58 protein-coding genes, 1 tRNA gene and 2 riboswitches (1 of these 61 running past the window's edge) are annotated in these 57,671 nt (G+C 29.8%); of the genes, 47 read left to right on the top strand and 12 right to left on the bottom strand.

All coding sequences use genetic code 11. The features are described from left to right. On the top strand, positions 1–403 hold the 3' end of the coding sequence (locus tag J2Z39_RS07055; RefSeq protein ID WP_209814496.1) for an IS3 family transposase. The gene continues 551 nt to the left of window position 1, outside the view; the window shows 403 of its 954 coding nt (coding positions 552–954); its start codon lies off the left edge, out of view; its stop codon occupies positions 401–403. A gap of 119 nt (positions 404–522) precedes the next feature. Here J2Z39_RS07055 and tpx read toward each other — a convergent pair whose 3' ends face one another. Further along, complete coding sequence (tpx, locus tag J2Z39_RS07050; RefSeq protein ID WP_209814494.1) at positions 523–1,035, bottom strand: thiol peroxidase; 513 nt, start codon at positions 1,033–1,035, stop codon at positions 523–525. A 128-nt stretch (positions 1,036–1,163) separates the two neighbouring features. Between tpx and J2Z39_RS07045 the strand changes: the two genes are divergently transcribed. From J2Z39_RS07045 to J2Z39_RS06940, 22 genes are all read left to right on the top strand, one after another. Further along, positions 1,164–1,814 (top strand): 50S ribosomal protein L25, encoded by a 651-nt coding sequence (locus tag J2Z39_RS07045; protein WP_117522206.1) that lies wholly within the window; start codon positions 1,164–1,166, stop codon positions 1,812–1,814. 64 nt (positions 1,815–1,878) lie between these two features. Further along, a complete protein-coding gene (gene tmk / locus J2Z39_RS07040) occupies positions 1,879–2,502 on the top strand; it encodes a dTMP kinase (protein WP_117522207.1) in 624 nt (207 codons plus the stop codon). Between the two features lies 1 nt (position 2,503). Next, complete coding sequence (locus J2Z39_RS07035) at positions 2,504–2,833, top strand: cyclic-di-AMP receptor (protein ID WP_117522208.1); 330 nt, start codon at positions 2,504–2,506, stop codon at positions 2,831–2,833. After that, on the top strand, positions 2,830–3,621 hold the full coding sequence (locus J2Z39_RS07030; protein ID WP_117522209.1) for a DNA polymerase III subunit delta': 792 nt from the start codon (positions 2,830–2,832) through the stop codon (positions 3,619–3,621). Before J2Z39_RS07035 ends, J2Z39_RS07030 begins: the two co-directional genes overlap by 4 nt. Continuing rightward, on the top strand, positions 3,621–4,433 hold the full coding sequence (locus J2Z39_RS07025; protein ID WP_117522210.1) for a PSP1 domain-containing protein: 813 nt from the start codon (positions 3,621–3,623) through the stop codon (positions 4,431–4,433). The genes J2Z39_RS07030 and J2Z39_RS07025 overlap by 1 nt, the downstream gene beginning before the upstream one ends. Positions 4,434–4,563: 130 nt before the next feature. Beyond that, entirely contained in the window at positions 4,564–4,737 is a 174-nt protein-coding gene (locus tag J2Z39_RS07020; protein ID WP_117522211.1) for a ferredoxin family protein, read from the top strand. 131 nt (positions 4,738–4,868) lie between these two features. Then, positions 4,869–4,944 (top strand) — tRNA-Thr (locus J2Z39_RS07015). A gap of 163 nt (positions 4,945–5,107) precedes the next feature. Further along, the gene (locus J2Z39_RS07010) at positions 5,108–6,316 is read left to right on the top strand and encodes a hypothetical protein (RefSeq protein ID WP_117522212.1); all 1,209 of its coding nucleotides are present in this window, start codon (positions 5,108–5,110) and stop codon (positions 6,314–6,316) included. A gap of 7 nt (positions 6,317–6,323) precedes the next feature. Then, on the top strand, positions 6,324–7,097 hold the full coding sequence (locus J2Z39_RS07005) for a TraX family protein (protein ID WP_117522213.1): 774 nt from the start codon (positions 6,324–6,326) through the stop codon (positions 7,095–7,097). 7 nt (positions 7,098–7,104) lie between these two features. After that, entirely contained in the window at positions 7,105–9,192 is a 2,088-nt protein-coding gene (locus J2Z39_RS07000; protein WP_245325738.1) for a Tex-like N-terminal domain-containing protein, read from the top strand. Positions 9,193–9,201: 9 nt separating this feature from the next. Next, positions 9,202–10,917, top strand: coding sequence for a proline--tRNA ligase (locus J2Z39_RS06995; protein ID WP_209814492.1), 1,716 nt, complete (start codon positions 9,202–9,204; stop codon positions 10,915–10,917). 40 nt (positions 10,918–10,957) lie between these two features. After that, complete coding sequence (gene fba, locus J2Z39_RS06990; protein WP_117522216.1) at positions 10,958–11,821, top strand: class II fructose-1,6-bisphosphate aldolase; 864 nt, start codon at positions 10,958–10,960, stop codon at positions 11,819–11,821. A gap of 66 nt (positions 11,822–11,887) precedes the next feature. Continuing rightward, positions 11,888–13,192 (top strand): transcription termination factor Rho, encoded by a 1,305-nt coding sequence (gene rho, locus J2Z39_RS06985; protein ID WP_209814490.1) that lies wholly within the window; start codon positions 11,888–11,890, stop codon positions 13,190–13,192. A gap of 70 nt (positions 13,193–13,262) precedes the next feature. After that, positions 13,263–13,466, top strand: coding sequence for a 50S ribosomal protein L31 (gene rpmE, locus J2Z39_RS06980; RefSeq protein WP_117522218.1), 204 nt, complete (start codon positions 13,263–13,265; stop codon positions 13,464–13,466). A 36-nt stretch (positions 13,467–13,502) separates the two neighbouring features. Continuing rightward, a complete protein-coding gene (gene prmC / locus J2Z39_RS06975; protein ID WP_209814488.1) occupies positions 13,503–14,297 on the top strand; it encodes a peptide chain release factor N(5)-glutamine methyltransferase in 795 nt (264 codons plus the stop codon). A 2-nt stretch (positions 14,298–14,299) separates the two neighbouring features. Continuing rightward, positions 14,300–15,370: a peptide chain release factor 1 gene (prfA, locus tag J2Z39_RS06970; RefSeq protein WP_117522220.1), complete on the top strand. Its 1,071-nt coding sequence runs from the start codon at positions 14,300–14,302 to the stop codon at positions 15,368–15,370. A gap of 1 nt (position 15,371) precedes the next feature. Further along, positions 15,372–16,367: a cation diffusion facilitator family transporter gene (locus tag J2Z39_RS06965; protein WP_209814486.1), complete on the top strand. Its 996-nt coding sequence runs from the start codon at positions 15,372–15,374 to the stop codon at positions 16,365–16,367. Further along, a complete protein-coding gene (locus tag J2Z39_RS06960; protein WP_209814484.1) occupies positions 16,348–17,385 on the top strand; it encodes an L-threonylcarbamoyladenylate synthase in 1,038 nt (345 codons plus the stop codon). Before J2Z39_RS06965 ends, J2Z39_RS06960 begins: the two co-directional genes overlap by 20 nt. A gap of 8 nt (positions 17,386–17,393) precedes the next feature. Then, the gene (gene upp, locus J2Z39_RS06955; protein WP_117522223.1) at positions 17,394–18,026 is read left to right on the top strand and encodes a uracil phosphoribosyltransferase; all 633 of its coding nucleotides are present in this window, start codon (positions 17,394–17,396) and stop codon (positions 18,024–18,026) included. A gap of 12 nt (positions 18,027–18,038) precedes the next feature. After that, complete coding sequence (murA, locus tag J2Z39_RS06950) at positions 18,039–19,313, top strand: UDP-N-acetylglucosamine 1-carboxyvinyltransferase (RefSeq protein ID WP_117522224.1); 1,275 nt, start codon at positions 18,039–18,041, stop codon at positions 19,311–19,313. Positions 19,314–19,316: 3 nt separating this feature from the next. Beyond that, positions 19,317–21,473, top strand: a complete 2,157-nt coding sequence (gene recD2 / locus J2Z39_RS06945; protein WP_209814482.1) for an SF1B family DNA helicase RecD2 — start codon at positions 19,317–19,319, stop codon at positions 21,471–21,473. After that, entirely contained in the window at positions 21,466–22,092 is a 627-nt protein-coding gene (locus tag J2Z39_RS06940) for a ComF family protein (protein WP_117522226.1), read from the top strand. Before recD2 ends, J2Z39_RS06940 begins: the two co-directional genes overlap by 8 nt. Here the strand turns inward: J2Z39_RS06940 and J2Z39_RS06935 are convergent. The 4 genes from J2Z39_RS06935 to J2Z39_RS06920 all read right to left on the bottom strand — a co-directional run bounded on the left by J2Z39_RS06935 (position 22,089) and on the right by J2Z39_RS06920 (position 25,711). Then, on the bottom strand, positions 22,089–22,586 hold the full coding sequence (locus J2Z39_RS06935) for a hypothetical protein (RefSeq protein WP_117522227.1): 498 nt from the start codon (positions 22,584–22,586) through the stop codon (positions 22,089–22,091). The genes J2Z39_RS06940 and J2Z39_RS06935 overlap by 4 nt on opposite strands. Positions 22,587–22,696: 110 nt before the next feature. Then, positions 22,697–24,082, bottom strand: a complete 1,386-nt coding sequence (gene scfB, locus J2Z39_RS06930) for a thioether cross-link-forming SCIFF peptide maturase (protein WP_117522228.1) — start codon at positions 24,080–24,082, stop codon at positions 22,697–22,699. A gap of 77 nt (positions 24,083–24,159) precedes the next feature. Next, positions 24,160–24,309, bottom strand: a complete 150-nt coding sequence (gene scfA / locus J2Z39_RS06925; RefSeq protein ID WP_117522229.1) for a six-cysteine ranthipeptide SCIFF — start codon at positions 24,307–24,309, stop codon at positions 24,160–24,162. A gap of 73 nt (positions 24,310–24,382) precedes the next feature. Beyond that, the gene (locus tag J2Z39_RS06920) at positions 24,383–25,711 is read right to left on the bottom strand and encodes an aminotransferase class V-fold PLP-dependent enzyme (RefSeq protein ID WP_209814481.1); all 1,329 of its coding nucleotides are present in this window, start codon (positions 25,709–25,711) and stop codon (positions 24,383–24,385) included. An 88-nt stretch (positions 25,712–25,799) separates the two neighbouring features. Between J2Z39_RS06920 and J2Z39_RS06915 the strand changes: the two genes are divergently transcribed. The 8 genes from J2Z39_RS06915 to J2Z39_RS06880 all read left to right on the top strand — a co-directional run bounded on the left by J2Z39_RS06915 (position 25,800) and on the right by J2Z39_RS06880 (position 34,779). Next, complete coding sequence (locus J2Z39_RS06915; RefSeq protein WP_117522231.1) at positions 25,800–26,318, top strand: adenine phosphoribosyltransferase; 519 nt, start codon at positions 25,800–25,802, stop codon at positions 26,316–26,318. Between the two features lie 164 nt (positions 26,319–26,482). Continuing rightward, positions 26,483–27,412, top strand: coding sequence for a DnaJ domain-containing protein (locus J2Z39_RS06910; RefSeq protein WP_209814480.1), 930 nt, complete (start codon positions 26,483–26,485; stop codon positions 27,410–27,412). 3 nt (positions 27,413–27,415) lie between these two features. Next, positions 27,416–30,001, top strand: a complete 2,586-nt coding sequence (gene clpB / locus J2Z39_RS06905) for an ATP-dependent chaperone ClpB (RefSeq protein WP_209814479.1) — start codon at positions 27,416–27,418, stop codon at positions 29,999–30,001. Positions 30,002–30,151: 150 nt separating this feature from the next. Then, entirely contained in the window at positions 30,152–32,272 is a 2,121-nt protein-coding gene (nrdD, locus tag J2Z39_RS06900) for an anaerobic ribonucleoside-triphosphate reductase (RefSeq protein ID WP_209814478.1), read from the top strand. Continuing rightward, positions 32,269–32,766: an anaerobic ribonucleoside-triphosphate reductase activating protein gene (gene nrdG, locus J2Z39_RS06895; RefSeq protein ID WP_209814477.1), complete on the top strand. Its 498-nt coding sequence runs from the start codon at positions 32,269–32,271 to the stop codon at positions 32,764–32,766. Before nrdD ends, nrdG begins: the two co-directional genes overlap by 4 nt. A 26-nt stretch (positions 32,767–32,792) precedes the next feature. Next, positions 32,793–33,389 carry a LemA family protein gene (locus J2Z39_RS06890; RefSeq protein ID WP_117522236.1) on the top strand — a complete coding sequence of 199 codons (597 nt, stop codon included), beginning with the start codon at positions 32,793–32,795 and terminating at the stop codon, positions 33,387–33,389. Positions 33,390–33,397: 8 nt separating this feature from the next. Further along, on the top strand, positions 33,398–34,267 hold the full coding sequence (locus J2Z39_RS06885; RefSeq protein WP_117522237.1) for a TPM domain-containing protein: 870 nt from the start codon (positions 33,398–33,400) through the stop codon (positions 34,265–34,267). Positions 34,268–34,275: 8 nt separating this feature from the next. Continuing rightward, positions 34,276–34,779 carry a nucleoside 2-deoxyribosyltransferase gene (locus J2Z39_RS06880; protein ID WP_209814476.1) on the top strand — a complete coding sequence of 168 codons (504 nt, stop codon included), beginning with the start codon at positions 34,276–34,278 and terminating at the stop codon, positions 34,777–34,779. Between the two features lie 187 nt (positions 34,780–34,966). On the opposite strand, the gene J2Z39_RS08625 is transcribed toward J2Z39_RS06880, so the two are convergent. The 3 genes from J2Z39_RS08625 to J2Z39_RS06865 form a co-directional block, all read right to left on the bottom strand. Further along, entirely contained in the window at positions 34,967–35,095 is a 129-nt protein-coding gene (locus tag J2Z39_RS08625) for a hypothetical protein (RefSeq protein WP_281063107.1), read from the bottom strand. Between the two features lie 378 nt (positions 35,096–35,473). Continuing rightward, positions 35,474–35,998, bottom strand: a complete 525-nt coding sequence (locus J2Z39_RS06870) for a folate family ECF transporter S component (RefSeq protein ID WP_181965153.1) — start codon at positions 35,996–35,998, stop codon at positions 35,474–35,476. Positions 35,999–36,019: 21 nt separating this feature from the next. Beyond that, a riboswitch (THF riboswitch) is annotated at positions 36,020–36,111 on the bottom strand. 242 nt (positions 36,112–36,353) lie between these two features. Then, on the bottom strand, positions 36,354–36,875 hold the full coding sequence (locus J2Z39_RS06865; RefSeq protein ID WP_181965154.1) for a folate family ECF transporter S component: 522 nt from the start codon (positions 36,873–36,875) through the stop codon (positions 36,354–36,356). Positions 36,876–36,896: 21 nt separating this feature from the next. Next, a riboswitch (THF riboswitch) is annotated at positions 36,897–36,988 on the bottom strand. A gap of 49 nt (positions 36,989–37,037) precedes the next feature. Between J2Z39_RS06865 and J2Z39_RS06860 the strand changes: the two genes are divergently transcribed. Next, on the top strand, positions 37,038–37,646 hold the full coding sequence (locus J2Z39_RS06860; RefSeq protein ID WP_209814475.1) for a DNA-3-methyladenine glycosylase: 609 nt from the start codon (positions 37,038–37,040) through the stop codon (positions 37,644–37,646). 16 nt (positions 37,647–37,662) lie between these two features. On the opposite strand, the gene J2Z39_RS06855 is transcribed toward J2Z39_RS06860, so the two are convergent. Beyond that, the gene (locus J2Z39_RS06855) at positions 37,663–38,409 is read right to left on the bottom strand and encodes an NADPH-dependent oxidoreductase (RefSeq protein WP_117522242.1); all 747 of its coding nucleotides are present in this window, start codon (positions 38,407–38,409) and stop codon (positions 37,663–37,665) included. 64 nt (positions 38,410–38,473) lie between these two features. Between J2Z39_RS06855 and J2Z39_RS06850 the strand changes: the two genes are divergently transcribed. From J2Z39_RS06850 to J2Z39_RS06820, 7 genes are all read left to right on the top strand, one after another. Continuing rightward, positions 38,474–40,828: an ATP-dependent DNA helicase gene (locus J2Z39_RS06850; RefSeq protein ID WP_117522243.1), complete on the top strand. Its 2,355-nt coding sequence runs from the start codon at positions 38,474–38,476 to the stop codon at positions 40,826–40,828. Further along, the gene (rlmD, locus tag J2Z39_RS06845) at positions 40,806–42,176 is read left to right on the top strand and encodes a 23S rRNA (uracil(1939)-C(5))-methyltransferase RlmD (protein ID WP_342589595.1); all 1,371 of its coding nucleotides are present in this window, start codon (positions 40,806–40,808) and stop codon (positions 42,174–42,176) included. The genes J2Z39_RS06850 and rlmD overlap by 23 nt, the downstream gene beginning before the upstream one ends. Before the next feature lie 966 nt (positions 42,177–43,142). Next, entirely contained in the window at positions 43,143–43,400 is a 258-nt protein-coding gene (locus J2Z39_RS06840; RefSeq protein WP_209814473.1) for an AbrB/MazE/SpoVT family DNA-binding domain-containing protein, read from the top strand. After that, a complete protein-coding gene (locus J2Z39_RS06835; RefSeq protein ID WP_245325736.1) occupies positions 43,397–44,524 on the top strand; it encodes an alpha/beta fold hydrolase in 1,128 nt (375 codons plus the stop codon). Before J2Z39_RS06840 ends, J2Z39_RS06835 begins: the two co-directional genes overlap by 4 nt. A 215-nt stretch (positions 44,525–44,739) precedes the next feature. Beyond that, positions 44,740–45,201, top strand: coding sequence for a flavodoxin (locus J2Z39_RS06830; protein ID WP_209814471.1), 462 nt, complete (start codon positions 44,740–44,742; stop codon positions 45,199–45,201). A 122-nt stretch (positions 45,202–45,323) separates the two neighbouring features. Further along, complete coding sequence (locus tag J2Z39_RS06825) at positions 45,324–45,461, top strand: hypothetical protein (RefSeq protein ID WP_209814532.1); 138 nt, start codon at positions 45,324–45,326, stop codon at positions 45,459–45,461. After that, positions 45,442–46,098, top strand: coding sequence for a DNA-binding protein (locus tag J2Z39_RS06820; RefSeq protein WP_209814469.1), 657 nt, complete (start codon positions 45,442–45,444; stop codon positions 46,096–46,098). Before J2Z39_RS06825 ends, J2Z39_RS06820 begins: the two co-directional genes overlap by 20 nt. Before the next feature lie 146 nt (positions 46,099–46,244). Here the strand turns inward: J2Z39_RS06820 and J2Z39_RS06815 are convergent, their stop codons facing one another. After that, a complete protein-coding gene (locus J2Z39_RS06815) occupies positions 46,245–47,237 on the bottom strand; it encodes a helix-turn-helix domain-containing protein (protein ID WP_209814467.1) in 993 nt (330 codons plus the stop codon). A gap of 160 nt (positions 47,238–47,397) precedes the next feature. On the opposite strand from J2Z39_RS06815, the gene J2Z39_RS06810 reads away from it, so the two are divergent. The 8 genes from J2Z39_RS06810 (at position 47,398) to J2Z39_RS06775 (ending at position 55,744) form a co-directional block, all read left to right on the top strand. Next, on the top strand, positions 47,398–49,152 hold the full coding sequence (locus J2Z39_RS06810) for an ABC transporter ATP-binding protein (protein ID WP_209814465.1): 1,755 nt from the start codon (positions 47,398–47,400) through the stop codon (positions 49,150–49,152). Continuing rightward, positions 49,136–50,857: an ABC transporter ATP-binding protein gene (locus J2Z39_RS06805; RefSeq protein ID WP_209814463.1), complete on the top strand. Its 1,722-nt coding sequence runs from the start codon at positions 49,136–49,138 to the stop codon at positions 50,855–50,857. Before J2Z39_RS06810 ends, J2Z39_RS06805 begins: the two co-directional genes overlap by 17 nt. A 9-nt stretch (positions 50,858–50,866) precedes the next feature. Next, entirely contained in the window at positions 50,867–51,466 is a 600-nt protein-coding gene (locus J2Z39_RS06800) for an MptD family putative ECF transporter S component (protein ID WP_209814461.1), read from the top strand. Further along, the gene (locus J2Z39_RS06795) at positions 51,463–52,179 is read left to right on the top strand and encodes an energy-coupling factor transporter transmembrane component T (RefSeq protein WP_209814459.1); all 717 of its coding nucleotides are present in this window, start codon (positions 51,463–51,465) and stop codon (positions 52,177–52,179) included. Before J2Z39_RS06800 ends, J2Z39_RS06795 begins: the two co-directional genes overlap by 4 nt. Continuing rightward, positions 52,172–53,569, top strand: a complete 1,398-nt coding sequence (locus J2Z39_RS06790) for an ABC transporter ATP-binding protein (protein WP_209814457.1) — start codon at positions 52,172–52,174, stop codon at positions 53,567–53,569. The genes J2Z39_RS06795 and J2Z39_RS06790 overlap by 8 nt, the downstream gene beginning before the upstream one ends. 486 nt (positions 53,570–54,055) lie before the next feature. Beyond that, positions 54,056–54,277, top strand: a complete 222-nt coding sequence (locus J2Z39_RS06785; protein ID WP_209814455.1) for a helix-turn-helix domain-containing protein — start codon at positions 54,056–54,058, stop codon at positions 54,275–54,277. 91 nt (positions 54,278–54,368) lie between these two features. After that, a complete protein-coding gene (locus tag J2Z39_RS06780) occupies positions 54,369–54,890 on the top strand; it encodes a hypothetical protein (RefSeq protein WP_209814453.1) in 522 nt (173 codons plus the stop codon). Next, positions 54,887–55,744 carry a Kiwa anti-phage protein KwaB-like domain-containing protein gene (locus tag J2Z39_RS06775; protein WP_209814451.1) on the top strand — a complete coding sequence of 286 codons (858 nt, stop codon included), beginning with the start codon at positions 54,887–54,889 and terminating at the stop codon, positions 55,742–55,744. Before J2Z39_RS06780 ends, J2Z39_RS06775 begins: the two co-directional genes overlap by 4 nt. A 19-nt stretch (positions 55,745–55,763) precedes the next feature. On the opposite strand, the gene J2Z39_RS06770 is transcribed toward J2Z39_RS06775, so the two are convergent. Then, positions 55,764–57,098, bottom strand: a complete 1,335-nt coding sequence (locus J2Z39_RS06770) for a relaxase/mobilization nuclease domain-containing protein (RefSeq protein WP_209814449.1) — start codon at positions 57,096–57,098, stop codon at positions 55,764–55,766. 1 nt (position 57,099) lies between these two features. After that, positions 57,100–57,456 carry a plasmid mobilization protein gene (locus tag J2Z39_RS06765; RefSeq protein WP_209814447.1) on the bottom strand — a complete coding sequence of 119 codons (357 nt, stop codon included), beginning with the start codon at positions 57,454–57,456 and terminating at the stop codon, positions 57,100–57,102. Positions 57,457–57,671: the final 215 nt, after the last annotated feature.

Below are 57,671 nucleotides of genomic sequence, written 5' to 3'. Positions count from 1 at the left end.
TAATAGTGAGACAATATCATATTCCATAAGTAAAAGACCAACAATGCAAGCAATCTTAACCCCACTAGAAGAAGCCATCAATATAACAAGCGACTGCAAAGAAAGAAGAATATTTCATTCAGATCAAGGATGGGGATATCAAATAAATCAATACACACAAAGACTAAAACAATATGGAATAAGTCAAAGTATGTCAAGAAAAGGTAATTGCTTAGATAATGCTCCTATGGAAAACTTCTTTGGAATACTAAAACAAGAAATGTATTATGGTCAAACTTACAAATCCTATGAACAACTAAAACAATCCTTAGAAATGTATATCAAATACTACAATGAAGAAAGAATAAAAGAAAAATTAGGATACTTATCACCAGTAGAGTATAGAAGAAGGAATGCTGCTTAAAAAATCGACTTTCCCCTAGGGGAAAGTACAAACAAAAACATCAGACACAGATATAAATCTACGTCTGATGTTAAGTCCAACTTTTTGGGGTCACCTTATTTTTACTATAGGGGGTTATTTTAAATTAATGATTTGGCTACTTCCAAAGCTTTGTCAATATTTGGTAAATCAGTATTTTGGTCAAGATATTCTATATATCTAATTATATTGTTTTTATCAATAACAAATATAGCTCTATTAATTAATTTTATCTCATTAATATAAAGTGAATAAGATTTTGCAAACTCATTATATAAGTAATCTGAAACAAATTTTATTTTCTGAATATTTTTATCTTTAATAAATCTATTTTGAGCAAAAGGTAAATCATTTGATATGCTCAAAACTAACAAATTGTCTGAAAAGTCTTTTTCTTCTTTAGTTAATAAATAAGTTTGTAATTCACAAACAGATGTATCTACTGAAGGCAATGCAGAAATTATTTTTACCTTTTCATCCCCTTCTAAATAAAAGTTATATTCTGATAAGTCATTATTTATAGCTTTAAAGTTTGGCGCTTTATCACCAATGTTTAATTTTTTTCCATCTACGGATAAGAACATCTTACCTAATTTTACTTCTCGTGAGGTCATAATAATATCTCCTTTTTTACGAGCAATAATAATATTAATCTAATTAATATCATATTATAAAAACAATCCATTGTAAAGGATAGATTTTTAGGGTATAATTAGTCAGTATGAATATATAAGGAGGGAATATGGCAGACTTAGTTTTAAATGCGAATAAGCGTGAAGCTACTGGAAAAAATAAAGTAAATAAAATAAGACAAGAAGAATTAATTCCAGGCGTTATCTATGCCAAAGGAGAAGATAATCTAAACGTACAGTTTACAGCAAGAGAGTTTGATAAAATCCTAAGACAAGCTGGAACATCAACTATCATAACTTTAGATATAGATGGAGATAAAAAAGATGTTCTTATAAAAGATTATCAAACACATCCATACAAAAATCAATATTTACACGTAGATTTCCAAGCAATTAACCAAAATGAAACAATCAGAGTTAACGTTCCAGTTATTTTACTTGGTCGTGATGATTTAGATATTTCTGATTCAGTACTTGTACAAAATATGGATAACATTGATGTAGAATGTTTACCAAAATACATTCCACAAACTGCTGAAGTAGATATTACTGACTTCCAAATCGGCGATAACAGAATTGTAGCAGACTTAGATATCTCTAAAAATGAAAACATTATAGTTCTTGCAGAAGAGGATGAAGTTGTTTGCTCATTACAAGAAGTTACTGAAGAGGTTATTCCAGAAGATGAAGAAGCTGATGCAGCGGATGTACCAACTGTAGATGAAACAGAAGAATCTAGTGAAGAATCATCTGAAGAATAATAAATTAAAGGCCTTAGGGTCTTTTTTATTGCAATAAATCACTATCATTTGCTATAATATACTTATGAATGGAAAACTAATCGTGTTTGAAGGACCTGATGGATCTGGAAAAACAACTATATTAAAAAATATTAATGAAAAACTAATAGATTTAGGATATCCAATTATGCTTGTAAGAGAACCTGGTGGAACTTCTATAAGTGAGCAAATTAGAGAAATTATAATCGATAATAAAAATATTGAAATGAATTCTAAAACAGAATGTCTTTTGTTTGCGGCAAGTCGTGCACAATTAGTGGAGGAGAAAATAAAACCTGCCTTAAATAGAGGTGAGATCATATTGTGTGATAGATTTGTATTAAGCTCTCTCTTATATCAAGGTGTTGGTAGAGGATTAGGAATAGATGAAGTTAAAAAAATAAATGATTTTGCTACTGGATTTATAAAGCCTGATTTAACTATATTTTTTAATATAGACTACAAGACAGCTTTAATTAGAAAAAGAGCCAATTTCACAGCGGATAGACTTGAGAGAGAAGACTTTGATTTTCATAAAAAAATTTTTGATGCGTATATAGATCTATCTGAAAAATATAAAGAAGATATAAAGCAAGTGGATGCTAGTCTATCTATTGATCAAGTAAGTGAAAATGTATTAGAGCTGATAGAGGATTTATTGGAGGAATAATATGAAACTATTAATATCAATTGTTCAAGATGCAGATGTCAACTTTTTGATGGATGCTTTAACAGAAAGTGGATATAGAGTAACAAAATTATCTACAACAGGTGGATTTTTAAAAAAGGGGAATACGACTCTTTTAATAGGTGTAGAAGAAGAAAAGCTTGACGAAGTTTTATCAATAATAGAAGCAAATTGTAAGAAAAGAAATACCACTACAACTATTATTAATCCATCAGCTGAATCTTCGCTACTAACTAATACTGTTCCGGTAGATATATCTGTTGGAGGGGCTACTATATTTATATTAGATGTTGATCAATATATTAGATTATGAGTGGATTAGATTATCAAATCGAACATAATTTATTATCTCATGCCTATATCTTTGAATCTCCAAATGACAAATACAACCTTGAGTATTCGAAAGAATTTGCTAGTAAGATATTTGAAGATAAAGGTATTTACATAGAAAATAATCTTAATCCTGATTTATATATAATTAATAAAGAAAATGATATAATAGATATTGAATCAATTAGAGCTATGATTAAAGATATAGCCCATAAACCAGAAAATAAACTTATAAAAATTTATATAGTTCATAATGCTCATAATATGAGAACTGAAGGGTCTAATGCTATACTAAAAACTGTGGAAGAGCTTAAGGAATATAATATTGTTATATTTACTACTACCAACAGAAACTTGCTTTTACCCACTATTAGATCAAGAAGTCAAATCATAAATCTTAACGCTAAAAAAATTAAAAGAGATGTAGATTATGACAAACTTAGCAAAATTATAGCAGAAGTTTATAGAGGGAATATTGGATACTACTATCAAAATAAAAGTTTCTTTGAAAATTATAAAAATGACAGATTTACAATTGTAGATGCATGTATAGATATATTTCAAGAGATTGTTAATTATAAATATAATAAAAATTTAATTATTGAAGATGTTAATTTTAATATAAGAAAATTAGAGAGCATATCATTAGATAATCTAGAAGAGATAATTAACTTGCTATATACTATAAAAACTGGTTTTAAGAATAATATTAATTATGAATTAGCCTTAGAAGAGCTCATATATAGTATATACAAGGGAGGTCAAATATAGTGGATGTAGTTGGAGTCAGATTTAAAGAAATTGGTAAAATATACTATTTTTCTTCGAACAATAAAAAATTTTTATATAAACAAAAAGTTGTAGTAGAAACGGATAATGGCTTAGATATTGGGGAAGTTATTTTAACTAATTTTGAGATTGATGAGAAAAAATTTGATAAAAAGCTTAATGAAGTTATAAGAGTGGCTGATGATGCTGATTTAGATAAACATTGTTCAAATGAAATTGATGCCAAAGATGCGATTGAAATATGTCAAAAAGCAGCAGATTCTTATGAACTTAATATGAAAGTTGTTGATAGTGCATATAATTTTGATAGAAGTAAAATAACTTTTTATTTTACTGCAAATAAGAGGGTTGATTTTAGAGATTTAGTAAAGGATTTAGCTACTACTTTTAAATCTCGAATTGAACTTAGACAGATAGGAGTTAGAGATCATGCTAAACTTATTAAATCTCATGGTTCCTGTGGACAAGAATGTTGTTGTTCAAGATATCTAAATGATTTTGCTCCTCTATCAATAAAATATGCTAAAGATCAAAATATAAGTTTAGATCCTAATAAAATTTCAGGGTTATGTGGTAGACTAATGTGTTGCTTATCTTACGAAGAAGATTCTTATACAAAAATGAAAAAAGTTATGCCAAAATATGGTCAGAGAGTTAAAACGTGTGATGGTGATGGTGTGGTCATAAGTAGTGACTATGTTAAAGAGGAATGTAAGGTAAGAGTATATATAGCGGAAGACGAACAAAATGAGGATAAAATTTATAAACTAAAAGATATAAATATAGATAATTAAAAGATGATAACGATTATCATTTTGTATATTTATAGAAAATAAGCACGAAAGGGTATAAATATTTGCTTATTTGTTGACAAAATTGAATAGTTGTTGTATACTATAATTACAAAATAATTAGGAGGTAAATATGGCTTACGTTATAGAATCAGATACATGTATTTCATGTGGAACTTGTGCAGGAGAATGTCCAGTAGACGCAATCTCAGCTGGAGATGATGCATACGAAATTGATGCTGATACTTGCATTGATTGTGGAACTTGTGCTTCAGTTTGTCCAGTAGACGCAATCGATCCAGAATAAGATACATAAAACTTAGACATATTATTATAATTTAAAGGATGCTAGATATCTAGCATCCTTTTTTATGAAAATCAATTTAGCTTAATTGATTGTTAGTATGGGAAATAAAAAGTATAATCAAATTATAAAATGCTTCAATAGCTCAATTGGTAGAGCAACGGTATCGTAAACCGTAGGTTGCAGGTTCAATTCCTGTTTGAAGCTCCATTAGACCTTTGCTTTTATATAGTAAAGGTTATTTTTATATATTAGCTGGCATGTCTAATAAATTAGCCTTATATACCATAAGGATTATTAGATAATTTAAATATTTTAGTTTTAAGAATATTGTAAGTATTCCTATTTTTGATATAATTATATGGGAGATATTATGGACTATTCACTTATTTTTAGACAATTACAAGAGATTATAACTAATAATAGAATATCATTCATACCTATTATTTTTATAATAGTAAATCTTCTAATTTTTATAATATCTAGAACTTTTAGAAAAACTGGCCTGTTTGTTTTAGCTCTTGCATTTGGAATAGATTATGCAATTAAGTCATTACCTTTTGATTTATACTATAATGTGCCAGGTCTTTATAATGCTGTAACTATCCTATATGTTGTAGGGTTTATGATATTTTTTGTCAAAATTGCTAAGATGTTAATTAAGATTAGTAAACTTAATATTGATCAGCCCTACAAAACAGATTCTAAAATTGGACATTTTTTAAAATTTACCGGAATGGCTCCTTTTTTGATTATGCTTATAGCTAATTTACTAAAAATTGAGAATTATATAGGTATAGAGCTTACAAGGATTTTTACATCAGCTGCTTTTTTATTTATGCTTATAAAAACTTTAATATCTACCTATAAGTACTTATCTACTAAAGAAAGCATTGTATTAGGAGATAAGATGGATTTTAAGGAAATTAAAGACTATCTAAAAGAAGATACTAAAAGTAAAAATAAAACTAATTCTAAAAATTCAGGAAGAAAAACACGAAAAACATTAAATAGCAAAGTTGATGATCCTACGCAAGCTATAGAACCTAAAGATGTTAGAAAGAAAATTAAGGTTAGCCAAGTAAGTCAAGTTAAAAATTATGACTTTGATTTAAATGATTCTAAGCATGCTAAACTATCTATTAATAGAGAAGTTGATGATCCAGAGATTTCGAATACTGAATTATTAAGGATGCTAACTGGAGGATTTGATGACCCTAGAAATGAAACAACTATTGCAATAACAAATCTTAAGTCTGGGAATAAAATTTCTTATACAAGCAAGCGACCTATTTTAAAAATTCATGAGCAAAGTGAATATAAAATAGATTTGGAGTTTGAGAGTATAAATGAATATGATTATGGTAGGTTTATTGATATTTTGCTTACATACTCAAAGTCTAAGAATGACTATAAATTTGAACTTATTGCTAAGCCAGCTATGAATATATCTAGCTCAATAATTTTTTTTGATCCATCTAATATTTATGATATAGATGAGAAAGATTATGCGAATGTAAGTGGTAAAGTAATCAGCATGAATTTTCCTAAGTATAAGGTCAATTTTATTACTGGTAATTGAGGAATGTATGGCTAATATAGATTATAAAGATAAAAACAATTATACTAAAACTCGGTTAAGAAATAGGAAATATTTAACTAGTGCTCATATAAAATATATAGCAATGTTTACTATGTTTCTATCTCATTTAGCACAAACGGGGTTTTTATATGATTTAGGACCTGATTATTGGACAATGGCTGATATTTTTGTATTCTTAGGTCGTATATCTATGCCCATATTTTGCTTTTTTACAGTACAGGCTGTTATATACACTAGTAATATTAAAAAATATTTTATGAGAATGTTTATTTTTGCTCTTATTTCTGAAATTCCATTTGATTTAGCTATACATGAAAGCTTATTTTATACTGATAGCCAAAATGTTATATTTACTTTACTAATAGGAGCTTTAGCTATTTATTTTATAGATTTATTATTAAAAAGAGATATAAATTTATTTATAAGAATAATAGGGATAATATTAATATCAGTATTATTCATGCTATTAGCATCTATTTTACAAACAGATTATGAATTTATGGGTGTTTTAGCAATAATTTTAATTTATCTTGCTAAAGATAGCAAATTCCTTACAGCACTTGCTATTATAATTGGTTTTGCATTTGAATTTGCTATTGGAGGTTATAGAATAGCTGTAAGTTATGGTTTTGTCTACCTAAGTGTACCATTAATAATGTTATACAATGGACAAAGAGGTAAACAAAATAAGTGGGCGTTTTACATATTTTATCCAGCTCACTTATTGATTATTTATTTTTTGAAACTATTATTTATATAAGGAAATTATGAATATACAAAGTATTTTATCAGAACAGTTACAAATTGACGAAAAAAATATTTCTAATGTAATAAGTCTTCTGGATGAAGGGTCGACAGTTGCTTTTATATCAAGATATAGGAAAGAGAAAACTGGAAATCTTTCTGACGTTGATGTTAGGAATATAGAGAAAAATTTAAATAAATTAAGGAATATAGAAAAAAGACAAGAAGAAATTATAAATGCTCTTGAAAGCTCAAATAATTTAACAGAGGAGCTAAAGGAACAAATACTAGCTACGAATTCTCTTACTTTACTTGAAGATATGTATGCTCCTTTTAAGAAAAAACGTAAAACTCGTGCAGATAAGGCAAGAGAATTAGGACTTGAACCTCTTTTAAAATATCTCTTAGATGAAACAAAAAGTCCAGAAGAGGCTACGAACTTTGCGAAAGATTTTTTGAATGAGGATATAGGCTCTTCAAAAGAAGCGATTGAAAAATCTTTGGATATACTAGCAGAAGATATTTCAAATAATATTCAAGCAAAAAATATTGTAAGGCGTGATGGTATGATGAGAGCTAGATTAAAAGCTAGTCAAAAAGATGATTCTAATGGTGTATATCAAACTTATTATGATTTTAATAAAAAAGTAAGAGATTTAAAATCCTATCAGATCTTAGCTATTAATCGTGGCGAAAAAGAAGAAGCTTTAAGTGTTAAAGTTGAATTTTCAGACGACTATAATAAAAAACTTATATCAGACCTTTATGATAGCTCAAATTATTATCAAAGAGAGTTAATAAATATAAGTGTAAATGATGCTTATAAACGTTTAATATTGCCTTCAATAACTACAGAGCTGAGAAATTATTTGACTGATATGGCAGAAGATGAATCAATTAAAGTATTTTCTAATAATCTAAAACCTTATTTACTCCAAAAGCCTATTAAAGGCAAGACAGTAATGGGACTTGATCCTGGATTTAGAACGGGATGTAAGGTGGCGGTTGTTGATCCAAACGGTAAATATTTAAATAAGGCAGTTATTTATCCTGTAGAACCCCATAAAAAAGAAAAAGAGTCTATGGATATTCTAACTGATCTGATTAAGGAATATAATGTTAGCTTAATTGCACTAGGAAATGCAACAGCTAGTCGTGAAACAGAAATTTTTGTAAATAAACTAATAAGTGAAAATAATTTAGATATAGCTTATGCGGTAGTAAATGAAGCGGGAGCTTCTGTTTATTCGGCATCAACACTAGGTGAAGAAGAGTTTCCTGATCTTGATGTAACAATCAGGGGGGCAATTTCAATGGCAAGGCGTTTGCAGGATCCAATGGCTGAACTTGTAAAAATTGAACCAAAACATATAGGAATTGGTCAATATCAACATGATCTAAATGAAAAAAAATTAGATGAGGAGCTTTCAAAGGTTGTTGAAGATACAGTAAATGAAGTTGGCGTTACAATTAATAACGCTTCCTATAAACTACTTTCTTATGTATCTGGACTTAGTCCTAAATTAGCAAGACGCATAGAAGAAGAATTTAAAGAGGGAAATCTTATATATAGAAAAGATCTTAAAAATGTAAAAGGTCTAGGAGATAAAACTTATCAACTTGCTGCAGGATTTTTAAGATTCCCTGATTCACCAGAGCTTTTAGATAATACTGCTGTTCATCCTGAAAGCTATAGAATTGCTAAAAAATTAAAAGATTATAACTTAGAAACTATAGATATAAGCGAAGTTAGCCAAAAATTGGAAGTAGGTGAGCCTACACTTAAAGATATTATAGAAGAGCTTAAAAAACCGGGGCGAGACCCTAGAGAAGACAATCCAGAAATTTTAACAAAATCAGAAATTATGAGTATTGATGATTTAAAGATTGATGATGAAATGATGGGTAAAGTAAGAAATATAACTGATTTTGGTGCATTTGTTGATATAGGAGTAGGTGTAGATGGATTAGTACACATTTCAAATATGAGTAATAATTTTATCAAAGATCCAAATGAAGTTTTAACCAATTCAGATATTGTAAAGGTAAAAGTTATAGAAATTGATAAGGATAGACAAAGAATAGGGTTGTCAATGAAAGATATTAATTAAAGGAGAAATATGAGACTATCAAAATATTATATGCCAACTTTAAGGGAAAACCCAGTTGATGCGGAAACAGCAAGTCATAAGTTATTAGTTCGTGGAGCATTTATAAGAAAACAAGGGAGTGGTATTTATTCATTTTTACCACTTGGACAAAAAGTTAAAAACAAAATTATTGATATTGTAAGAGAATCCATGGACAATCACTATGCAATTGAGATTTCTACTTCTGTTCTACAAGATAGAGAAATTTGGGAAATGAGTGGAAGATGGGATACTTTTGGTCCTGAAATGTTTAAGCTTACCGATAGAAACGATAGAGAATATGCTCTAGGGCCAACCGCTGAAGAAGCTTTAACAGCTCTTATAAAAGATGAGCTAAATTCTTATAAGCAATTACCATTAAATTTATATCAAATAGTAGATAAATTTAGAGATGAAAAAAGACCTAGATTTGGCATAAATAGATCACGTGATTTTTTAATGAAAGATGCTTATTCTTTTGACAAAGATATGGAAGGTTTGGAAGAAAGCTATAAGCTTATGTGGGATGCTTATGTAGAAGCTTTTGATAGAATGGGACTTGACTATAAAATAGTAGAGGGCGATACAGGATCAATGGGAGGAAGAGTTTCCCACGAATTTATAGCTTTAGCTGAAACAGGAGAAGGAGTAATATTTTATACTGAAGATTCAGACTATGCAGCTACAGATGAGAAAGCAAGATTTAAATTTGATTTTTCTCCAGAAGATAAAAAAGAATTAGAGTTAGTCAAAACACCAGATGTTACTAGTATAGAAGAAGTAAGTGAATTTTTAAATATACCAGCAAATAAGTTTGCTAAGGCAGTTGATTTAAATATAAAAGGAGAACCTGTATTTGTAATAATCCCAGGGGATCGTGAACTTAACGATGCAAAACTTTTATCATATTTAAAAGTAGCTGAGCACGATGTAGAGATGATGGATGACGAGACTATAGAAAAGTTTACAGGTGCTAAAGCTGGTTTTACTGGTCCAAAAGGTTTAGAAGATGTAAGGATCCTTATAGATGAATCAATTACAAAAATGAATAATGTTGTAATTGGAGCAAATAGAACTGATTATCACTATATTAATGCGAATTATGATAGAGATTTTACAGGAGAAGTAGTTGAAGACTTATTAATGGCAAAAGAAGGTGATATGGCCTATGATGAGTCTGGAATACTTAAATCTGCAAGAGGTATAGAGGTTGGTAATATTTTCCAATTAGGTACAAAATATTCAGAAGCACTTGAAGCATATTTCTTAGATGAAAATGGAAAGCAACAACCATTTATAATGGGGAGTTATGGTATAGGTATTTCTCGTTCTGTATCTGCTATAGTAGAACAGAATTATGATGATAATGGAATTATTTGGCCAACTGCAGTTGCACCATTTGAAGCTATTGTGACAATAGTAAATATAAATAACGAAGAACAATCTAAACTTGGTGAAGATATTTATAAACAATTAGAGAAAAAGGGAATAGATGTTCTTTTAGATGATAGAAAAGAGAGAGCTGGAGTTAAATTTAATGACCGTGATCTTATAGGTATTCCATATAGGATTACAGTTGGAAAAGATGCAAGTGATAATATTGTCGAATATTCAACAAGAAAAGCAATGAAAAATTATAAAATCACTAAAGATGAAGCAATAAATACAGTTATTTCTTCTGTAAAAGAAGATTTAGATAGATTTTAGGGTATTATGGTATTAGTTGAGAAATAAAAAGGAGTTTTTAATGTTAGTTAATGCAAAAGAAATGTTAGATAAAGCTTATGAAAATGGATATGCAATTGGACACTTTAATACAAATAACCTTGAATGGACAAAAGCAATTCTAGAAGCTGCAGAAGAAAAACAAACTGCGGTAATTATTGCGGCAAGTGAAGGTGCTAATAAATATATGGGTGGCTATAAAGTAGTAGCTGATTTAGTAAGAGACCTTCATGATTCGTTAGACATAACTGTTCCAGTAGCTATCCATCTAGACCATGGAACATACGAAGGTGCAAAAGCTTGTATAGAAGCTGGATATACATCCGTTATGTTCGATGGTTCAAGCTTACCACTTGAAGAAAATTTAGAAAAGACTAAAGAGATAGTAGAACTTGCACATGCTAAAGGCATTTCCGTTGAAGCTGAAGTAGGTGGCATTGGAGGATCAGAAGATGGTGTTACCAGTGCTGGCGAATTAGCAGATGTTGAAGAATGTAAACAATTAGCAAACTTAGGGATTGACTTCTTAGCAGCTGGAATTGGAAATATTCACGGAGTATATCCAGATGATTGGCAAGGATTAAGTTTTGATAGACTTGAAGAGATATCAGATGCAGTAAATATGCCAATAGTTCTTCACGGTGGTACTGGTATACCTGAAGATCAAATCAAAAAAGCTATATCTTCTGGTGTTTCAAAAATAAATGTAAATACAGAATGTCAATTAGCTTTTGCTAAGGCAACTAGAGAATATGTTGAAGCTGGCAAAGACAAAGAAGGTAAGGGATTTGATCCAAGAAAACTATTAGCACCAGGTACTGAAGCAATCAAAGAAACTATTTTCGAAAAAATAGAAATGTTTGGTTGTGAACGATCAGCTAATTAATAAAATTTTAAAATCAAGGGCCAGTTTGCTTTTGCCAATTGGTCCTTTCTTTAATTAAAGGATATTATGGAAAATTATGAAGAATATAAGGTAACTGAACTAAGAGAATTAGCTAAGGAATTAGAAATTTCAGCAGTTACAAAGTATAAAAAAGATGAGCTTATAAAATTAATAGAAGAAGCTCAAAAAGAAAAAGAAGAAGAAAAACAAGAAAAGCAAGATAATGATTTAGGAGCTAAGTTTGATTGTGAGGGAGTGTTGGAGATTCTCCCAGATGGCTTTGGATTTTTAAGAAGTGATCTTTATGAACAAGGTGATGATGATATTTACGTACCACCTAAACAAATTAAAATGTTTAGACTAAAAACTGGTGATTACATAAAAGGTATAGCTCGCGAAAAACATGATAAAGATAAATTTGCACCTTTAATATTTGTTTCAGATGTAAATGGTATAAAACCTGGGGAAGCTTTCAATAGAACTTCTTTTGAAGATCTAACTCCTATTTATCCTCAAGAAAGAATTAAGCTAGAGACTACAAGTGAGAATATTTCTGGTAGAATAATCGACATAATTTCACCAATTGGACGTGGACAAAGAGGATTAATTGTTTCTCAGCCTAAAGCTGGTAAAACTACATTAATTAAAAATATAGAAAGATCTATAGAAAAAAATTATGATGATATAAAAATATTTGTTCTTCTCATAGATGAAAGACCTGAAGAAGTTACAGATTTTATAAGATTTGTCAATGAGTACAGAGATCCAAATAATGACTATATGAGAACAGAAGTTGCTTCCTCAACATTTGATATGCCTCCACAAAATCATATAGAAATAGCTGAAATGATACTAGAAAGGGCAAAAAGATTTGTTGAGGACAAAAAAGATGTTGTTATTTTACTAGACTCTATTACCCGTCTTGCTCGTGCCTATAATATTATAACTCCTCAATCTGGTAGAACACTTTCTGGTGGTCTAGACCCTATGGCTTTGGTTGGTCCTAAACAATTTTTTGGGGCAGCTCGTAATATTGAAGATGGGGGATCACTAACTATTCTTTCTACAGCCTTAGTAGATACTGGATCTCGTATGGATGATCTCATTTTTGAAGAGTTTAAGGGTACAGGAAATATGGAAATACACTTAGACAGAAGACTATCAGATAGAAGAATATTCCCAGCAATTAATGTTGAAAAATCATCAACTAGACGTGAAGACTTACTCTTAAGTAAAAATGAACTTGAATCTATTTATAAAATTCGCAAATCTGATCTAGATAACACTGAATCTATTACTGAATTAATCGATATAATGAAGAAAACACCTTCAAATGAAAAATTTGTTGAAATTATCAACAAAACCCTTTAAAGTCTTGATTATATCTAAAAAAGATGGTATAATTAAAAATGCTTATTGAATGAGAAATAGAGGTGTTTAAATGAATAAAGAAATCCATCCAGAATACCACCAAGCAAAAGTTACATGTATTTCTTGTGGAAATGAATTTGAAGTAGGTTCTACTGAAGAAGAAATCAAAGTGGAAGTTTGCAGTAATTGCCATCCATTCTACTCTGGGAAACAAAGAACTGCTGAACGTGGTGGTAATGTTGAGAAATTTAACAGAAGATACGGTAGAAAATAATAAGGTTAGGAAACTAACCTTATTTTTGTGTATATAATGAAGATTAAGAATATAATTGATAAAAAAAATGAAGATTTAATAATAGCTTTAAGCTATGTATTAGAAAAACCAAAATCTTACATATTTTTGAATGCCAATAAAGACTTGAGTGAAGAAAACACTAAAAAAATTTTGGATATAGAAAATAAATTAAATGAAAATTATCCATTACAATATGCATTGGGAAAATGGGATTTTTATAATATAAATTTAATAGTTGATGAGAGAGCCTTGATTCCAAGATTTGAAACTGAAATTATAGTGGACTATTTAATAAAATCAAATTTTAACAAAGAATGTATATTAGATATAGGTGCTGGATCAGGTGCTATCAGCTTATCTTTAGCTTATAACCTAAAAAGTTCAAAAGTTTTAGGTGTAGATATAGAAGAAGCTGCTTTATCTTTAGCTAGAGATAACAAGAAAAAGCTTATAATAGATAATGTGAACTTTATAAAAAGTGATTTATTTGAGAATGTAGATCAAAAATTTGATATAATTATTTCAAATCCACCTTATATAAATAGAAATGATTATGAGAGCCTGGATAAAAAATTATATTATGAGCCAAAATCAGCTTTATATGGAGGGTATGATGGCTTATATTTTTACAGGGCTATTATTAAAGATGCTTCTCTTTATTTAAATGAAAAAGGACATTTGATTTTTGAAATTGGATATGATCAAAAGGAAGAAGTTAATAAGCTATTGATCAAATCTGATTTTAAAAATATTATTAATTTAAAGGATTTTAATGGCTTTGATAGATTTATCATTGCAGAGAAAGGATAAGTATGTTTGAAAATTTAGAGCATATAAGAGAAAATTATAAAGATTTGGAAATGAAACTAGCTGATCCAGAAGTATTATCGGATATGAACAAGTTTACAAAAATATCTCGTGAATATAATTCTCTTAAGCCAATTGTTGAAAAATATGAAGAGATTCTTAATGCTGAATCGACTATAGAAGAAAATCAAGAATTGATGAATGAAACAGATGATAGCGAAATGCTTGATATGCTTAAAGAAGAAATTTCTGAGTCAAAGAAAAACTTAGAAAAATATAATGAAGATATGAGAGTTTTATTAATACCAAAAGATCCTAATGATACAAAGGATGTTATTGTAGAAATTAGACCAGGAGCTGGTGGTGATGAAGCCGGACTTTTTGCAGGTGACCTTTATAGAATGTATAACATGTATGCAGATAAGGTTGGATTTAAAACAGAAGAAATTGAAGTTACCACTCAAGGCGTAGGAGGAATTAAAGAAGCTACCTTTGTTGTAAAAGGAGAAGGAGCTTATTCCAAATTAAAATATGAATCTGGGGTGCATAGAGTTCAACGTGTACCTGAAACAGAATCAGGCGGAAGAATCCATACTTCTACTGCAACTGTGGCTGTACTTCCAGAGGTTGATGATGTTGATATAACCATAGATCCAAATGATGTTAGAGTTGATGTTTATAGGTCTAGCGGAAATGGTGGACAATCTGTAAATACTACTGATTCCGCTGTTAGGCTAACTCATATTCCTACTGGCCTTGTTGTAACTTGTCAAGATGAAAAAAGTCAGATTAAAAATAAGGATAAGGCTATGAGAGTACTTAGAGCTCGCCTTTATGAACTTGAAGAAGAAAAAAGAAATAAAGAAATAGCAGATAATAGAAAGTCTCAAGTAGGTACAGGCGATAGAAGCGAGAGAATTAGAACTTATAATTTTCCTCAAGGTAGAATAACAGATCATAGAATTAATAAAACTATTTATCAACTAGAAGATTTTTTGAATGGTAATATCGATGAAATGATAAATTCACTTATAGCTGAAGATCAAACAAGAAAGCTTGAACAAATAGGAGAATAACTTGTTTAATTTCTTTGCAAGTAAATTTATAAAAGATTATAAAAATATTGAAAATCCATATACAAGATTAAAATTGATATCTTTGTCATCTACCATAGCTATTATAATTAATATAATTTTGGTTATATTTAAGCTTAGTGTAGGTTATGCATCAAATTCTTCTGCTATAGTAAATGATGGTTTTAATAATCTATCAGATACGGTTGTTTCTCTTATGGCTTTGTTTGGATCAAAGCTTAGCCAGAAACCAGCTGATAAAGAACATCCGTTTGGCCATGGACGCAGTGAAAGTATAATATCACTTTTGGTTGGTATATTAATTATGTATGTTGGAGCAAAACTTTTTATTAATGCTCTACATCACTATGCCCTAGAAGATCAAACTGAATTTAATTTGATTGCTATATTAGTACTAATACTAAGTATAGTGGCTAAATTTTATATTTATTTTTTAAATAAAAGACTTTACAATCAACTTGATTCTGATCTTAACTTTGGAGTTATGGTTGACGCAAGAAATGATATACTTGCAACTACAGGAATAATAATAGGTGCCATATTAGAAAGTAAATTTAATATACGTGTTGATGCTCTTATGGGGCTAATACTTGCTTGCTTTGTATTTAAGCCAGGATTGGATCTCTTTAAAGATTCTATAGAATATTTGATTGGTCAAAGAGTAGATCCTGAGATTGAAAAAAAGGTCGGTGATATCCTAATGGATAATAATTTTATAGTAGGTTACCATAATCTTCATATACACGAGTATGGAAAAGGACATTTGGATGGTTCAGTTGATGTTGAGATATCTCAAAATTTATCTTTATTAGTAGCACATCAACTTATAACAAATATCCAGAAAAAAGTAAAAGATAAGGTAGGTTTAAATTTAAGTATCCACTTGGACCCTACTTACACTATTTTAATTGACGAAGAAATTGATAAGCAAATAAAACAATTAGAAAAACAGGCGAAAAATGATTACGAAGATTTTTGATATAGACCAAAATAATATAGATGAAGATATATTAAAAGAAGCTGCTAGCTTAATTAAAAATGGAGAGTTAGTAGCTTTTCCTACAGAGACAGTGTATGGATTAGGAGCAGATGGTTTAAATCCAGAAGCAACAAAAAAAATATACCATGCAAAGGGGAGACCATCTGATAATCCACTCATCTTACATATTTCTAATAAAACTATGCTATATAATTTATCTGATAATGTAAATTATGAAGCTAAAAAGCTTATGGAATTGTGTTGGCCAGGACCTCTAACTATGATTTTAAAAAAATCATCTGTAGTGCCTGATACGGTTTCAGCAGGACTAGACACGGTTGCAATAAGAATGCCAAAAGATAAAATAGCTCTAAAGCTCATTGAATTATCAAATACACCAATTGCTGCACCAAGTGCTAATATATCAGGAAGACCGTCTCCAACTAGGGCTAGTGACGTTTTGGCTGATATGAGTGGAAGAATTCCTATGATTTTAGATGGCGGGGAGGCAGATATAGGTATAGAATCAACAGTTATAGATTTAAGTGAGAATATACCAACAATCCTAAGACCAGGTTATTATACTTATGAATATATAAGAACAATATTAGATAACGTAAAACTTGACGATGCCCTTATAGATGATAAAAGCATACCAAAATCTCCAGGACAAAAATATAAACATTACGCTCCTAAAGCAAAAGTTGAAGTTTATGTTGGAGATAAGGCTTATGAAAAATTATTAGAAAGGGCTAGTGAGTATAAAAATCAAGGATTAAAAGTTGGTATTTTAGCTTTTGAAGAGTCTATAGAAAAATTTAATGAGTATTATAACTTATCCTTAGGAAGCAAAAAAGATTTAACGGTCATGAGTCATGTCCTTTTTACAAACTTAAGAAAGATGGATGCAAATGCAGTTGATATCATCATTGCAGAAGGTGTAGAGGATATAAATTTGGGTAAGAGTATAATGAATAGAATGAAAAAATCAGCATCCGGGAATGTATATTACCTTTAGGAGGAATTATGACAGAAAATGTTCAAATTTTAGACCATCCAGTTATAAAACATAAAATTTCAATACTTAGAGATATAAATACAGGATCTAATGAGTTTAGATCAATTATAAAAGAAATATCTATAATTCTTGCTTATGAAGCGACCAAGGATTTAGATCTTGAAGAATATGAAATCCAAACACCAATTACTAAGACTACTGGATATAAGATATCTGGTAAGAAATTAGGAATAGTTCCTATTTTAAGAGCGGGTTTAGGAATGGTTGATGGTGTATTGGAAGTTTTACCAGCAGCAAAAATAGGTCATATAGGTATGTATAGAGATGAAGAAACTCTAATGCCTGTAGAATATTATTCTAAACTACCTAATGATGTAGAAAAAAGAGATATAATTGTAGTTGATCCAATGCTAGCTACAGGAGGATCTGCTTGTGATGCTATAGAAAATCTTAAGAAAAAAGGATGTAAAGAAATTAAACTATTAAGTATAATTGCAGCTCCTGAGGGAATAGAAAAATTAAGAGAAGAGCATCCAGATGTAAAAATTATAGTTGCCCAATTAGATGATGGTTTAAATGAAAATAGTTACATTGTACCAGGACTTGGTGATGCTGGAGATAGACTTTTTGGTACAAAATAAAGGATTGTTAAAATGAATAAAAAAGAATTACTAGTTATAAATGGGGCAGGTCCACTTTGCGGTGAGGTAAGCATATCAGGTGCTAAAAATTCAGCTTTGCCAATACTTGCAGCTTGTGTATTGGGTACAGAAGAAATAATTTTAGATGGAGTGCCAGCGTTAAAAGATGTTGAGATAATGATTGAAGTACTAAGGCATCTTGGAGCTAAAGTAGATTATCTCGATAAAGATACTGTTAAAATAGATTCATCTAATATAAATACTTGTGAAACTCCATATGAATTAATGGATAAAATGCGTGCTTCATTTGTTGTAATGGGTCCGCTATTATCAAGATTTAAAAAAGCTTATACAAAAGCTCCAGGTGGATGTAATATTGGTGCAAGACCTATAGATTTTCATCTTAAAGGATTTGAAGCCTTAGGTGCAACAAGTCGAGTTAATGATGAAGAAATAGCTATAGAGACTAATGGTGAATTAATAGGTAATGAGGTGTACCTTGATTTTCCATCAGTAGGTGCTACTCAAAATATAATGATGGCTGCAGTATTAGCAGATGGTGAAACTACAATTGAAAATGCTGCTAAGGAACCTGAAATCGTAGATCTTGCTTCATTTTTATCAAAGATGGGAGCTAAGATTAAAGGTGCTGGGACATCAACTATAGTTATTAAAGGCGTTGAAAAACTTACAGGGACACGTCATACTATTATTCCTGATAGAATAGAAGCAGCAAGCTACATGATTGCAGCAGCTATGACAAAAGGAAATGTAACAATTAATAATGTTATAGGAAGTCATATTAGACCTGTAATAGCAAAACTTATCGAAATGGGTGCTAATGTAGAAGAGTTGGAAGATGAAGATGTTATAAAAGTTAGTGTAGATAGTAAGCTAAAACCAACTAATATCCAAACTCTTCCATATCCAGGTTTTCCAACAGATGCACAAGCTCAATTCATGGCCTTAATGACAATCTGTGATGGAGAAAGTAAAATTCAAGAAACTGTTTTTGAAAATAGATTTATGCACGTTGAACAACTCAATAAAATGGGAGCAGCTATAGCTACTAGTGGCAATCGTGCGACCATAGTTGGCGTCGATAAGCTTCATGGGGCAGATGTAAAAGCAACTGATCTTAGAGCAGGAGCTGCTTTAGTCATTGCAGCTTTAGTTGCAGAAGGTGAAACTAGGATTTCAGATATATATCATATAGATCGTGGCTATAGTGATCTAGTAGAAAAATTTACAAAACTTGGAGCAAATATCAAGAGAGTAGAAATTTAAAAAATGAAGATAGAAGGCATAGTAACAAACATAGTATATAGGAATAAAGATAATGGATACAATATTATTGTTGTAGAAACTTCTGATTCTGATATCACCTGTGTTGGCACTATGCCTTTTTTTGATGAGGGAGATAATGTAGAAATTGATGGTGAGTTAGTATATCATGATAAGTATGGTGAACAAATTAATGTAAAAACCATAAAGCTTATCAATCCAAAAGGGAAGGATGCTATAATAAACTTTCTATCAAATTCTAATATTAAGGGTATAGGCAAAAGAACTGCGAAGCAAATTTATGAAAAATTTGGCGAAGATTCAATAGATATTGTCTATAATGAAGCCGATAAACTTAAAGTTATACCGGGAATCGGAGATAAAAAAATATTAGATATTAAAGAAACTAGCGAAGTTTCTAAAGACTCTAGAAATACTATGCTTTATTTACAATCTTTGAATATATCCTATAATCTTTCTATGAAAATTTGTAAGCTATATGGTGAAAACACTGTTGATATTATAAAATCTAACCCATATAAATTAGTGGATGATATTAGTGGTGTAGGTTTTGCTATGGCAGATAATATTGCTCGTAATATGCAAATGGAATCTAATTCTAAATTTAGAATTTCTGCAGGAATTAGCCACATACTAAATTACGAAGCAGAATTTAATGGACATACATCTTTAAAACTTCAATATTTAATAAATAAGGTTAGTTATTTAATTAAAGTTTCTGATAAAGAAATATGTAACACTATAAAAGAAGATTCTCTTGCTGGAAAGCTAGTTATAGTAGTTATTGATGATCAAGAGTATGTTTATAAGAGTTCTTTATATAAAGCTGAAAAATATGTAGCTATGGAGCTATCAAAAAAGAAAGATAGTGAGTATATATTTGAGGTTGATATAGATGAGGATTTATCTGCATTTTCCAAGGAGCAGCAATTAGCAATAAATGAAGCGTTTAAAAACATGCTTTTAGTAATAACTGGTGGACCTGGTACAGGTAAGACTACTATAATCAATGCTATTAAAAAGATTCTAAATAAAAATAACTTAAGTTATGTTATGCTTGCGCCAACAGGTAGAGCAGCCAAGAGAATACAAGAATCTACAAACGATGAGGCCTATACTATACACAGACTATTGGGCATTAAACCAGACGAGGCATTTGCAGAATATAACGAAGAAAATCCTATTGAGAAAGATTATATTATAGTTGATGAGATGAGTATGGTTGATATCTATCTTATGAAGTCTCTAATAAGCGCAATTGCTCCTACCACAGCTCTTATTTTGGTAGGAGATAGTAATCAACTGCCATCTGTAGGACCTGGAAATGTATTAAAAGATATAATAGAAACTGATATAAATACAATTAAGTTAAAAAAAATTTTTAGACAAGGATTAGAATCTAATATTATAGTTAATGCCCACAAAATTAATAATGGTGAATATCCAATATTAAATGAAGCAGGTAAAGATTTCTTTTTTATAGAAGCAAATAAAAATAACTTTGACAAAATACTCACTAATTTAGTAAATGAAAGACTTCCGAAATATTATGGACTAGATAAGGTCAAAGATATTCAAATTTTATGTCCTAGTAAAAAAACTCAATGGGGTTCAACTAATATAAATACAAATATTCAGCAAATAATAAATCCTGAAAATAAACTTATTAAAATAAATGATAAGAAATTTAGGATAAGCGATAAGGTTATGCAAATTAGAAATAATTATGATCTAGTGGTTGAAAATTCTTTATCCGATGCTGAAGGTGTATACAATGGTGATATAGGATTTATAATAGATATAGATAATGAAGAATATAGTCTTGAAGTAGAGTTTTATGATGGTTCTATTGTAAAATATAAAAAAGAAGATATAAAAGATTTGGATTTATCCTATGCTATCACAATTCATAAGTCACAAGGTTCGGAGTTTGAGGCAGTTATAATACCTATGATGCAGGTATCTCCTATGTTATTGACTAGAAACTTATTTTATACTGGTGTAACTCGTGCAAAAAAAATAGTAGTTTTGGTTGGAGAAAAGCGCATTATAAAACAAATGGTAGATAACAATACTTCAAACAAAAGATTTACAAATTTGTCTTATTGGATAAATGAAATGGAGACTATAATAGGTGATTAATTTATTATTCCTTGATAAAAATAAGTGTTATATGTGCAAAGAAGAAGAAATAGCTGCTCATTATCTATGTAAGAATTGTCTTAAAAAGTTAGATTATGTAGCTAATAAATTTAAGATTGAATCATATGATGCACATGCTGTATATTTTTATAATGCCTATATGAAAAAAATGATAGGAGATTATAAATTTAATAGGAATACCTCTTTATCTAAAGTATTCGCTAGTATTTTATATGATTATGGGATGGTGAATAATTTATTCTTATGTGATTATATTTTATCATCTCCTAGTAGCCAAAAAACTATAAATTATAGGGGATTTGACCATATAAAAATGATTACTGATTTATTTATTGATAAAACTAATTGTGAGCACCTTAAAGGTTTTTATAAAATAAAAAATACTAAAGCTCAGCATAAATTAGGAAAAGAGGATAGAGCTAGTAATCTTAATGGGGCATTTGTTTGCAATAAAGATTTAACTGAAAAAAGAGTTCTATTGATAGATGATTTAATTACTACTGGATTTACTGCTTTGGAAATAATTAAGTGTCTTGAAAAATCCAATGTAAAAGAGGTGGTAGTTTTATCTATCACCTCTGAACATAGGGTTTCTTAGTTTTTATCCTTTGGTTCTACTGTTTCTGTAGTTGTAGTATTTGGTGTTGTATCTGTAGTTTCAGTTTTGTCATTGTTAAAGGCGAATTTCCATAAAGCCCAAAGAAGAAGAACTATTAAAACCCAGAACCACCAGTTAGAATAGAATGGCTTCTTTTCTTCTACATTGTTAGTCTTTGTTTCACTAATATCTCGCTTATTATCAGTATGAGTTGTTGTTCCTTCTGTATTGACTCTCTTATAATCTGAAGTATCTACTTTTTCTTTGGTTTTATCTTTAGCATCATTAAAATCATTTTTTACATCAGACTTTACATTATTAAAGTCATCTTTTATGTGTTCATTTGTTTCTTTAAATCCTTCTTTTACATTTTCAGAAGTATTTTCAAAAGATTCCTTTATCTTTTCTCCATTTTTATCTAAATCTTTTTTTAAATTATCTGTATTTTTATTTGTATCATTACCAGCTTCGAATGTTCTTTTTTCGTCAGTCATTGTATTCCTCCATTTTTTCTTATATAATAAAAATACCCAATAACAAATATTTAACACATAAATGTTATTAGGTATCTTAATTTTATATAAAAAATTTTATATAAAAATTTTTAGGCTATAGATTCTTTTTTCTCAGATTCTTTCATGTACTCATAAATTTTAATAGCTATTGCCATTTCTATTCTTTTTTTAAATAACTTACAAGAATAATCATGAGTTTCATTTATATCACCATTAGCATTGTAATTATTTGCAGCACATCCTCCTGAACAATACATATTTGCCCAACAAGATTTACATTCTTCTTTAGAGTAACAATTACATTTCTTAAAATCTTCTATAATATCATCTCTAATTATTCCTTGGTTTATATCTCCAATAATAAAGTCATCATTACCTACAAACTGATGGCAAGGATAGAGTTCTCCACTTGGTGTAATAGCCATATATTCAGTTCCTGATCCGCAACCAGAGATTCTTTTGTGAGCACAAGGGCCGTTTTCTAAATCTATCATATAATGGTAGAAAATAAATTTGTTATTATTATCTATAGCATCTATCATCATATCGGCTAACTTTTCATATTCTTCAAAAAGAACAGGTAAATCTTCTTCTTTTAGAGCATAATCTGATTTAGAATTACCTACTACTGGTTCTAGTGAAGTTCTCTTAAATCCTAAGTCTAAATAAGTTTTAACATCTTTTGTAAAATCTAAATTATTTGCAGTATAGGTTCCTCTCATATAGTATTCTTTATCGCCACGTTTACTTACAAAGTTTTGAAACTTTGGTACTACAGTATCAAAAGAGCCTTTTCCTCCAATAGTTTTTCTAAATTCATCATGGATTTCACGCCTACCATCTAGAGATAGAACTACATTTTTCATATTTTCATTTAAATATTCTATTTTATCATCATCCAGGAGCATACCATTTGTTGTAAGAGTGAAATTGAAATGTTTATTATACTTTTCTTCTAAATTTCTAGCATAGTCGACAGTTTCTTTAACTACATCCCAATTCATAAGAGGCTCTCCACCAAAGAAGTCTACGTCTAAATTATAGTGATTACCAGAATTTTCAATTAAAAAATCTATGGCTTTTTTTGCAGTTTCAGTTGTCATTATAGCATCTGGACCGTGGTATTTACCTCCCTTTGCAAAGCAGTATTCACAAGATAAATTACAGGTATGAGCTACATTTAAGCAAATAGCTTTTACATTTGTAGGTCTATTTACAACGTCTATCGATAAATCAGCAAAATTATCACTTGTAAATAGCATTCCTTCATTTACCAAATCACAAACTTCTTTATAAGCTTCACCAAATTGATCATCTGTAAGATTATATGTAGTAAGTTTATTTTTTATGTCCTCTTTAGCATGATCTTCATATAAAGATATTATTTCATAAGTGATATCATCCACAGCATGGACTGATCCACTATAGGTATCTAAAACTATATTAAAGCCTTTGGCTTTATATTGATGTATCATATTTTCTCCTTGAAATTTATATTAAAATTATAGTAAAACACTAGGAAATATCAAAGAAAAAAATAAGGGTTAAACCCTTATTTATTCTTTTTGCTAACACATTCTTGGTTAGCTACTCCACAACTTGTTTTACAAGCTGATTGACAAGATGTTTGGCATTCACCGCATCCGCCGTCTTTTTTACTTTTGTGGAGATTTCTTGTATTAAGTGTTACAATTCTTTTCATATATATTCTCCTCATATATAAATATGTATGTATCTAATATACATTTTAATCTTAACAGTTATAGATTTATTTGTCAATTTATTACTCTTATATATTTATCAATGTTTAAAGAAACATTACTAGATTGAAGTTGATTAATGTTATCTATTATTCTATTGTCTATAAATTCGCCTGGAGTAATTAAAGGTATGCCAGGTGGATAGGCATATACAAAACAGGCTGATATCTTATCTAAGCTATTGGATAGGGTAACATTTTTACTATCCATTAGTATGGCCTCCGATATTTTAATAGCTTGCTTAGGAATTGTATAAGAAAACTTTACATCATTTTCTATTTTGTATATACTCTTGTCAATGCTAATTAGAGCTTCTTTTAATCTTTCAAATCCTTTTTTACTATCAAAGATTGTTGAAATTAGTAGGCAATAATTTGGATAAGCCATTTCTATTTCAATTTTTTCTTTTCTAAGAAGATTTTGTAAGATTATTCCGTTAATATTTGTATTTTTTGTTGAAATTAAAATTTTGGATTTATCTTTAATTATATTATCTATTAATTTTAAATTTTTTAATTCTAATGAATATAAGTCATTTAAATTTTTATTTAAATCTTTATACAAAATTGAGAATTTATCAAAATTTTCTATCATTTCATCTATAGATTGCATTATTACATAAGATGGAGAGGATGTTTGAAATATAGCCATATTTCGTCTTATTTCTTTTGCTAAAGACTTATTATTTATTAGTACACCAGCTGAGGGAGTTAAACCCGATAAATTCTTGTGAAATGATGTAATAGCTATATCAAAAGCAGTACTATAAAAATCTTCTAAAATAAAATGTGAGCCATGAGCTAAGTCCACTACTAATGGAGTATTGTTTTTCTTGCACCATTCATAGATTTTATCTAAATCTAAAACGTAACCTTCATAAGACGGTGAGGTTATTAAAACAGCAGCATAACAATTATTATTTAACTTTTTTTCTAAGCCTGCATAGTCTATATTAATTACAGCGTTTATTTCATTTGTGACAATATCTATATAATCAACGTCAAGATTAAATACTTCAATTGCATTATATACAGCTTTATGGCAACTTCTCTGTATTAGTACTTTTTTATTTTTGTAAGTTAATGAGCGAATGCTAGCCAATATACCACAAGTTGAACCATTTGTTGATATTATAGATTCATTTACATTATAAATATTAGATAGACTTAATTCTAAATCATGTAGAATTTCTTTTGGATTATTTAAATTATCAAAGCCATCTATTTCAGTAATATCCCTTTTATAAGGTAAATCATTTCGTAATATTGAGCTCCTTTTTGCTCCAGGCATGTGAAAGGGGTAATAATCTTTTTTTAAATATTTATCTAACTTTTCATTTAGCATATAAAACTCCTATTCTTTATACGAGTATAATATTATTATATCAGAATAGATGTTATTATTTAGGGTATAATTTATTTGGAGGATTATAATGGATATTAAATCAACAATTAGAGTTATAGAAGGCTACCCAATTGAAGGTATATCTTTCAAGGATATTACTACTTTATTAAAAAATAAAGAAGCATTTGAAGAGTCATTAGATTTACTTGAAAAAGAAATAAAAGACTTAGACTTCGATTATATAGTAGGTATAGAATCTAGAGGTTTTATATTTGGAGCTCCTCTTGCTGATAGATTAAATAAAGGATTTATACCAATAAGAAAGCCAGGAAAGCTTCCAGGAGAAATTGAGAAAATTTCTTATGACCTAGAATATGGTGAAAATGAATTGGAGATGCATAAGGATGCCTTAAATCCTGGAGAGAAGGTTGTGATAGTAGATGACCTAATAGCAACAGGTGGATCTGCAAAGGCTGCTGCTAACTTAATTGAAAGTCTTGGTGCAGAAGTTGCTGCCTTTGAATTTTTAATAGAACTAGAAGATTTAAATGGTAGAGATGTTTTAAACGATTATAAAGTAATATCTGTAGTCAAATATGACCATTAATTGAGGCCTTCTTTTGAAGGCTTTAATTAATTATTTTGTTTTTATTAATATAATTAAGCTTAATATAAAAATTATACATTCGAGCTTGAATATATACATAAGCATAGTATAATTTAATTAAGGTCAGAGATGGTCAAATTATAATCTAAAATGGTGGAGGTAGTATGAAATATAGAGATTATTATGAAGTATTAGGAGTAGATAAAAAAGCAAGTGATGCTGATATAAAAAAAGCTTATAGAAAACTTGCTAAGAAATATCACCCAGACCTTCATCCAGATGATAAAGATGCAGCAGATAAATTCAGCGAAATAAGTGAAGCTTACGAAGTTTTATCAGACCCTAAAAAACGTAAAAAATATGATAAGTTTGGAAAGAATGCCAACTTTACGGGAGGACAAAACTTCGATCCTAGTGACTTTGGATTTGATTTTGGAAACTTTGGTGGAGGATCTTATACTTATACAAGTGGCAGTGATAGCGGATTTTCAGACTTTTTTGATAGTTTATTTGGAGGATTTGGAAAATCTACCTACAATAGAGGATCTTCTCGTAAGTTTTCAAATGCATCAACTAAAAACTTTAATGCAAAGAAAAAATCAACCTTGGATGCAAGGATAGAAATTACTATAAATGAAGCCCTTAATGGTACTAAAAAAAATGTAGCTATAAAACATAAAGATACTACAAGTAATGTTGAGATTAAAGTACCAGCAGGAATTAAGAATAATAATAAAATAAAAATTGATGGTTCAAAATATGGAATTAATGCATATATTTTAGCTAAAGTTATTATAAAAGACGAAGAAAATAGAAGGTTAGATGGAATTGATATTATTCAAGAAGAAAAAATCACACCTTGGAAAGCATATTTTGGAACTAAAATAAAAGTAGATACACTAAATGGGAGCTTAATGGTTAATGTTCCAGAAAAAATTAATTCTGGACAAAAAATTAGACTTAAAGGATACGGTTATAAAGATAGAAAAGGAAATAAAGGAGACTTGCTTCTTGAAATTATAATAGATAATCCAATAGAATTGTCCGATGAAGCAATTAAGTTATATCAACAATTAGATGAAATAGGAGGGTAGTTTATGGACTATAATAAATTTACACAAAAATCAGCAGAAGCTATCAATGATGCTAATAATATTGCTATTAAAAATAGTAATCCCGAAGTAAATGAAATACATTTAAATTATGCTCTCATAGAAGATTTTAATTCCATAGTTTCTCAAGTAATTAAAACTATGGGGGTAGATTATGATGCATATAAGAATGAAATAAAAGATCTTATGGAAAGACTTCCTCAAGCTAGTGGTGGATCAAATATATATCCAACTCAGACTTTCACTAGAATTCTTTTAAAAAGTGAAGATGAAGCAAATGCTATGGGGGATAGCTTTGTATCAGTAGAACATATATTCTCAGCCTTACTTAATGAAAAAACACAAGTAAGTGACGTAAATAAAAGTTACGGCTTAAAGTATAAAGAATTTAAAAGTTCTATCGATAAGGTCAGGAAAGGTCAAAAAGTAACTACAGATAATCCAGAAGAAACAAATAATCCCCTAGAAAAATTTGGTAGAGATCTTACTCAAGAAGCAAGAGAAGGAAAAATTGATCCTGTAATAGGTCGTGATAGTGAAATTAGAAATGCACTTAGAATTTTGTCTCGCCGTAAGAAAAATAACCCAGTATTAATCGGTAATCCTGGTGTAGGTAAAACTGCAATAGTAGAAGGTCTTGCCCAAAGGATAGTAAATAATGATGTGCCAGAACCACTTCAAGGTAGAACTATCTTTTCTTTAGATATGGGATCATTAGTAGCCGGAGCAAAATACCGTGGCCAATTTGAAGAAAGACTTAAATCAGTATTAGAAGAAGTTCAAAATTCTGATGGACAGATTATTATGTTTATTGATGAAATCCATACTTTAGTAGGGGCTGGTAAATCAGAAGGGGCTATGGATGCTTCAAATATTATGAAACCAATGCTTGCTCGTGGAGAGATCAAAGTTATAGGTGCTACAACTTTAAACGAATATAGAGAATATATAGAAAAAGATGGTGCGCTTGAAAGACGATTCCAAAAGGTAATGGTAAATGAGCCAAGTATCGAGGATACTATTAGTATTCTTAGAGGAATCAAAGATAAGTATGAAATATTTCATGGTATTAGGATTCAAGATAGTGCGGTAATAGCAGCTGCAGAGTTATCTGATAGATACATCACAGATAGATTTTTACCAGATAAGGCAATAGATCTAATGGATGAGGCTTGTGCAACAGTTCGTACAGAAATTGATACTATGCCAACTTATCTTGATGAACAAAAGAGAAAGCTTCTTCAATTACAAATTGAAATTACTGCTCTTAAAAAAGAAGAGGATGAATCATCTAAGAAAAGACTTGCTATTCTTGAAAAAGAATTGGCTGATTTATCTGAAAAATATGACGAAGATTTTCTAAAATGGAAAGAACAAAAATCTTCTATTGATGATGTAAAAAAAATAAAAGAAGAAATAGATAAGGTCAATGTAGAGATAGATCAAGCTGAACGTAATTATGATTTTGAAAAATTATCCGAATTGCGTTATGGAACTTTACCAGCATTAGAAGAAAAGCTTAAAAAAGCAAGTGAACTTTCTCAAAATGATAATGCTGATTCTATAAAAGAACAAGTTACAGATGAAGATGTGGCAGATGTAGTAAGTAATTGGACAGGTATACCAGTTTCTAAACTTGTAGAAAGTGAAAGAAGCAAAATTCTTCATCTACCAGAAAAACTTCACGAAAGAGTAATAGGACAAGATCAAGCAGTAGAATCTGTTTCAGATGCAATTATTAGAGCTAGATCTGGTCTTAAAGATCAATCTAAACCAATCGGTTCATTCATATTCTTAGGCCCTACAGGAGTGGGAAAGACAGAGCTTGCAAAGGCTTTATCTGAAGCTATGTTTGATGATGAAAATCACATGATAAGAATTGATATGAGTGAGTATATGGAAAAATATTCTGTATCTAGACTTATAGGAGCAGCACCAGGATATGTAGGATATGAAGAAGGTGGACAACTTACAGAAGCAGTTCGCCGCATGCCATATTCTGTAATCTTATTTGATGAAATAGAAAAAGCTCATCCAGATGTATTTAATATATTGTTACAAGTTTTAGATGATGGTAGGCTTACAGATAGTATGGGTAGGACAGTTGACTTTAAAAATACTATTATAATAATGACTTCAAATATAGGATCAAGTTATCTTTTAGATGGATTAAAAGATGATGGTTCTATTGATGAGGAAAATAAAAACTTAGTAGAAGAATCACTTAGAGCTTCATTTAAGCCTGAGTTTTTAAATAGGATCGACGATATAGTAATGTTTAGTCCGCTTACAAGTGAACAAGTATACAATATTATTGATTTACAAGTAGAAGATATTAAAAAAAGACTTAAAGATCTGGATATAGGGCTTGAAATTACTCCAGCAGCTAAGGAGTATATATTAGCTAATTCTTATGATGTAGAATTTGGTGCTAGACCAGTAAAAAGATATTTACAAACAAATGTTGAAACAAAACTTGGTAAACTTATTATTGAAGGAAAGATAGGGGCCAAAGATACAGCTATTTTAGATGTTGATAGTGAAAAAAAATTAACTTTTAAGAAAAATTAATTAATTTAAGTTTATAAGGATGTTCTATGGTCTAAATAGCAACATCCTTATTTTATTCCTGGTTTTTTGCTGTAATATACTATATATAGTATATTATTTACTTACAGAACTATATATGGTATACTACTTTAAAAGTAGGAGGCTTATAAAATGACAACGGTATTAAAAAGAGATGGAAAAAAAGTTGATTTTAATAAAGAAAAGATAAGTTCTGCTATTCTAAAGGCTATGAATTCACCAAGCGGCATATATGTAAAAGGTCAGCCAGAAGAGATAGCATTTATAATAAAAGAAAAGTTTGAGAGTAAAGATGAAATATCTATATATGAGATAGAAGAAGCAGTCTATTATGAATTAATTAGCAAAAATAATCCAGCGACTGCTAGAGCCTATGAATCATATAAATCTATACAAGCTTACAAAAGAGAACAAAATACCTCTGATAAAGATATATTAGGCTTACTGAATCAAACAAATATTGACGTTATGGATGAAAATTCAAATAAAAATCCTTTGATAGCATCCACTCAAAGAGATTTAATAGCAGGAGAAGTAGCAAAAGACATAGCAAAAAGAAAATTAATTCCTGCTCATTTAGTAGAAGCTCATGAATCAGGAGCAATACATATTCATGATCTAGATTATCTTATCCAACCTATTTTTAATTGTTGCCTAGTAGATATGAAAAATATGTTAGACAATGGCACGGTTGTTAACGGAAAGTTAATAGAAAGTCCAAAGTCATTTCAAGTGGCTTGCAATGTTATGACTCAAATAATAGCACAAATTGCATCTAATCAATACGGAGGTCAATCTATTAATATATCTTGCTTAAGCCCTTATCTTAAAAAGTCTTATGATAAAAATTTAAGACTTTGTAAGCAAACCTTAGCTGATGAAAAATCTGCTTTAGATATGGCTAAGGCAATGACTAAAAAAGATTTAGAATCAGGTATTCAAACCATTCAATATCAAATAAATACACTAATGACTAGTAATGGACAGGCACCATTTGTAACTCTTTTTATGCATACAGATGAAAAAGATCCTTATCTAAATGAGACTGTGAAAATTATAGAAGAAATTTTAAAACAAAGAATACAAGGAATTAAAAACGAAGCAGGAGTATATGTTACTCCAGCGTTTCCGAAATTAATATATGTACTAGATGAAAATAACGTAATAGAAGATAGTAAATTTTATTATCTTACAAAACTTGCTGGAAAGTGTACAGCAAAAAGAATGTATCCAGACTATATTTCAGCTGAGAAAATGAGAGAAAATTACGAAGGTAATATTTTTTCTCCAATGGGATGTAGGGCATTTTTACCTCCATACAAAGATGAAGACGGTAATTATAAATTTGATGGAAGATTTAATATGGGAGTATGCACTATAAATCTTCCACAAATTGGAATTCTTGCTAAAAATGATGAAGAAAAATTCTTTAAAATTCTAGAAAAAAGGTTAGAACTTGTAAAAGAGGTTGGTCTTTTAAGATACGAACACTTAGCAAAAGTAACAAGTGATTCTTCTCCAATACATTTTCAACATGGAGCGATAGCAAGGCTTCCTAAGCATACACCTATAAAAACACTTTTGGAAAATGGTTATGCTACTGTAACAATAGGCTATATAGGAATTTATGAAGCTAGCATACTAGTTACTGGTAAATCTCATACAAGACCAGAGGGAAAGGCTTTTGCACTTAAAATTATGGAGCTATTAAATGAAAAGAAAGAAGAATGGAGCAAAGAGTATGATATAGCTTTTGCTGTTTATGGAACACCTGCAGAAAGCCTAACTCACAGATTTGCAAGCATAGATAAAAAAAGATTTGGTGAAATTAAAGATGTTACAGATAAGGGTTATTACACGAATTCATTCCATGTAGATGTTAGAGAAGAAATATCTGTTTTTGAAAAATTTGATTTTGAATCAGAATTTCAATCGTTATCAACTGGTGGATGTATTTCTTATGCAGAAATACCAAATATGACAAATAATATAGAAGCTATTTTAACAATGATAAAATATATTTATGATCATATTCAATATGCAGAATTTAACACCAAGTCGGATTATTGTAGTAAATGTGGATTTGATGGTGAAATTTTATTAAATGATGGAAATGAATGGTATTGCCCTAATTGTGGAAATAAGGATAAGAGCACTCTTACAGTTGTAAGAAGAACTTGTGGATATTTAGGAGAAAATTTCTGGAACGAAGGACGAACAAAAGAAATCAAAGCCAGGGTTTTACACATATGAATTATGGACAAATTAGAAAATATGATATAGCTAATGGTCCTGGTATAAGAACAAGTATATTTGTTACTGGTTGTCATATTAATTGTAAAAATTGTTTTAATAAAGATTATCAAGATCCTAACTTTGGAAATATATGGACAAAATCGACAACAAATGAAGTTATATCATATTTAAATGATCCGAATGTAGCAGGACTTACAGTCCTAGGTGGTGAGCCGTTTGAGCATGCAGCAGACTTATATAAGATAGTAGATGAAATAAAGAATCAAATAGATAAGTCTATATGGATATACTCTGGTTTTATATTTGAAGATTTATTAAAAAATGAAGATTCAAAAAAGCTTTTAACCTTAATTGATATTTTAGTAGATGGACCATTTATAGAAGAAAAAAAAGATTTGACTTTAACTTTTAGAGGATCTAGTAATCAAAGAATTATTGATGTTCAAAATAGCATAAAATCAAATCAAGTTATTTTATATAATGGGTATTAATACTATATATATCTTAAGGAGGAAAAATGAATAGACAATATAGTAAGAAAAAAGGTATTGGAGCAGTAGGAATCATACTTATAATAGTGGCTGCCTTATTGATACTTATAGTTCCAACCTATAATAGACTTGCAGGAAGTCGAGAAAATGTTAATGAAGCTTATGCTCAAGTTCAAAATGTTGTGCAAAGAAGGGCAGACCTCATACCTAACTTAGTAAATACTGTTAAAGGTTATTCTGACTATGAAGGTGAAACACTTACAAAAGTAACAGAAGCCCGTGCAGGTATTAATCATGCTAGTTCTCCAAAAGAACTTGCTGAAGCAAATGAAGAACTTAGTCAAGCTGTTAGGGAGATAAATGTTGTTGCAGAAGATTATCCGGATTTAAAAGCAAATACCCAATACACACAGTTAATGGATGAACTTGCAGGATCAGAAAATAGAATTTCTGTAGAACGTGGCAACTATAACCAAGCAGTAAAAGAATATAATTCGGACTTGAAAAGATTTCCTACCAATTTAATTGCAGGAATAACAGGATATAAAGAGGCAGAATATTTTCAAGCTAGTGAAAAAGCCCAAGATGCACCAACAGTTGACTTTAATTCTGATAAAAAATAGGAGTAAATATGAAAAGGGAAAAATCATTTAGAATCAATTTAATATTTTCGATAATCTTTTTATTTTTTCCTTTAGTTTCTTTCGCAGATACATCCATACCAAGTCCACCAAATAGCTTTTATCTAGATGATTTAGGTATGATTGATGAAGATACCAAAGAAAATATTACTAAGACAAATAGAGAACTTGAACAAAAGACAGGTTCTCAAGTAGTAGTGGTAACTATGAAGAATCCAGATGGTTTACCTGCAAGTGATTTAGCTACAAAGATATTTAATTCTTGGACAATAGGTGATAAAAATAAAAAAAATGGTGTACTGATGCTTATTACCCAAGATGACTTTACTAATAAAAGAGAAGTCTTTATCTCTACAGGTTATGGTATCGAGGGAAGACTTAATGATGGTAAGGTAGGTAGAATTATAGACAACTTTATGATGTCTAATCTAAAAAGTGGGAGTTATTCTGCGGCTATTAATGAGGGTTTTAATGCTATAGTAGGTGAAATAGCAGATGAATATGGAGTTGAACTTACTGGAGATTATGATTATTACTTAGATGCTGATTCAGAATCTTATAGTGGCGGTCTTAGCTTAGGAACAATTATCTTTATGTTCTTTATATTCATAGTTATAAGTAATATGTTTACTAGATATAGCTTTTATGGTAGACCGGGGCGTAGATATAGAAGAGGATATTATAATAATCCATATAATTCTTACCGCCGTTATGGAGGATCCGATCCATTTAGAGGATCTGGATGGGGCAACTCATCTTCATTTGGAGGTGGCTCATCATTTGGTGGATCTGGTTCATCTGGTGGATTTACAGGTGGTGGAGGTACCACTGGTGGTGGTGGCGCAGGAAGAAGTTTTTAGGAGAGATAATGAGAGGATATTTAGCAAGTCATTTTTTTAATGATGCTATGTTTAAATGGACAGAAAACATTGCATCATATATTGAAAATAATACAAATTTAGAATTATATGTACCTCAACGAAATGCAGATATAAATGATAAGAAAAATAATGACGATATAATTACCGACATTAAAATTTCTCAAGCTGATACAGCCGAGCTAAAAAAATCAAATATTTTAATAGCTTGTCTTGATGGACTAACCATAGATGATGGTGTATCAGGAGAGATTATGGCTCATGGAGTTATGGCTGAATTTGAAAAAGAAAATAATATAGACTTTCCTAGAATGATAATTGGAATAATTACAGATATGAGATATCAAGGAACAGGAGAAAATAAACTCTACAGAAATCTTATGATAGTAGGTAAGGTTAAAGAGCATGGACATCTTATTACTGGCTATGCGGGAGATGATTCATATTTAGATGAAGTAGTTAATTATATAAATAAATTTATTGAAGAAAATTAATAAAAAGTGCTGCTGAAAAACTATGAATAATTATCATCCTATCATTAGAAGGTTCTCTTAGGAAATTTTTTACATAGCCTGTCGTATCGTGTAGGCAAAATTTTCGTAGGACTCTTCTAATGATTTTGGGACGATTTATTCATTGTGCAACATCTCATTTTATTTAGAAAGTAAAATTATATTAGCTTTAAAATAATTCTTCAATATCAAAATTATTTTCAATCATCTTATTTTCCAACATAAATTCTTTACTTCTTTCAAATCCTTTTCTATCTTTAACACTTATTTTTATAGAAAAATCATACATAGGATACATATAATTATATGCCTTATCATCTATATCGAATTCTTTTCTAAATGTTAAAAAATCTTACAATAAAAAATAAAAGGCTATACTTAATAGATTGTACTGACCTCCTTAAGTTGATTTGTTAGTTCAACTTTTGGGATCAGTACGTTTTATAAGAAAAATTTTTTTCATAGTAAACCACTTAATTTTATTGTAACACTATAGTAGAAATTATAAAAAATTAAGTTGAAATTAAAGACAATTTAATAGTAAGTATAAGAAATAAATGACTAAAATAAAGAATGAAGATATGAGTATTAGAGAGAAATTAATTTATATTATATATTCTACTAAGACTATATATCTCCATTGTTGATAAACCTAAAGCTTGATGCTTACATCATATTATGCATATGCATATTTTTGGACTCTTGGTACTATTATTTTTAAAATGATAGTATTAAGAACTGTTTCTATAAGTTGTTTAGGAACCCTTCTTAAAACATAAATCCGATATGGATTTCTTGAGTATTGTTGTAGCCAAATAGAATCTAATAAAAGTCTAATGATCATAAAGCCAAATATACAACTTAAGATTATTTTTAAATTAAGTTTTTCTTCTATTTTATCATTAAAAAAATAAAAAGAAATTAGACCTGGTCCAAATCCCATTAGAAATGCACTTAAAGTAAAACCTGGATGAAATATTCCATCTGGATTGATTAACATTCCCACTACATCAGCTAGAGCACCAGTTAGCCCTCCGAACCATGGACCATAGAAAATACCAGATAAGATTATTGGCATATAACCAATTCCAATTTTTTTATTGACAGGAATAGTTATAGTGAAAAATCTTCTCAAAACAATTGACAATGCTGCTAGAATTGCTATTTTGGTTAGTTTATTAATCGTAAATTTTTTATTCAAATTTATCCTCCTTTTATCAGAGGCAGCGGTTGCGATAGAAAATCATAGCGATATGCTTCGTTTAAGAACAACAACCCATTTCTTAACACTTAATGCTTTCTATCTACTCTGATGATTACATGATAACATATATATGTAATATTAAAAAGAATAGTCTATAAAATAGGTTTATATAATAAAAAATCAGGCTTGTTATAGAATGAATAAATTGCCCCAAAGTCATTATAAAAATCTCTAAGGAAATTTTGCCATGACACTGGCAGACTAAAATTGGACCACCGAGCATGGGAGGTAAAATTTTCTAAGAGAACTTTTTAATGATGGGACGATTTATTCATAGTTTTGCAACAGACCTTTATTTAACTATAATTTTATTTAGTTTTGGAAAGATTAAATATAGTAATAACCAATTCATAGCCATTTCTATAATTGATTTTATGATTCTACTTATCAAAAGTGGCCAATAGCTAGCTCCAGTTAATTGAGAAAGCCATATAGTATTTAAAAAAAGTCCTACTATCAAGAAATTAAAAATAGAACAAGCTAAACTTGTTACAAGATTTTTATTTTTAATATTAGTATTCGAAATCTTTTTACTAATTATTCCTGATGAAAATCCAGTAAGAATAGCTGTCAAGGTAAAACCCGGATGAAATATACCTTGAGGAAGAACTAAGATTCCTATGATATCACCTAATCCTCCAGTGATTGCTCCTGCTAACGGTCCATAAAAAATTCCAGAAATCATTATAGGTAGTAATATAAAACTATATCTTCTAGTATCACCTACGTTTATACTGAAAAATTTAAAAACTACAGATAACGCAGTCAGCAAGGCTATTGTTGTTAAATCCTTTGTGCTTATTTTTTTATTCAAATTTATCCCCTTTCTATCAGAGGCAGCGGTTGCGACAGAAAATCATAGCGATATGCTTCGTTTAAGAACAACAACCCATTTCTTAACACTTAATGCTTCCTATCTACTCTGATAATTATATGATAACATATATATGAGATCATAAAAAATAAAAGAGGGAAAATGATAGGAAAAGATTTTTTTAATAGAGATACTTTAACAGTGTCAAAAGAGTTGTTGGGAAAAATAATTGTTAGAAATACTAATGGAATTACTTATAAAGCAAAAATTGTAGAAACTGAAGCATATCTTGGAATAAACGATAGAGCAGCTCATACTTTTGGTGGAAGAAAAACTGACAGAAATAAAATTATGTATGAGAAAGCAGGTACTATTTATGTTTACCAAACCTATGGTATCCATTATTTGATGAATTTTGTAACACTAGATGAAAATTTTCCAGAGGCAGTCCTTATTAGGGCCATTGAACCATTAAATAAAATTGATAATATAAGCATTAATAGATTTGGAAAAATTTTTAATAAATTAAATAATTATCAGAAAAAGAATCTTACAAATGGTCCAGGGAAATTAACTCAAGCTTTAGAAATTAATAAGGATCTTAATGGATTAGATCTTTTTTCAGATAAAATATATTTAGAAGATAATTCTTCAGATTTTAATATAGTTATTGATAAAAGAATAGGTATAGATTATTCTAAAGAAGCAGTAGATTATCCTTATAGATTTTATATAAAAGATAATTCTAATGTTTCTGTATTAAAAAAATAAGATGGTTCTATCCATCTTATTTTATAAGGAATCCTTGATTTATAAGAGTATTAAATATCTTATCTCTATTTGCAATCAGCTTGCCTTGTTTTTTAGGTATTTGTCTAGAGAATGAATCGGATCTTCTATTTGAATCTCTTAAATCATAATAAGTTGTCATTTCTTTATCATAATCTGAAATTTTTTCATTATAATTATCAAAAATCTCATAAGAATTTTCAAAATTCTTGAGTTTGATATCCATTCTTGGCTTAAGTTGAGGTTGCTGATTAGGATAACCGAACCCCAACCCTACAGCTGGAAATGTTAGTTTAGGAAGTTTTAGTAGTTCAATAACTTTAGAAGTATCATTATGGATATTACCGAAATAATTGACACCAAGCCCAAGACTTTCAGCAGCAACTGTAACATTCTGGGAAGCTATCATTGCATCGTTATAGCCTTGCATAAATTTATCAAAACCAATCATTTCATCATTTTCTTCATTATTTTCTTTTGCTATTTGATAATTCCTATATAAATCTACTACAAAAACCCACAAGTAAGGGGCACGTGCCATGTATTCTTGATTGCCATTTATAGCCAGTTCATCTTTAAGTTTCTGATCTGTTATTCTAATTATACTTAAGAGTTGCATCCCATTACTAGTTGGTGCTCGATTAGCAACATCAAGTAGGGTTTGAATAGTATTATCATCAATTTTTTCATCTTTAAACTCTCTTATTGTTCTATGATCAAGTTGTTTGTTTATAGTTTCATTCATAAAATCCTCCTAGACTCTTTATCAATTTATACCCTAAAAAGGTATACTAGTAAAAGGTGATAAAATGCTAGTTAAAATTTCAGTAAGAAACCTTATAGAGTTTGTTATGAGATCTGGTGACGTTGATAACAGATTCCGTGATAATACTAGAATGATTGAGGGAATAAGAGCTCATCAGACGATACAAAAAAAATATGGTAAAAATTATAAGAAAGAATATTCTCTTAAAAATACGACTACCATTGATGAAGTTGAATTTAGAGTAGAAGGTAGAGCTGATGGGCTAATATCAGAAAAAGATGGTTTTGTCATAGATGAGATAAAGTCTACCACTAGAGCTTTATCAGAAATTGATGATAGTAATAAACTTCATTGGGCACAGGCGATGTGCTATGCATATTTTTATGCCTTAGATAATAAGCTTAAAAGTATGTCTATAACTTTAACATATGTAAATATTGATGATTATTCTACAAAAATATTTAGAGATAAATTTAGCTTTGAAGAACTCAAAGATTTTTATTATAAACTTTTAGAAGAATATTTAAACTTTTCAAAAATTCTTGCGATTAATAATCAAAAGAGAAATGATTCTATAAAAAAATTGGATTTTCCATATAAAGAATATCGAAAAGGTCAAAGAAAAATGTCTGTCGCAGTTTATACTGCAATTTTAGACTCCAAAAAACTATTTGTAGATGCACCTACTGGAATTGGCAAAACGATATCTGCAGTATTTCCTTCTATAAAATCTATGGGGGAAGATCTATCTGATGAGATTTTTTATCTAACTAGCAAAAATACTCAGGCTAAAGAAGCTCTAAAATCAATAAATATCCTTAAGAATCAAGGACTATCTATAAAGGCTTTGTCCATAACTTCTAAAGAGAAAATCTGTCTTAATGATGAAGTTAAATGTAATCCAGTAGATTGTCCATTTGCAAAAGGGCATTTTGATAGAATAAATGGAGCTCTTAAAGATATATTAGAAAATGAAGATATTATGGATTATAATATAATAACTTCTTATGCAGAAAAACATAGAGTGTGCCCATTTGAATTTGAACTAGATATCTCATCTTATGCAGATTTTATAGCTTGCGATTATAATTATGTTTTTGATCCAAATACTTATTTGAAGAGATTTTTTGATGATGTAATAGATAGGTATATATTTTTAGTTGATGAATCTCATAATCTATTAGAAAGATCACGCGGCATGTATAGCTTTAGTTTTAGTAAAGCTAGTTTTTATCAAATAAGCAAAAATATAAATATTAAAAGAAATAAAAAGATTAAAAAAATAATAGATGAAATAATAGAAATATTCGATAAAATTTATGCTAATCATGGTAAAAAACTATATTACTATCAAGAAGAGCTTATTGATGATTTTGACAAAGCCTTTATAAAACTTTTAAAGCCATTGCAAAAATATTTAGTAGATCAAAAAGAAGATCCTTTGTATGATACTCTTTTGAATTTGTTCTTTGATGTAAATAAATTTTTTAGGATAGAGGATAGATATTCTAATGGATTTTACAGTGTAATCTCTTATGACGAAGATAATGACGATATAATTTATCAGATAAAGTGTATTGATCCTTCAGAAGTTTTAGCTAATACGTATAAAAACGCAAGATCTACTGCATTTTTTTCAGCAACCCTTTCTCCTATGAATTACTTTACTAGGATGTTTGGAGCAGAAGATAGCTTAAAACTTAAACTGGATATGCCTTTTGATGATAAAAATTTTGATCTTTACATTCGTGAAATAAGTACTAGATATAAGGATAGAGATAGAAATATTGGCATAGTAAGTGAAACTATAAATGAATTTATAAACTCAAAAAAAGGTAATTACTTTATATTTTTCCCTTCATATTCTTATTTATCAGCCGTCTATGATGATTATATAAGTAGATTTGACGATGATATAACTACCCAAGATAGATTTATGAGTGAGAAAGAAATTACTAAGTTTTTAAAAAAATTTGAAAAAGGATCTAATAGAACTGCTTTTGTAGTACTTGGTGGAATTTTTTCTGAGGGAGTAGATTTGGTAGGAGATAGGCTAATAGGTTCTATGATAATTTCTGTAGGTATGCCAGGAGTTTCGGATGAAAGGAATCTAATCAAAGAATATTTTGATAAAAGACAATTGAGTGGATTTGATTATTCCTATACTTATCCAGGAATAAACAAAGTATTTCAAGCTGCTGGAAGAGTTATTCGTAGTGAGAATGATAAGGGAATAATTTATCTTGTAGATGATAGATTTAATTCATATAAATATTACATGCTTTATCCCAAGCATTGGAAAAATAAAAATATAAAAATAGTGAATGATAGTAAGACTTTTAATAAAGAAGTAAAAAGCTTTTGGGAGGAACTAGGTGAGAAAAGCAAAGACAAGTGAAGTGACAGTCTATGATATGAGATATCCAAATATATCGATTGGTAAAGATGAAAATGAAAATATAGTTGAATTTAAGGGAGGTCTTCTTGGACAAAAATGTTTAGTAAAAATAACGAGAAATAGAAAAGATCTCAAAAAGGGCAAATATTTAAAATTAATTGAGAATTCATCTCTAGAAAATAGTAGAAATCATTGTTCAGTAGCAGATATTTGTGGTGGATGTGCTTATCAAAAGCTTCCATATGAAACAGAATTAATGCTTAAACTTGATATGATAAAAAAACTATTTGCTGATAATAATATAGATTATGACGGTGATATTTCTATAAATAGGTCTCCAATAACAGAAGGCTTTAGAAATAAAATGGAATACACCTTTGGAGATAGTAAAAAGGGTGGAGATTTAGTTTTAGGCTTACATAGGCAAAATAGATTTTATGAGATAGTAGACACTATAGTTTGCAATGTAATAGATGATGATTTTAACAAGATAAGACTTGCTGTTCAAAATTATTTTAGAGAAAAAAAGACAAGTTTTTATCATAAGTCACGTAGAGAGGGTCTACTTAGACATTTTATAATTAGAAAAGCCTTTAGAACAAATGAAATCATGCTAATACTCGTAACTACAAATGAGGATAGCTTTGATGATATGAGAAAAAAACTATTTGTAAATTATCTAACAAATATAGAATTAGATGCTGATATAGTTTCTATATTTCATGTTATCAACGACTCCCCAGCAGATGCAGTAGTTCCTGAAAGAGTTGAGTTACTTTATGGTAAAGAGCATATCACAGAAGAGATGCTAGGACTTAAGTTTAATATTTCTCCATTTTCATTCTTCCAACCAAATGTATTTACTGCAGAAAAACTATACAAGAAAGCCTTTGATTTTGCAGAAATAGATGAGAGTATGAACATATTAGACTTATACTCTGGAACAGGAACCATCACCCAAGTAATGGCAAGCCGAGCAAAATCTGCTACAGGTATAGAAATAGTAGCAGAAGCAGTCGAAAAAGCAAAAGAAAATGCAGGATTAAATGAAATTGAAAATATAAATTTCTTATGTGGGGATGTCTTAGAAGAAATTGAAAATGTAAAGGGAAATTACGATGTAGTAATCCTAGACCCACCCAGAGCAGGCATAATGCCAGAAGCTCTAAAAAAAATAATCGCTATAAATCCTAAGAAGTTTGTATACATATCATGTAATCCTAAAACACAGGTAGAAAATTTAAAGGACTTTATAGCAAATGGATATGAGATAAAAAAATACGAAATAATAGACCAATTTCCCAATTCTAGACATGTCGAGAGTGTAGTATTGATGTCAAGAAAATAAGATGATGGGTTATAAGACTGTTGAAATCAATGGCTATTAGGATTTTTAAGAAAATCTTAAAAGCCATTTTCTATTTGGGAAACACCTTTTGGGAACAGTTAGAGTGTAGATTATAACAGGATATGAAGACACTATGGATATTTTATGTGGAGTGAGCAGGGTGGATACTATTAGGCTGCTCATTATAGATTAATAATATATGAAACTTCAAGCTATATGAATGGTTATAGTAAATTAATAAAATAGATGACCTCAATAAAATGTAAAAATAGCCTGACCAGAATAGTTGTTAGAGAAGACAATTATAATACAAAATAGATATAAGTTGCTGTTTTGTGTTATAAGAGACAAATAAGATATAATCTAACTACCAGATGTAGAGACGATAGTATTGATGTCAAGGTGAGGGACTGAACTGTATAGAAAAGCCTTGAAATAAACGGGTTTTGATGGTATTGCCAAGAAAAAGTGCATCATCGTAATCTCATTTTTAGATCTTTTAAAAACAGTTCTGTCTTCCGGAAATGTAAGTATGGAACTGCTTTTTGACGTATTGAGACTTCAGAAATGTAGTCGGAGGTGGCTTTGGAGATATTCAGACAATAAAACTGTTTGCAATTGTATATTTCTCGACAAACGGGTCAGGTAGATTACTGAATACACTGAACTTCCGGTCAGACGACTTAGTGAAAAGATTACGGTTTACGATGAGAAATAGGTTGTGGAATTCAAATCAGGCCTTGCGATAAAAGGAGATGGATGAAAAGAATATATTAAAATAGGGCACCTCGTCAGGAAATGGCGAGGTGATTTTTTGTAAGAATACTTTAAACATAAAAAGCATATGAAATTGCTACGGCATTGTCGAGTTGGGATTAACATATTTTTACTTGACAAGGCAATAATTTATGATATGAATAGTATGAAATGTATAACAAAGAATACTAACCCTCAAGGAGATAAAATATGAAAAAAAGCAAGCAATATCATAGTAACTTGGAATATGAGAATAAAACTGAGAAAAACGAACAGGGGCTTTATGCTTGGACTGCAAAAGTTGGTTCAAAAGGACAGATTGTAATTCCAAAAGAGGCAAGAAATTTGTTCCATATAGAAAGTGGTGACACAATTCTCCTGCTGGGTGATCAAGATCAGGGAATAGCATTGATAAGTGGTGATAAAATGGCTGAGATGCTACAGGCAATTAAAGGAAAGATATTATGAAACGTATGAAACGATTAAAAATTATTATGGTTATTTTGATTGTAATAGTTGTGATTCTAGTGGGTTTTGCATATCGAACGATTTACTTTGACTATGGAAATGATCTGTTTATGAAGAAAAAAGGGAAGCAATTAGGATTTACAGAAAAAGTGTACAAAGCGAACGATGGCAGTGAGATATCATACTTAGAAGGACCTGATAATGGGGAGCCGCTTTTACTAATTCACGGTCAGATGGTATCGAAAGAAGATTATGCAAAAGTTTTACCGAAACTCTCAAATCATTTTCACATCTTTGCAGTAGACTGTTACGGACATGGGAAATCATCTAAAAATCCAGACAAATATCAGCTTATTCCCATTCGTGATGATTTGATTGATTTTATGAGAGATGTAATCCGTGATAAAACATTTCTTTCGGGGCATTCTTCCGGAGCTTTAATATCAGCGGCAATAGCTGCAAAGGAAAAGGAACAGGTAAAAGGGCTTCTCCTTGAAGATGGACCTTTCTTCTCTACAGAGCCTGCTAGAGCAGAAAATACTTTTTCTTATCTTGAGTTTAAGACAATCCATGATTTTCTTGCGCAAAAAGTGGAGAAAAATTATACGAGATATTATCTTAATCATACTTACATGAAATCACTTTTCAATAAAGATGGAAAAGATAATTGGGACTTTATAGTCAAAAATCCTTTTTCCAAGAGAATCAGGGAAAATAGTGGAAAAATGCCAATTGTTTGGTATTATCCTCCTGAAATCGGGCTGAATGGAATTATATTCTTAACACGTAACATGCAGGACGGAACAGGGAACTATGATCTTCGATTCGGAGAGGCTTTTTACGATTTTTCCTGGTTTTATGGAGTTGACCAGAAAAAGATGTTGAGCGAAATAGAATGTCCGACAATCATTCTTCATGTTGCGCCTTCAAATGAAACCGCGCCGAGCTATTATGATAATAATGGAATACTGCTATCTGCCATGGACGAAAAAGATGCAGAAGAAGTTCATACTTTAATCAAAAACAGTACGCTTAAATCTGGTTATGAATCAAGTCACGATATTCATGCTGACTTACCGGAACAGTTCGTTGATGCAGTGATTGAAATGAAGCAGCAGAAGTAGCGGCTATGCCCATTGAACGGGCATTGACATTTACCCGAAAGCATCATTTTTCTATTTGAAAAATACCTTGTGGGAACATTTCAAGTGTAGATTATTACAGGGTGTGTAGACACTATGTATATTTTAGGGGGAGTGAACAGGATGGATAAGTTTAGGATACTCATTATATAATAAAAATGATATAATAATTAGGTTGAATTAAGGAGGTAATTATAATGAGTCCTTTAGTTGTATATTATTCATATTCAGGAACAACAAGAAGATTAGCAGAAGATATTGCGTTGATTATTGATGGAGATTTGAGAGAGCTGAAGCCACAAAAGCCTTATTCATTCTCATATAATACAGCTGTAAAAGAAGCGAGAGAAGAAATTGAAAAAGGATATTACCCACCTCTTATTCAAGGGGCGGAAACTATTGAAAATGCAGAGGTGGTTTTCATTGGTTCTCCTAATTGGTTTAAAACTTTTGCCCCACCCGTGCTATCGTTTTTAAGAACGGTTGATTTAAGTGGAAAGACAATTATTCCGTTTTGCACGCATGGCGGAGGTGGTTTTGGGAGAATGATTGAAGATTACAAAAAGGAATGTAAGAATTCAATTATTAAAGATGGAATAGCGTTAAAAGGAGATTACAGTTTTGATGAACTAAAAACATGGTTAGATAGTAATTTATGAATCCCAGTTTATTAAACTCAAATAACCAAATAAAAGATACAAGATAGCAATTCACGAAGCAGTAAATCAAATCGGTTTACTGTTTTTTTATTGCTTAAAATCAAGAAGAAAGGACAAAGAAAATGAAAAACATAGAAGAAATCAAGCAGTTACAAAATAAAAGAAAGAAGCTCATCAGTCAGCAGAAAGAGGAAGCACGAAAAAAGAGAGATAGACGGCTTTATGAAAAAGGAGGAAATTATGGAATACAAAGATATTAGAGAAAACTTAGAAGAAATGATGAATGATAACTACAAGGATTTTATAAAAGCACTTGTGAGCATAGAAAAAGGTGTTAATGATGAAAAGGCACTTGAAGAAGTCTATGTTTTATATATGAACAATGATACAACAGGTCTACTAAGTGATGACTTTGACTATATGATTGATGATATGAAAGAACAAGGTAAGATTGTTGAAAATACCAATGAACTTGAAGAAAAAGACGACCTCATAAATCTCGTGGGTAATATAGCTGGCAAAGTAGAAAATCTTGAACGAGAAAATGCTAATGGAGAAAAGTTCAAGGTAAGTAACTTTTCAATTGTTTCAAAAGATGACGATGGAAATAAAGTTTATACCAATTGTTCAGCCTATGGAGATAAGACAAAAGATTTAGAGAAACTAAAACAAGGAGATTTTGTTAAAATCTTCGGACAAGTAAAAACAAGCATTGACAACAACGGGAAAGAACATAAAAATGTTCGTATTTTGTCTTCTAAGCTCTTAAAGGCAAAAGAACAAGTAAAGAGTCAAGATAAAGATAAAAAGTCCATATTAGGACAAATAAAAAGCTTTAAGACAGACGACAAAGCTAAGTCAACTAAGAAAGACCATAACAAAGGTGCAGAGAGATAAATATCGGCAGTCTTCGGACTGCCTTTATTTTTTGCTCATTTTTTAAATATAATTTATTCAGGTCATATATGCATATCCACTTAAACTCATATAAAAAATGCATATCCACTTAAACTCATATAAAAACATGGCTTGTAAAAAATACTTTAATCACAATAATCGCATTTTAAATTATGATCCTTGCAAGCTAAATTACGAACCTCGCTAGGAAGTTTTCCCTTGTATCTTTTGTAATAAATGGAAAATTTGCTATGGGATGTGTATCCTACAGATTCGGCAATTTCTTTTATAGGAAGTTTGGTATTTAAGAGAAGAGTTTCAGCTACATTCATTCTTTTTCTTTGGGTGTATTCAGTGATGCTTTGACCATATTTTTCTTTGAACAGATTTTTTAATTTTGTTCCGCTCATCTTAGATATTTTTTCAAGAGTTTCCTGATTTACATTCATGGCGAAATGATCATCTAAAAATCTGGCTACATCTTCAAGTGCTTTATTATCATCAGATTCAATTCTATATTTTTTTCTATTTAAGTATGTGTCTATCACTATACTTATCCACTCATTTGCCTTAGCTTTGAAGAAAAAATCAGCAGCAGGAGCGTCCATCTTGCAATTTAAAATTTCCATTGCTACTTTTTCTAAGGATTTAGTAAGAATAATTTGATTCGTTTCAATTAAAGAAGAATAAAATGAATTTAGATTAATGTTAATAGATGATAGGTGTTTTTCTAAAAGTTCTCTTTTAAATCCAATAGAAACACAAAGATAATATGAATTCTCATGTAATAAAAATAGAAAATCATCTCGTATATTGTCAAAATCAAGAGTATATAATGAGTTTGCAGTAAGTGTTTGATATGGATTAAATTTTTCTCCGTTTGCACTGACAACATAACTTGAATATATTGAAATATAGTCTGAGATATTATAAGTACTTTCTTTAATTAATTCTTCTTTTATGTAAAAATCATGGATATCAATAATAAATCCATCTCCCTCATAAAACCAGTAAAGTCCCTCTGCTTCTTTTAGATTATTTTTACTCCAACAAAATGTATGACCTGCACTTGAGTACTTCTTATTGTTTTTACATTCATCTACTTTCATATATTCTTTTACAAGATCATAATATGTCATAATGCACCTATCCCTTTTAGACAATATTCCAATTAGCCTTATTAATTTAAAACTATTGTATTAGTAATTATAACCGATGTATAATAGAAATGCAATGATAGTTATTATCTACTAAGCGAATTTATATCTAAAAGGAATATCAAGGAAAGGAGATGTTATTATGAAGATTTATAAAAAACTATTTGCTTATGTGAAAGATAAAAAATATTTTGGCTTTTTAGCTATAGTTTTTTCTGCTATATCTGCTGCACTTACAGTATATGGATATTATTTAATCTACAAATTTTTAGATAATTTAATAATTAATTCAAATTTATCAGGAGCAGAGAGCTTGGCATTAAAATCTGTTATTACACTAACGAGTGGAGCAATATTTTATTTTGTTTCAGGAATGTTTTCACACATCTTGGGATTTAGGCTGGAAACAAATTTAAGAAAAAGGGGGATTGATGGCTTAGAGAAAGCAAGTTTTAGGTTTTTTGACTTGAACCCTTCTGGTCAAATTAGAAAAATCATAGATGACAATGCCGCGCAAACACATCAGGTTGTAGCTCACATGATTCCCGATAGCTCTCAGGCAATAATCACACCTATACTTGTACTTGTATTAGGCTTTATAGTAAGTATAAGAGTTGGCATCACCTTGCTTGCTCTCACTATAATCGGCGGCCTAATTTTAGGGGCAATGATGGGCGAGCAAGAATTTATGAAGATATACCAAGAAGCCCTATCTAAACTAAGCGCTGAAACTGTTGAATACGTAAGAGGAATGCAAGTTGTAAAAATATTTAGAGCAAATGTCGAGTCATTTAAAAGCTTTTACAAGGCGATTAAAGATTATTCAAAGTATGCTTATAATTATTCACTATCTTGTAAAAAGCCTTATGTTTTGTATCAATGGTTATTTTTTGGTTTGATTGCAATTTTAATTATTCCAATAGTTTATTTTATGACTAGCTTAGGCAGCGCCAAGGTGATTTTACTTGACCTTATCATGATTTTATTTTTATCAGGAGTTCTCTTTGTTTCATTCATGAGAATGATGTGGTACTCCATGTACATTTCTCAAGGCAACTATGCAGTAGATACCTTAGAGGCTCTTTACGAAGATATGCAAAAAGACAAATTAGCCCATGGCAATGTCAATAATTTTAAAAACTACAATATAGAATTTGACAAAGTAAGCTTTGCTTATAACGATAAAGCTGTCATTGAAAATTTATCCTTTAAATTAGAAGAAGGAAAGTCCTATGCGCTAGTCGGTTCATCGGGATCAGGCAAATCGACTGTAGCAAAACTTATATCAGGTTTCTACAATGTAAATGAAGGAAGGATAAAGATAGGCGAGATTCCAATAAGTGAATATTCTGACGAAGCCTTGATTAAAGCTATTTCATTTGTTTTTCAAGATTCGAAATTATTCAAGAAAAGCATTTATGACAATGTTGCTTTAGCTAATAAAGATGCAACAAGAGATGATGTTATGAGAGCTTTAAAATTGGCAGGATGCGATTTAATATTAGACAAATTTCCGGAAAGAGAAAATACAGTCATAGGTTCAAAAGGAGTTTATTTGTCCGGGGGAGAAAAACAGAGAATAGCTATTGCAAGAGCAATTTTGAAAGATTCCAAGATTATTATTATGGACGAAGCGTCAGCTGCTATTGACCCTGACAATGAGTACGAGCTGCAGAAAGCTTTCAAGAACCTGATGAAAGATAAAACAGTTATCATGATTGCTCATAGGCTCTCTACAATTAAAGATGTAGACGAAATCCTTGTGATGGATAGTGGAAAAATCATAGAAAGAGGCCCTGACAGAGACTTAATGTCAAGAGATACAAGGTATAAGAGACTGCAAGAGATGTTTAACAGTACGAATGAATGGAGGGTTTCAAATGAAGGAGTTTTATAAAAAAAGATTTGCTCTTACAGATAAAGGAGCAAGAAATTTAAGTAAAGCAACACTGGCTTCATTTTTCGTTTACTGTATAAACATGCTTCCTGCGATATTACTAATGATTTTTGCTCAGGAAGTTTTGGAAAATATGGGTAAAAGCAAGGGATTTTATATAGTATTCTCAGTTCTAACCTTGATAGCAATGTATATTTTGCTTTCTGTCGAATACGATAAATTATATAGCACAACCTATCAAGAAAGTGCAGATTTAAGAATAAGGACAGCGGAGAATTTATCAAAACTACCTCTATCATACTTTTCTAAACATGATATTTCAGACCTAGCGCAAACAATTATGGCTGATATTGAAGGTATAGAACATGCAATGAGCCATTCAATACCAAAAGTAGGAGGCATGGCACTCTTCTTCCCACTTATATCCGTCATGATGCTAATAGGTAATGTCAAGATGGGCTTAGCTGTAATTATTCCATCTCTTTTAAGTTTTATATTTATACCCTTATCTAAAAAATATCAGGTTAAGGGACAAAAAAGATATTATGATATTCTAAGAAAAAACTCAGAAAGTTTTCAGGAAAATATCGAGATGCAAATGGAGATCAAAGCCTATGGTTTATCAGAGGTAATGAAAGATAAGCTCTATGAAAAAATGGATAAAAGTGAAAAAGTGCACTTAAAGACAGAGATAGTAAATATTTTAACTATGTCACTTTCATCAATATTTAGCTTTATTTCCCTTGCTGTCGTAATACTTGTTGGCGTAAATCTAATTATTAGTAAAGAGATAAGTGCCCTCTACCTTGTAGGATATTTACTAGCTGCTATGAAGATAAAAGACTCTCTAGATGCATCTAAAGAGGGCTTGATGGAAATATTTTATTTAACGCCAAAGATTGAAAGACTAAAAGAAATCCAAAATCAAAATCTACAAGAGGGTGAAGACTATGAACTAAAAAAATTTGATATTGATCTAAAAGATGTTGAATTTGCTTATAATAAAGACGCAAAAGTTTTAAATGGGGTAAGCTTTAAAGCTAAGCAGGGAGAGGTTACTGCTTTGGTAGGTGCAAGCGGATGCGGTAAAACAACTATCTTGAAACTTATATCAAGACTTTATGATTATGACGAGGGACAAATATTAATCGATGGCAAAGATATAAAAGAAATATCAACAGAATCTCTTTTTGACAAGGTCTCAATAGTTTTCCAAGATGTTGTTCTCTTTAATCAAAGTGTTATGGAAAATATTAGAATCGGAAAGCAAGATGCAAGTGACGAAGAAGTTAAAAGAGCAGCGAAACTTGCAAACTGCACAGATTTTATAGAAAAGATGGATAAGGGTTTCGATACAGTTATTGGTGAGAACGGAGCTGAGCTATCAGGCGGGGAAAGACAGAGGTTATCAATAGCCAGAGCCTTCTTAAAAGATGCACCGATACTAATATTAGATGAGATATCAGCAAGCCTTGACGTTGACAACGAGAAAAAAATTCAAGAGTCTTTAAATAATTTGATTAAAGATAAGACTGTTGTCATCATTTCACACAGAATGAAATCCATAGAAAATGCAGATAAGATAGTAGTTCTTGAAAACGGAAGAGTTGAAAGCCAAGGCAAACATGAAGAGCTTCTACAAAAATCAAAAGTTTACAAGAATTTAATAGAAAAGACAAAAATGGCAGAAGAATTTATTTATTAGGAGGAAAAAATGAATAAAAATAATATGAATGGTCTAAAAACAAAGGATTTGATTACTATAGGGGTTTTCACAGCTCTCTATTTTATATTTAATATGATTGGGGGAATGCCTTTTGGAATGAATCCTGTATTAACCTTTTATCAGCCAATGGGTAGTGCTCTTTTGTCAGGAATAATATTTATGTTTCTGATTTCGAAAGTGTCTAAAAGAGGAACGATTGCTATTTTGGCAATAATAATTTGTATTTTGAGATTTGCAACTGGCATGCATTGGGCTATGGGTCTTGGAACTTTAGTTATGGGTATAATTGCTGAATTTATAGCAGGAAGCAAGGCTTATAAAAGTAAAAATATTAACATCCTTTCTTTTGGAGTATTTGCACTTGGAGATATAGGGACTTTTGTCGTATATTTCATGGATCCTAAGTCTTGGTCAAATGCAATGATAGAAAAGGGGACAGATATAACATATATAGAGTCTATGAATGCAGCAGCTGCTGATTGGATGATTTATGTTATTGTAATTGGAACTTTTTTAGTTGCTTTATTTAGTGCTTTTATAGGTTCTAAACTTTTGAAAAAGCAATTTGAAAAGGCGGGTATTTTATGATTTCAGGAGAATTGAATACACATATTAATCCATGCACAAAAATAGTTTTGCTATTTTTGTGCATAATTATATCAAGTATTTTGCCCTCAATAGAATATGAATTAGCTTTTGTAGCATTAATTGCTATTTTTAGTCTTATAAATAGAAAAATCAAAATTGCTTTTACTGGGATATTAATATATCTATTAGTATATTTTCTTAGTATTTTAACTGTAAGATATGGAAGTAATACTTTTAGAAGCATATTTATGCCATTTTTGGGTTTAGTTAATAAAATTTATCCGGTATGTATGCTTTCTATGACAATACTAAGCACAACGAAAGTGGGGGAATTTTTATCTGCTATGGATTACGTTAATGTTTCTAAAAAAATTTCTATTCCCCTAGCAGTAATGCTTAGGTACATGCCAACAGTAAAAGAAGATTGGCGATATATAAAAGATTCAATGGGGCTTAGAGGGATTTCTCCATCCTTTTTTGGATTTATAAAAAACCCTTCTTTAACCGTAGAATGCATTTATTCTCCTATGATAATTATGGCAGCAAAAGCAGCAGATGAATTAACTATAGCTTCTATCACAAGAGGAATTGAATCACCAAATAAACGAACTTCAATTATAAGAATTAATTTTGGAATTTTAGATTATTTATCTCTAATAATTGGAGTAATGATTACTGCATTTACAATATATTTGAGGTATTTTTATGATTAAGTTAAATGAAGTTTGTTTCAAATATAGAAACACTAAGGATATTAGCCTAGATAATATAAATCTAGAAATAAAAAAAGGAGAGTTTATTTTAATATGTGGTTCTTCTGGATCTGGAAAAACCTCTATTACAAGGCTTATAAATAAGTTGATACCATATTATTATGAAGGAGATTTAAATGGTGATGTAAAAATAAATGATAAATTATTATCTAACTATCAAATGTTTGAACTTTCAAAAAATGTCGGAAGTGTTTTTCAAAATCCTAGAACCCAATTCTTTAATGTAGATACAAATAGTGAAATTGTATTCGCACTAGAAAACCAAGGAGTAGAAAGAAAAATTTTAGAAGAGAAATTAGATGAAACCTGCAATAAATTAGAAATAAATAAACTAAAAAATAGAAATATTTTTCATTTATCTGGAGGAGAGAAACAAAAAATTGCTTTTGCATCAGTTTATGCAACAAATCCAGATATTTATTTACTTGATGAGCCTTCTTCTAATTTGGATATACCGACCATTGATATATTAAAAAAACACTTATCCATGTTGAAGGAGAGTGGTAAAACAGTTATTATATCTGAGCACAGAATCTATTATATAATGGATTTAGTTGATAGAATTATTTATATGAAGAATGGGAAAATTGATAAAATTTTTTCCAATAAAGATTTTTTAAGTTTATCTGAAGATGAAATTAAGACTATGGGTTTAAGAACAAGAAACAAACCTAGTTTAAATATAATAGAAAAATCATCAATTATAGATAAGTCTTATTTACAGGTGAATAATGTTTCAATTTATAGGAAAGATACATGCCTTATAGATAGACTTAGTTTTTCTGCAAACAAGGATGATATTATTGCTGTTTTAGGATCTAACGGCATAGGGAAAACTACTTTTTTAAGAACTCTTTGTGGACTTTATACTGATTATAAGGGTGAGTTTATTTTAAAATCTAAAAAAATTGATGAAAAAGCAAGAAAACAAATATCTTATATGGTTATGCAAGACGTTAATTATCAATTATTTGCTGAGAGTGTCTTTGCTGAATGTAAATTAGGAATAAAGAACGTAAAAGATGATTTAATTAATGAACTTCTAAATGATTTTGACTTATATAATTATAAAAATAGCCACCCTAACACTTTGTCTGGGGGACAAAAGCAAAGACTTGCCATAGTTTGTGGACTATTGTGTAACAAAGAAATTTTTATTTTAGACGAGCCTACAAGTGGGCTTGATTATAAAAATATGATTAAAACTGTAGAATTATTAAAGTCACATTCAAAAGATAAAATTATTTTTATAGCTACCCATGATTTTGAATTTGCAAGTTTAATTTGCAATCGTGTATTGGATTTAGAAAAAAATAAGATATACGTGTGATATACTAGAGAAAATTTTTATAAAAATATCTGAACTAATCAAAAAATATAGAAGCAAATATAAGATGATTTCCACAGTTTCACTGGATATGAAATTTTTGAATAAATTTGCAGATGCGATTTTTGAATTGTAAAATAGAACCTATTAAACCTGTCTATAGAACTGGGAAATTGTTTAAAAATTTAAAAGATACTAAGACATATTGATATTTATTAGAGAATTAACTTCAGGATTTTTACGGTATTTATAAACTTCATAATATGTATTTATAGTATTTATATTTTCCATATCTTTAGGAAAATTCTTTATTTACTTACCATAATTAAAGAGATGAGAGATAAAAATTGGTAGTCTTCGGACTGCCTTTATTTTTTTGCTTAGTTTAACGCAGTAAATCATACGATTGAAAGAAATCTGCGTTATATGCTATAATTAGGTAGTTAATCTATACATTTAGAAAGGTAAAATATAGAATTGGAGAATGATATGGGATTTTCATATAATAAATTATGGAAGTTATTAATAGATAAAAATATGAAAAAAACAGACTTACAATGTGCAATCGCAACAACACCCAAAACAATAGCAAAAATGGGAAGAGACGAAAATGTAAGTTTGGAAACATTGGGAAAGATTTGTGAGTATTTTCAATGTGATATTGGAGATATTATTGAATATAGAAATGAGGAAGCAAAAGGCGACTACTAGAAAATATAAAGCATTCGATTTATTTTGTGGATGTTATGGATTGTGCTTTTGATAATAGAAAGTTGTTAAAGTTTAATTAGTAGAGGTATTTATGTTAAATAAGTTTTCTCATGTATTTTTCAACTCATCAATTATTATTCCTTATATACTTGCGATTGGAGTGTCCACGTTGATGTCTAAGGAATCAATAGTCGGATTGATATGTTTATTGATATCCATTATATTAGCGATATCACAAATAATATTTATTAAATATTTAAGAAATAATTTACAAGTATTTAAAGTTAATGTAACTAATGTTGATGATGAGGGAAACAATTGGTATATAGCAAGCTTTTTATCGTATTTTTCTCCATTTATAAAAAATTTATTAAGAAAAGAAATAGATAATTATTCTTGGATTTTAATGGGTATTGCAGCTATTTTATTGGTATTAGGAAATAAAACAACAAACAATCCAATACTTAGGATAGTAGGATATAACTCATATAAAATTAGCACGGAACAAGGAAAAGATTTCACTTTATTAAGCAAGAGAAATATTAGAAAAAGCAATGACGTTAGAAAAGTAATACGTATTTTCGAAGATATATTAATGGAGGTAGAATATTGATTTATGTTTTGGAAAATGCAGGTAGAGATTCAACATCTGTAAAAATGATAGAGACCCAAAGAGAAGACGATGCAAGTATCAAAAATTCACTTACTAAAAGTATAGAAGGGTACAAAGATAACACAATTGAATTTGATGGTTCATATAAGCCTGAGAATGATGAGAGTTTAGTAATAAAAAATTTTGATCTGCCAAATGAAATAACGGAAGCTATAAATAATCCTCTGGGAGTGACTCAAGTTTCTGTTAACTCCGATAATGAGCTAGATCTTAAAGCTATCTTTGTGCCTATTTCAGATTATGATGATTGCGAAAAAATAATCTTTCAAAGGTTGCCTAACAGACAAATACTGAAGAGCCATAATTTTACACTTTTTTTTAATAAACATACATTTTCATGTGAAAATAAACCAGGTATTGTTATAACTGATTGTATAGACGCATACTACGAATATGGTAATCTATATTTTAAATCGTATTATTGGGCGAATCAAATATTTAACCTAAACAAATATTATAGAGAAGCAACAACCGATGATATAAAAAAATTTTGCTCTAACGAGTGCTTCTCTATAGATGATATAGATTCTGTAGCTGAGTCTTGTAATAACTGGACTAGAAGAAAAATTGCATATATATTAGATTCTGGAGTTCTTGAGAATAATTCTGTAGATGAAATCATTAAGTCTGCAAAAAAATTAAACTTAAAAATTGATATTAATGAAGAAAATAAAATAATTTTTCCTGACGACAAGGATTCACAAAAAGAACTACTATCTTATTTAGCGGAAGAAATATATAGAGGAAACTTGACAGACGGCGTTTATTTAACCAACTCCAAGAGACCTTTATAGAAAATATTCGAAGGTTTTATTAAGTTCTTTCCACTTCCTTCCCATAATAATTTTCATAGTTTTTCCTATACTGAACTAGGTCAGAAAATTGTTCTTTATTTAAAGAATACTCTTCCATAAGTGTGTTCTTTTTTTCTTGCAATTTATCGAGTTTGGTTAATATTTCTTTTGTATTGGGGAGTTTATTATAGCTTTCCAAGATTTCTTTAGCAGCTATTTTGTAGACTGAAAGTTCACTATAATATTCATCTGCAAATTGTTTATCTTCAGGATTTTTCTTATGGTATTTGTAGATTTCACGATACTTATTTATAGTATTTACATTTTCCATATCTTGAGATAAACTCTTCATTTCAGTTTCAATTTTCTTTATTTTATCTAACAAATCTTGTCTATCATCGGCAGATTTTTTGATCAGGTCATCGAGTTGAGTAATTGAATTAATTCCTTGTTCTCGAAGTTTAATTATTGAATCAGCCATTGTTTTGATATTGTGTTTTCTTGCCCAGACTTCATAACCTTTTGAGGATTGAGCTTTTTTATTAGTAGATATATCAATAACATTTCCTACACGTTTTTTAATAGGATTAGCTTTGTTTTTAATAGCTAAATCTATTCTTTCTTTAATTTTTTCTTCAGTATAATCTTCTCCGATAGTTTTTGCCCTTGTGAATCTTTGCTTATCTTTATGACGAAAAGCAATGTGTTTACCAAACTTAATTTCATAATCAAGAGTTTTCATATTTTCTAAAAACTCTTCCCACGATTTAGACTTATTAATCATTCTATCTATATCAAATTGAAGTTTAGACTTCCAAGAATTTCCTTTCTTGTTTTGTTCATATTCATACCAGGATTTACCAGAAGTTTTATATTTTCTTTTGTAAGCTTCATAATATTCATCAATGACTGAAAGCTTATTTTCTTTACATAATTCATCACTTTGATACCTGATTTTGTGGTAAGATTTTTTGTTAGATTGGTAGCACTTACCAGTCTTGTAATTAACATTATTAAAAATAATATGGTTATGGATATGCCCTCTATCTATATGAGTTGCAAGAACAAATTCATAATCTTCTTTTAAAATTTTCTTACATAATTCCATTCCAATTTCGTGAGCTTTTATAGGATCAACCTCTCCTGGTAGAAAAGATTGGATTAAATGTCTTGCCAAAACTGTACCTTTAGTATCATTGTCTTCTCGTGTTTTCATAAACTGAATATGGGCAGTATATGGATGACATTTAAATGAAGAAACCAAGACTTTTTCATCAGTTTTTTCACTCTTGGTTATATAATCTATTGCCAAATTTAGAGTTGATTTTATAGGATGTATTTTTGTAATTGCCATACTAATCACCAGAACTTTCTTTTGATTTATTAAGAAGTAGGGAATGGATCTGCCATATTTCTCTTGATAATTTTTCTATCTGATTATTCATAGATTCAATTTCATTTTTGTAAATAACACCAGTTGTATTAGTTGCTTTTGTAATCTGGTTTATATTATTTGTTGCATTTGAAAGTAGCCATTGTAGGTTTCTAAATGGTTCTAAATCTACTACATAAATTTCTTTTTCTAATACGCACTTTCTAAGAAAGTGGGACATAGTTTTGCAATTAGCAAGTTTCATTTTCTTTTCAAAAACTTCCTTTTCTTCATCTGTTAAATATATTTTTAGTTGATTATTTCTTTTTCTATTATCCATAGTATATCTCCTTATCATAAAATATTGGGGTCTTAGGGCTCTCCCTAACAAGGTAAAATTGATAAAAAAAGAAGCAGTCCATAAAGGTTCTGCTTCATCAATTTTTCGTAAGTGGGTACTCACTTACTGTGCTTGCTCATATACTAATAGTATAAGAACAGCTTTAAGCATAGTTCTTAAAAATGAACCTAATCATCTATGATAAAATTATAGAT

Origin of the sequence: Anaerococcus nagyae (genome assembly GCF_017874535.1) — a bacterium.
Lineage (GTDB): Bacteria > Bacillota > Clostridia > Tissierellales > Peptoniphilaceae > Anaerococcus > Anaerococcus nagyae.
The sequence above is the reverse complement of the archived record's forward strand: the minus strand, read 5'-3'. Positions and strand labels throughout refer to the sequence as shown.

Excerpts from the sequence above, each read along its gene's own strand:
- J2Z39_RS06765 (WP_209814447.1), bottom strand. The coding sequence starts at position 57,456 with ATGGATAATAGAAAAAGAAATAATCAACTAAAAATATATTTAACAGAT.
- rho (WP_209814490.1), top strand. The coding sequence starts at position 11,888 with ATGGAAAATTATGAAGAATATAAGGTAACTGAACTAAGAGAATTAGCT.
- J2Z39_RS06820 (WP_209814469.1), top strand. The coding sequence starts at position 45,442 with ATGGAATACAAAGATATTAGAGAAAACTTAGAAGAAATGATGAATGAT.
- nrdG (WP_209814477.1), top strand. The coding sequence starts at position 32,269 with ATGAATTATGGACAAATTAGAAAATATGATATAGCTAATGGTCCTGGT.
- J2Z39_RS06885 (WP_117522237.1), top strand. The coding sequence starts at position 33,398 with ATGAAAAGGGAAAAATCATTTAGAATCAATTTAATATTTTCGATAATC.
- scfB (WP_117522228.1), bottom strand. The coding sequence starts at position 24,082 with ATGATACATCAATATAAAGCCAAAGGCTTTAATATAGTTTTAGATACC.
- J2Z39_RS06910 (WP_209814480.1), top strand. The coding sequence starts at position 26,483 with ATGAAATATAGAGATTATTATGAAGTATTAGGAGTAGATAAAAAAGCA.
- recD2 (WP_209814482.1), top strand. The coding sequence starts at position 19,317 with ATGAAGATAGAAGGCATAGTAACAAACATAGTATATAGGAATAAAGAT.
- J2Z39_RS06890 (WP_117522236.1), top strand. The coding sequence starts at position 32,793 with ATGAATAGACAATATAGTAAGAAAAAAGGTATTGGAGCAGTAGGAATC.
- prmC (WP_209814488.1), top strand. The coding sequence starts at position 13,503 with ATGAAGATTAAGAATATAATTGATAAAAAAAATGAAGATTTAATAATA.
- J2Z39_RS07010 (WP_117522212.1), top strand. The coding sequence starts at position 5,108 with ATGGACTATTCACTTATTTTTAGACAATTACAAGAGATTATAACTAAT.
- J2Z39_RS06770 (WP_209814449.1), bottom strand. The coding sequence starts at position 57,098 with ATGGCAATTACAAAAATACATCCTATAAAATCAACTCTAAATTTGGCA.
- murA (WP_117522224.1), top strand. The coding sequence starts at position 18,039 with ATGAATAAAAAAGAATTACTAGTTATAAATGGGGCAGGTCCACTTTGC.
- J2Z39_RS06880 (WP_209814476.1), top strand. The coding sequence starts at position 34,276 with ATGAGAGGATATTTAGCAAGTCATTTTTTTAATGATGCTATGTTTAAA.
- J2Z39_RS08625 (WP_281063107.1), bottom strand. The coding sequence starts at position 35,095 with ATGTATCCTATGTATGATTTTTCTATAAAAATAAGTGTTAAAGATAGA.
- J2Z39_RS06835 (WP_245325736.1), top strand. The coding sequence starts at position 43,397 with ATGAAACGTATGAAACGATTAAAAATTATTATGGTTATTTTGATTGTA.
- J2Z39_RS07000 (WP_245325738.1), top strand. The coding sequence starts at position 7,105 with ATGAATATACAAAGTATTTTATCAGAACAGTTACAAATTGACGAAAAA.
- J2Z39_RS06810 (WP_209814465.1), top strand. The coding sequence starts at position 47,398 with ATGAAGATTTATAAAAAACTATTTGCTTATGTGAAAGATAAAAAATAT.
- J2Z39_RS06805 (WP_209814463.1), top strand. The coding sequence starts at position 49,136 with ATGAAGGAGTTTTATAAAAAAAGATTTGCTCTTACAGATAAAGGAGCA.
- J2Z39_RS06860 (WP_209814475.1), top strand. The coding sequence starts at position 37,038 with ATGATAGGAAAAGATTTTTTTAATAGAGATACTTTAACAGTGTCAAAA.
- J2Z39_RS06780 (WP_209814453.1), top strand. The coding sequence starts at position 54,369 with ATGTTAAATAAGTTTTCTCATGTATTTTTCAACTCATCAATTATTATT.
- tmk (WP_117522207.1), top strand. The coding sequence starts at position 1,879 with ATGAATGGAAAACTAATCGTGTTTGAAGGACCTGATGGATCTGGAAAA.
- J2Z39_RS07030 (WP_117522209.1), top strand. The coding sequence starts at position 2,830 with ATGAGTGGATTAGATTATCAAATCGAACATAATTTATTATCTCATGCC.
- scfA (WP_117522229.1), bottom strand. The coding sequence starts at position 24,309 with ATGAAAAGAATTGTAACACTTAATACAAGAAATCTCCACAAAAGTAAA.
- J2Z39_RS07020 (WP_117522211.1), top strand. The coding sequence starts at position 4,564 with ATGGCTTACGTTATAGAATCAGATACATGTATTTCATGTGGAACTTGT.
- J2Z39_RS06855 (WP_117522242.1), bottom strand. The coding sequence starts at position 38,409 with ATGAATGAAACTATAAACAAACAACTTGATCATAGAACAATAAGAGAG.
- J2Z39_RS06830 (WP_209814471.1), top strand. The coding sequence starts at position 44,740 with ATGAGTCCTTTAGTTGTATATTATTCATATTCAGGAACAACAAGAAGA.
- J2Z39_RS07045 (WP_117522206.1), top strand. The coding sequence starts at position 1,164 with ATGGCAGACTTAGTTTTAAATGCGAATAAGCGTGAAGCTACTGGAAAA.
- J2Z39_RS06815 (WP_209814467.1), bottom strand. The coding sequence starts at position 47,237 with ATGACATATTATGATCTTGTAAAAGAATATATGAAAGTAGATGAATGT.
- J2Z39_RS06935 (WP_117522227.1), bottom strand. The coding sequence starts at position 22,586 with ATGACTGACGAAAAAAGAACATTCGAAGCTGGTAATGATACAAATAAA.
- J2Z39_RS06795 (WP_209814459.1), top strand. The coding sequence starts at position 51,463 with ATGATTTCAGGAGAATTGAATACACATATTAATCCATGCACAAAAATA.
- J2Z39_RS06850 (WP_117522243.1), top strand. The coding sequence starts at position 38,474 with ATGCTAGTTAAAATTTCAGTAAGAAACCTTATAGAGTTTGTTATGAGA.
- tpx (WP_209814494.1), bottom strand. The coding sequence starts at position 1,035 with ATGACCTCACGAGAAGTAAAATTAGGTAAGATGTTCTTATCCGTAGAT.
- J2Z39_RS06785 (WP_209814455.1), top strand. The coding sequence starts at position 54,056 with ATGGGATTTTCATATAATAAATTATGGAAGTTATTAATAGATAAAAAT.
- J2Z39_RS07005 (WP_117522213.1), top strand. The coding sequence starts at position 6,324 with ATGGCTAATATAGATTATAAAGATAAAAACAATTATACTAAAACTCGG.
- clpB (WP_209814479.1), top strand. The coding sequence starts at position 27,416 with ATGGACTATAATAAATTTACACAAAAATCAGCAGAAGCTATCAATGAT.
- upp (WP_117522223.1), top strand. The coding sequence starts at position 17,394 with ATGACAGAAAATGTTCAAATTTTAGACCATCCAGTTATAAAACATAAA.
- J2Z39_RS06800 (WP_209814461.1), top strand. The coding sequence starts at position 50,867 with ATGAATAAAAATAATATGAATGGTCTAAAAACAAAGGATTTGATTACT.
- J2Z39_RS06960 (WP_209814484.1), top strand. The coding sequence starts at position 16,348 with ATGATTACGAAGATTTTTGATATAGACCAAAATAATATAGATGAAGAT.
- prfA (WP_117522220.1), top strand. The coding sequence starts at position 14,300 with ATGTTTGAAAATTTAGAGCATATAAGAGAAAATTATAAAGATTTGGAA.
- J2Z39_RS06920 (WP_209814481.1), bottom strand. The coding sequence starts at position 25,711 with ATGCTAAATGAAAAGTTAGATAAATATTTAAAAAAAGATTATTACCCC.
- J2Z39_RS06790 (WP_209814457.1), top strand. The coding sequence starts at position 52,172 with ATGATTAAGTTAAATGAAGTTTGTTTCAAATATAGAAACACTAAGGAT.
- fba (WP_117522216.1), top strand. The coding sequence starts at position 10,958 with ATGTTAGTTAATGCAAAAGAAATGTTAGATAAAGCTTATGAAAATGGA.
- nrdD (WP_209814478.1), top strand. The coding sequence starts at position 30,152 with ATGACAACGGTATTAAAAAGAGATGGAAAAAAAGTTGATTTTAATAAA.
- J2Z39_RS07035 (WP_117522208.1), top strand. The coding sequence starts at position 2,504 with ATGAAACTATTAATATCAATTGTTCAAGATGCAGATGTCAACTTTTTG.
- J2Z39_RS06840 (WP_209814473.1), top strand. The coding sequence starts at position 43,143 with ATGAAAAAAAGCAAGCAATATCATAGTAACTTGGAATATGAGAATAAA.
- rpmE (WP_117522218.1), top strand. The coding sequence starts at position 13,263 with ATGAATAAAGAAATCCATCCAGAATACCACCAAGCAAAAGTTACATGT.
- J2Z39_RS06915 (WP_117522231.1), top strand. The coding sequence starts at position 25,800 with ATGGATATTAAATCAACAATTAGAGTTATAGAAGGCTACCCAATTGAA.
- J2Z39_RS06825 (WP_209814532.1), top strand. The coding sequence starts at position 45,324 with ATGAAAAACATAGAAGAAATCAAGCAGTTACAAAATAAAAGAAAGAAG.
- J2Z39_RS06995 (WP_209814492.1), top strand. The coding sequence starts at position 9,202 with ATGAGACTATCAAAATATTATATGCCAACTTTAAGGGAAAACCCAGTT.